The sequence below is a fragment of the Hyphomicrobium sp. genome (genome assembly GCF_036262015.1).
GTDB lineage: Bacteria > Pseudomonadota > Alphaproteobacteria > Rhizobiales > Hyphomicrobiaceae > Hyphomicrobium_C.
The window spans coordinates 1,283,031-1,340,701 of sequence record NZ_DATAJR010000008.1 but is presented as its reverse complement, the minus strand read 5'-3'; the positions used below and the strand labels follow the sequence as shown (position 1 = coordinate 1,340,701).

The window sequence follows — 57,671 nt, the reverse complement described above, 5'->3', positions numbered from 1 at the left end:
CGCCCACATTGTCCTTTTGATCGACCGCTCGTCCAGTATGGACAATACGTTCGCCGGCCGCGCGCCCGAAGGTGGTGAGGAAAGCAAGTCCGCCGCAGCCCGGCGCCTGCTCAAGGAGTTCGTGCACCAGCGCGAGCATGACTTGGTCGGAGTCGCTGCGTTCTCCACTTCGCCGATGCATGTGCTTCCGATGACCGATCACAAAGACGCAGTCATTGCAGCGGTCGACGCGATGGATCGTCCGGGCCTTGCCTTCACGAACGTCGGCAGGGGCCTCGCGCTCTCCCTTGACATGCAGGAAGCCGACACCTCGCCCGCAGCTCGCGTGATCGTGCTCGTCTCCGATGGCGCCGCCGTGATCGACCGAAAGGCGCAGGAAAAGCTGCGAGCCGCCTTCGCACGCCGGCCCATCAATCTTTATTGGCTATTCCTCCGCACGGAAGGAGCCCCCGGCATCTCGACGATCCCGGCTCCCGGCGAGGAAGACACACCGCAGGCCATGCCGGAACGTCACCTGGACAAATTCTTCAAGTCGCTCGGCGTCGACTATCGCGCCTTCGAAGCCGAAAACCCCGAAGCGGTTCGTCAGGCCATCGCCGAGATCAGCAAGCTCGAGCGAAGCCAGATCACCTATTACGAGCGCATTCCGCACCAGGACTTGAAGTCTCATGCCTTCACAGTAGCCCTTGTGGCCCTGCTCGTTCTCTTCGCTGCTAAGCTCGCCGAAGTTCGCCTCGTTCCCGTAACGGAGAGCTCATCATGGCAATGAGCGAAACCTCCCTCGCGTCCCGCATGCTTTTGCCGGTGCTGGCCGCTCTCAAAAAGATGCGCACGGCTCTTTTCGCCGCCGCGCTCATCGCATCGGTCGGTGCCCTCGCTGCACTGACTTGGCAAATCCACGAGGTCCGCCGAGACAATGTCACCGTTGCCGCGCTGAAGAACGGCGACGACATCGCCATTGATCCCCGCTCGGCCGCCCCCGAGGTCATCATCGCCAGATCGATTTTTCTCCTGCAGCGAGATAGGCGCGAAGAGGCCCAATCTCTCGTCGACGCATCAGGCACGATCCGAAACCCCAAGCAGCGCGCGCGGCTCCTCTACAATCACGCCAACGCGCGAATCCGCGATGCTATCGCCGCCGTCGAGCGCGGCGACAACGACAAGGCCATTCCGCTGACGCGCCTCGCGAAGGACGAATACCGCCTTGCCCTGCGGCTCGACCCGGACGCCTGGGACATCAAATACAATTTCGATGTCGCGATGCGCATCGTGCGTGACTTTCCGGGCTACGAGCAGGAAGGCGAGGACCTCCCGCCGGACGCGCCGAAAAAACTCTGGACGGATCTGCCAGGTGTTCCGAAGGGATTGCCCTGATGCGCGAGCGCCTGGAAGACGCGAGGTTCTGGATGCTGATCGTGGCGCTTGGCCTGACCGCGATTGCAATCGCCCTTCCGCGCATCACGCTGACGCGCAACGTTTACGACCTCGTCGCCATCGTCGACATCACCGGCAGCATGAATACGCGGGACATGACGGTTTCCGGCAAGCCGTCCAACCGGCTGGATGCAACAAAAGCGGCCCTCGAAGAATTGCTCGCGGTTCTGCCGTGCCAGTCGCGGTTAGGGCTCGGCATTTTCACGGAACGCCGCTCTTTCCTGCTCTTCAATCCCGTGGAGGTCTGCGAGAACTTCGCGCCGTTGGAAACGGCGATCAAGACGCTCGACTGGCGGATGGCCTGGGAAGGCGACAGCATGGTCGCCAAAGGCCTCTATAGCGCGATGGCAATAGCCGAGGACCTGAAAGCCGATCTCCTCTTCGCGACTGATGGCCATGAAGCCCCGCCACTGCCGCCCGGAGGCGCGCTCCCGGAGTTCGAAGGTACGCCCGGCAAGGTCATGGGCGTCGTGCTCGGCGTCGGCGGCCGGGACAAAGTTCCGATGCCCAAATACGACGACGACGGAAACGAGATCGGGTCCTATGGTCCGATGGACGTGCCGCAGGAGAACCACTCCGGGCCGCCACCTCAGGATGCACACCTGCGTCCCGGCTACCATCCAAAATGGGCGCCGTTCGGAAGCGATGCCCCTCAAGGTGAGGAACATCTGTCGTCAGTACGCAGCGAATACCTCCAAAAACTCGTAACGAAAATTGGCCTCGCGCATGCCGATCTCATCGATGAACCGGACCTGTACAAAACGATCTCGGCGCACGCCCACCCGCGCCCCGTCGAAGTCGCAGTTGACATTCGACCGCTCCCAGCCGCGCTCGCACTCGCACTCTTGATCGCCCTTTATACCGCACCACTCTTTGTGCGCTCACCACACAGAACCTGAAGCAACACGAGGATAAGCATGTCCGTATTTGCACGTCTCATGAGCGCGCTGGCTTTTTGCATCGGTGTCACGGCACCCGCCTTCGCGCATGGCCCCACACCGCAAAAGGCCGAGGAGAAAATCACCATCGCCGCCCCACCGGCAAAAGTCTGGGCCGCACTCAAGGAGTTTGGCGATGTGAGCTGGAACCCGGCCATCACAAAGGCGGAGGCGACAGGCGGTAATGCCTCAGGCGCCTCACGCACCATTACCCTCAAAACCGGCAACCTCGTCGAAGGGCTCGATGAGTATAACGACAAGGATATGTCCTACGGCTATCGCCTCTCGACCGAAAACCTAGAAGCCCTGCCGGTGAGCTTCTATTCAGCCACGATCGCCGTTACGCCCGCGGGAGACGGCAGTGAGGTGACCTGGATCGGCCGCTTCTATCGCGGAGACACGAGCAACTTCCCGCCCGAGAACCTCAACGACGAAGCGGCCGTGAAGGCCATGACCACCTTCCTGCAGGAAGGATTGAAGGGTCTGAAGGCCAAGGTCGAAGGAAAGAGCTGACTTGGGCCTTCTCCGTAAAGCGGCGGCAATTCTCGCGGCCTGCCTCGCAATAACAGGCGAAGCGAACGCGAAGGATCGCATCTACGTCTTGAGCCAGTCCGCCGCCGCGTTGACGGAAATCGATATCGAGACAGCGAGCGGCATCGTAAACTCGATCCCGCTCGCCAAGGCGGCTGCTTCACTCGCGATCGCTCCGGACAAGCAGACCGCCTACGTCACCCATCCGGATCTCGGTCAGGTTTCCGTGGTCGATCTCGATCAATCGCGCGTCGCCGGAACGCTCTCGGTCGGCGGCTCCCCCTTCGGCGTCGCGGTCACCTCGACCGGAAACCTCTTCATTGGCGATTGGAACGGTGCGCACATCACAGTTGTCGATCCGAAAGGCGCCAGCGAACCGAAGACAGTCGAGGTCGGCCGCGCACCGGCGCATCTTCTTCTCACACCCGACGAGAAGCTGCTTTTCGTCGCCAATCGAGAAGGCGACAGCGTCAGTGCGGTCCGGCTCCAGGACCTGCGCGTGGTGAGAACCATCGAGGTCGGGCGCGCCCCCTTCGCGATGGCGTTGTCGCCTGACGGCAAGCATCTCTACGTCGGAAATGTTCAAAGCAGCACGGTCTCGGTCATCGACACCGAAAAACTCAAAGTCACCGACACGCTGAAAAGCGGCGCCATGCCGTACGGAGCGGCCGTCACTCCGGACGGCTCCCGCGTGTTGGTCAGCAACCAGCAGAGTGGCACCCTCTCCATTCTTCGCGGCACCGGCGAAACCCCAGCGTCGATCAAAGTCGGCGGCTATCCGGAGGGGATTGCTATCGACGCAAGCGGAACCCGCGCCTACGTCGCCAACTGGTTCTCCGACGACGTCTCCGTGCTCGATCTTTTGGCACGTCGCGAGCTTCGCCGGATCAAATGCCCGGGCGGTCCGCGCGCAATCGTCGCGATACGCAGGAAACCTTGACGGAAGCCGAGAACCGAGCCCTAACAGAAATGGGGGAGAGCACGAATGCGGGCAGGAATGGCCATGACGCGGGCGGGTTTGAGCGCGTTGCTGACGATCGGAATGTCGGCCTCCGCCGAAGCAGGACGGTTTTGCGGTGATCCCGTCGAAAGCGGAACCTCGTCGGGTGTGACGCAGGAAGAGGCTCTCACAGCAGCCCAACAGTGGTGGTCGTCGCGGGCAGGAGCGCTCGGACGCGGGTATGAGAGCTGGGACAATGCCGACCAGCGGGCTCTCGAGTGCAACAAGGACAATGGCACGTTTCAATGTAAGGCTACGGGACGCCCCTGCCTCCCGGAAGGCATGCTGCCCGAGAACGTCCCGTCCATACCGATGTAGGCAAGCCCCCTCACGGCCAAGTGAAGCGATGCTGTTGAGGCGGATCAAGCATTTACCTCAAGTATGTCCTCATGGTGCCTCCCGCATATAGGGAGGCATTACAATGACCGAATTAGCGCCGTTTCACGCCCACTCTTCAAAACCGATGAGCGAAGCCGAGTTCGAAGCGGCTATCCGGGCCGTCGGAGCCGAGCGCTATCACGACAAGCATCCATTCCATAAACTTCTACACGGCGGAAAGCTGAACAAGGGCCAGGTTCAGGCCTGGGCTCTCAATCGCTACTGCTACCAGGCCGCCGTTCCCCGCAAGGACGCTGCCCTGATGAGCCGCGTCCACGACCGCGAGCTGCGCCGCGAATGGATCCACCGCATTCACGACCACGATGGCCTTGGCGAAGAACCGGGCGGTATCGAGCGTTGGCTCGTTTTGACCGACGGCCTCGGCCTCGACCGCGATTACGTCATCAGCATGGAGGGCGCACTGCCCGCGACGCGTTTCGCGGTCGAAGCCTATGTCCGCTTCGTTGTCGAACAACCGCTCGTCGTCGCCGTCGCTTCGTCCCTGACGGAGCTGTTCGCACCCTCTATCCATCGCGAGCGCATCGCGGGGATGCTGGAGAACTACGACTTCATCGACGACAAGGTCATGGCCTACTTCAAGCGTCGCCTGACCCAAGCCCCGCGCGACTCGGAGTTCGCCCTCTCCTACGTAAAGAAAAATGCTCATACGCGCGCCGAGCAGGAAGCCTGCGTCGCAGCTGTTCGCTTCAAGTGCAACACCCTTTGGGCCCAGCTCGATGCGCTGAACCATGCCTATGTGGCACCCGGCATCGTACCGCCCGGCGCATTCAAACCCGAATAGAAAGAGAATGACCGGCTCCAGGCCGACCACTGCTGCACGTCGGCGCGTGCAGCGCGGTCCAGAGCCAGAAGCCGGTCACAAGACTGAGGGCAATAGTCAACCCTCAAGCAATCTACTCGTTTGCGAGATCTGTCAGGCGCGGGAGATCACGCAGGGTGACGGTGGTTCCACCCTGCTCGACATCTATGACATCCATTTCGCGCAATTTGGTGAGCGTCCGGCTCACCGTTTCAATCGTCAAGCCGAGAAGATCGGCAATGTCGCTCCGGCGCATTGCAAGCTTCACGACATCCCCTTCCGCGCTCCTGCGGTGAAGGGTGAGCAAGAAGGCTGCGACGCGCTCGACGGCACTGCGCTGACCAACGGTCACGAGGAGATTACGGGCCGCAGCAAGATCCTGGCACACCGACTTGTATAGCTTGAGAGCCAACGAGGCATCGGTCTCTGCCAGATTTTCCAGGGCGGAAGCCGATAAGCAGCGCACCTTGGACTGGCAGGTCGCCTGCGCACTCATGATATGCTCGCCCAGCATACCGAGACCGATGAAGTCGCCGGGATAGGCGAAGTCGATAATGCGGCGGCGGCCGTCGAACAAGGTCTTGTAGATGGCAATGACGCCTTCCTCGACCCGGAACACATGCGTCCGCGGATCACCTTCGCAAAATACGTGCTCTTTGGGTTCGAGCCTGCGCTCTAGGGCATAGGCGAGGCGCTCGTCGAGCGATCGGCTCCCACGTGCCCCCGCGTTCTCTCGTGCAGATTTCGGATGGGTAGGAGTTTCGAGGTGGTGGGTCCCGAGCATGAATTTCTCCTCGGCCGCCTGGATGGGTCACGGCGGCCTTCCCTGGTGTGATGGGAGGAGTTAAGGCGCTTCGCGAACCGCCCGTATGCGCCGGGTGTGAGGAATTGTGAGAGTTTGTAACGCGCCCTGCCCAACGGCTGAGCCCGGCTTATGATTGCGATCAAGGAGGCCTTTTGCTGCGACGTTATGGTTCATGTCGCGTCAAATAATAGGGGTCGACCATGCCGACCAAGCTCCTTCAGTGCCAGACCCAGCAGCCGTCCGATCTTATCCAGAGAACCCGCGCGGACCGCCAGCTTCAGACCGAAATTGACAAGGCCCTGGCCAGCTTGCGGGACGGCTTGCCGTTTCTTGTCGACTTGCGTCTCGCGCGCGTGCTCGACACGGTCGTGGAGGCGAGCTGGTCCGAACACGCGAGATTTCAGGATGAGGCGTTGTTTCCCCTCATCGCCAAATCCAAGGACACACCCCCTGACATCCGAAGCCTGCTGCATCGTTTGGGAAACGAGCATATCGAAATTGCAAAGCGCCAAAGCGACACCATGGTCCGCCTCAGAAGCATTGCGCTCGGCCGGCGCGTTTCCGAGTCTGGATTGCAGACTGCCCTCGAAAAAACGCTGGGCCTCAGGCGTCACCACAACGAGGCGGAGACCGCACTAGAGAATGCGATCCCCCGCGTGATTAACTCCATCGATCAGATGGAGTTGAAGCAATGGGCGGCATCCAATGGGGCGCCCGCTTTCCCGATTGGCCTCATTCTCGACCTATGGGATTGAAGTTCAGCACACCGCCGGCTTGCACAGATCGAGAGAGAACTTCTGGTCTTTGCCCTTTCGCGTGAAGTTGAATTCGCGTCCATCGAGGCACGACGCACGTCCATCCAACCCAACGTCGCCTCCGAGCGGCACTTCCTGATAGCCGAGGACTTCGTTGAGATCGCAGGACTGCTCCGCCTTGAGCTGGGTCTTGAGCACGATCCGCCAGGGCCCCTCTTCGGGCTTGAGAGGATCGTCCGCCGCCACGGCCCCAAGAGGCGCAGCGACAGCAAATAGGGCGAGCATAGTCCGGACATTTCCAAGCATCATTCCCTCCCAATACGCTTGTAGGATACGATGCGCGCAAGAGATGCAGTCGGGCATTGATATAGGTCAAAGGGGTGACAACCTCCGTTCCATATAGTCGGAGCACTGTCACGAGGCTCGCATGACCACATCACCCATCGATCTCTTCTTCTCGCTCCGGGGACGTATCACCTTGCAGGAAGGGCTGATCGGCATGGCGATCCTCGCCATCGCCGGGCCCGCCGGGGTCTACTTTTTCAACAATGACAACTTTGATCAGAGCGCGAACGCTATTGCCTCCGCGCCGACGATGGCGGCATTTCTTTGGGCGCTCCTATGCGTCTTCGCAATGACGGCGCTATGTGCGAAGCGGCTCTCGGGCTGGAGAAGATGGCTTGCCGCTGTCTTCGCAATTCCCGGTCTTCTGATCCTGTGCGGATGGGGACTTGGGTACTTTCAGGCCCCTCTCTCGCCCCTGCCGGACAGCATCGTGCTATGGACCTTTGGGATAACGGCGTCGGCAGCAATCGTGAGCTGCCTGCGCGGCGACGTCGCGGCATAAGGATATGGACCCGCTTCTCCTCAGCATAGCCGGCGGATTCGCACTCGGTCTCGCAAGCACGCTGCATTGCGCGGGTATGTGCGGCGCGGTGTCTGCAGGCCTTCTCCATTTCGGGCCGTCCGGCACATTGGCGGAAAGCGTGCGTGTCGTCACCCTCACTCATGCCGGCCGGATCGCCTCCTATAGCCTCGCCGGCGCACTCGTCGGCGCGCTTGGAGCCCCGGCCATCGAATGGCTCGACCGGGAGGCGGCATTCCGGATCCTCCAGTGGGGGGGCGCCGTGGCGCTCATGTGGATCGGATTGTCGACCGCCGGTCTCCTGCCCTCAATGGCACTGCTCGATCGGGTCTTTGCGCCGCTCGCCGGTTCAATAGCCCGTCGAACACCTCGGACCGGAAATAGATACGGCGCGGCCCTTGTCGGCGGTATAGCCTGGGGGCTCATGCCGTGCGCGATGGTCTACGGCGCGCTTTTCACAGCCATGCTGAGTGGATCGGCACTTGGCGGCACCGCAATTATGTTGGCCTTCGGCTTTGGAACGCTACCCGGCCTCTTGGTATCCGCTATCGGCGTTAATGCGCTCGCAAAAGTCGGCGCGAGACAGAACCTGAGGCGTGTCGCCGGCATCGCAATCTGCATCCTGGGATTTCTAACCGTGTGGGTTCCTCATCGGTATTCGGATTTGATCTGTCGGCCGGGTGATCGCGCTTCGTTGACCTCGATCAATGTGGCGCGCTAAGCGGAAATTTACCAATTTGAGAATGAACGGCGAAAGGTCTCCAATGCGCATCACCGCGAGCGTCGTGGCACTTCTGACCCTGCTGGGCTCTGCCCCCGCGCAGTCTCAGCAACTGGGTAACGTCCAAGCGGGGCTTGCATATGCTCGAGCCCATTGCGGCGAGTGTCACGGCGTGGAGAAGGCCAAGGCGGACTTCTCTCCGAACATCGACGCGCCCGATTTTTCGGAGGTAGCCAACACACCCGGGATGACCGAGAGAGCCCTCATCGTATGGCTCCAAACGCCCCATCCGACCATGCCGAATTTCATGATTCCCGAAAACGTACGCGATGATCTGGTTGCCTATATAATGAGCCTCAAGGTAGCCAAAAAATAACGGCATGAACCCAATGCACCCTGCGCCCATGGGCAAGCGCACCACTGCGATGTGCCTGGCCGCTTCGCTTGGCCTCGCGCTATGGTCCGCTCCCGCTTTGTCCGAACCGTCCGGCGTCGACAAAGGCCGCATGGCCCTTGAGACGCGTTGTGCGCGATGTCACGCCATAGGCGCCGAAGGCAACAGCCCGCACGCTCAGGCCCCACCATTCCGCGACGTCATGAAGCGCTATGCGCCAGAAGACCTCGAAGAATCTCTCGCGGAAGGCATTTCGTCAGGGCACCCAGACATGCCCGAGTTCGTGCTGGCCCCATACGAAATATCGAACGTGGTGGCCTACCTGCATAGCCTCGCCGAAAAGTGAAGCCGGTAACCGTACTTGCGCGGTTCCGCCGCGAGACAAAGGGGCCCTTGTCGGGCCCGAACTGATCCACTAAGCCGGAAGCACACGTCGCCGCCGCGGGTGCATCATGGCCGAAGACAAATCGCCGAAGTTCAACACCGACGCCCCCTACACGCTCTCGGAATCTCAGATTTCCGCCATCCTGACGATTGCCGCCGATGCCATAATCGCACTCGACGAGACGTTCCGCATCACCCTCTTTAACGACGGCGCAGCGGCAATCTTCGGCTACGCCCCCGCGGAAATCCTGGGTCACCCCCTCGACATTCTGATCCCCGAGAGGATGCGGACCAATCATCACCACCACGTTGCGGAATTTTCGGCTTCGCCGGTGGCCGCGCGGAAGATGGGTGAAAGGCAGGAGATCTTTGCCCGTCGCAAGGATGGTTCCGAGTTTCCGGCCGACGCCTCCATCGCAAAGCAAATGATCGGCGGCCACAAGACGTACATGGTAGTGCTCCGCGACGTGACCGACCGGAAGCGCGCGGAAGCAGCACTGGCCGCCGCCAACTCGGAGCTGGAAGCGCGGGTAGCGGATCGAACGAAGGCTCTCGAAGCCGAAATCAGGCGACGCGAGGAGGCCCATGCCGCTCTCATCCAAGCGCAGCGCATGGAAGCCTTCGGCCAGCTGACCGGCGGCGTCGCGCATGATTTCAACAATCTCCTCACGATTATTACAGGCAATCTCGAGCTCCTCAGCGGCCAATCGGGAAACGGGTCGACCAGCGCGTACTTGAAGCGCGCCGCCGACGCCGCGGATATGGGAGCGTCACTCACGAAGCGCCTCTTGACGTTTGCGCGCCGCCGGCACCTCACGCCCCAGATCCTCGACGTCAATCTCCTCATCCTCAACCTCACCGAGATCATGCGCCGTTCGCTCGGCGAGCACATCGCTCTGACCACGCTTCTCGACGGCAACGTTTGGCGCACGCGCGTCGATCCCAGCGAGCTGGAAAACGCGATCTTGAATCTCGCCATCAACGCGCGCGACGCCATGCCCACCGGCGGCAGCTTGGTGATCGAGACGCGAAATGTGTCGGATGCGGAAACCAGTCTCCCCACGAAGGGAGACTTCATCATGATCTCGGTAGGAGACACAGGCTGCGGCATGTCTCCGGAGGTGCTCGAGCATGCCTTTGAACCGTTCTTCACGACCAAGGAAACAGGACGCGGCACAGGCCTCGGCCTCAGCACACTCTATGGATTCGCCGAGCAATCGGGCGGACATGCCACCATTCTGAGCGCTCCGGGACAGGGCACCACGGTCAATCTCTACTTGCCGCGCTCGGATGAGGGACTGGCTGCGGAAACGAGCCTGGCCGAGACCATTCCCTTGTCTGAGGATAGCGAGGTCGTCCTCGTTGTTGAAGATAACCCTGAGGTCCGTGAACTCACGCTGCAGCGCGTAGAAGGACTTGGATACGTGGCGCGCGAAGCTGAGAACGGTCCGGCGGCAATACGTAGTCTTGAAGCAGACCCTGACATTCAAATCGTACTGAGCGATATCGTCATGGCTGGTGGCATCTCCGGTTACGACTTGGCGAAGTGGATTGGGGAGCACAAGCCACACGTCAGGGTCTTGCTGACCACCGGCTATGCACCGGAAGAAACGACCCAAGAGCCCGCCGCCGATCTTCCGATCTTACGCAAGCCCTATAAGCGGATAGATCTCGCGTTGGCCTTACGCGAGGCCGTAAGAGGCAGAAGCGGAAGCTAAAGTCGCTTCACATTTCCCGCAAACACATACCCGACGCCGCGGACCGTCTTGACGAGCTGCGGACGTTCGCTTGCCGGTTCGATCTTTTTTCTGAGGCGGGCCACAAGGCCGTCGATCGAACGATCCATCGGTGTCCAGTCGTGCCCTTTGAGCATATCCATCAGTTCATCGCGTGATAGTACCCGGCCCGGCCGTTGCACCAGAAGTGCCAGGAGGTTGAATTCGCCTGTCGTGAGGTCGCAAAAGCTCCCGTCAGGCGCTCGGACCTCGCGACGCAGCGTGTCCATCGTCCACCCCTCGAAACCGTAGCGGACGCCGCCCGCCGTTTCTGGTTGTCCAATGGCATCGGAGACCTGATAGCGCCTGAGAACAGCGCGCACGCGGGCAACGACTTCCCGCATAAGGAACGGCTTAGCGATGTAGTCGTCGGCCCCAAGCTCTAAGCCCACGACACGATCGATCGGATCGCTCTTGCCCGTAATCATGATGATGGGAGTATTCCGCTTCGCGCGGAGATCGCGCGCGAGTTTCAACCCATCCTCGCCACCGAGCTTCAAATCGAGCGTCACAAGGCTGATCGGACGCGCCGCGAAATGGGCCTCCGCTTCTACTCCGTTTCCGGCCTCGACCACGACAAAGCCTTCCGCCTCCAGACCTGCCCGCAGCAAGGCCCGAATTTCGGGTTCGTCGTCAACAATGAGGATCGGATCAGCCATGGCGGATATTCATTGTGAGAATTAGCGAGCATTTCTGTACCAGCCAGACGACGGCCACCCCCTGTCACATCGTGTCACACAATCTCACAAATGCGGCACACGGCTGGAACGAAGCAAGGCTAGCTCATACTGGTCGCTATCCGTCCGTATCCCTCCTGATCCTATAGGAGCAGCCGGTCCAGACGGAAGCATACTGGAGGGATTAATATTGACCCCGCGCGCCGAGACAAGCCCGCGATTTGGCATTGCACCGGCGAAGCTGGGCTCGGCAGCCAACGCAGAAGCGTCGACGAGCCGCGAAACTGATCTCCGTCATTTGTATGTAATCGGATCGTTCGGTTGCCCGACTATAGCCAACCTCGCTGTTCAAAATCTCGGAAACGGACCCGCCGCAAGGTGCGAGGTTCTGCTCCTGACAAGCCTCGAAAACCAGGACTTAGACGCAGCAGCGCTCAAACTGCGCAAAGCGTTGATCGCGTCGCGTCCATTCGAACTGCTCTGGGACAATCTAAGCTCCGGCGACAGCTCCACGAGTCCCACGATAGCCCTGCCGACACACCAGCGGATCTATGGGCGTCTCGTTCAACATCTCGCTCTCGGCGCGACCGTTGCCATCGTTTATGCATGCTCCCCCGAAGCTCAACTTATCGCATCCCGCGCGCTTCTGGACTCGGGATGCGACATCCTACTTACACACGAAGTCCTTACCACTTAGCCGAATGACCAATTGCCCCGGCGTCGACTCCGGCTGACGGACCGGATACTTATTGCCCCGGCGTATCGCAAAAGGTCGGCACATGAGCATTCGCAATCTCGACAGCCTTTTTGCACCCCGCTCGATTGCCCTCGTGGGAGCGAGCCCCCAGCCCGGTAGCGTCGGCCGTATCGTCGCCTCCAACCTCCGTTCGGGAGGCTTCAGCGGCGACATATGGCTCGTCAACCCTCGGCACACGTCGATCGACGGCACACCTTGTTTTCCGAGCGTCTCTAGCCTTCCTGACGTCCCCGACCTCGCCGTGGTCACGACGCCGCCCGCCGCAGTTCCGGGCGTGATCGCAGAGCTTGCGTCCGCAGGAACCCGTGCCGCTGTCGTGATCACAGCCGGGATCGATGCCGGATTGCGAACGCAAATGCTCGCGGCAGCCCGGCCGGCATGTTTGCGTATCGTCGGCCCGAATTGCTTGGGTCTGATACTTCCCCGCGTCGGCGTGAACGCAAGCTTCTCCCACCGCATGCCCTTGAAGGGTGACCTTGCATTTCTGTCCCAGTCTGGCGCACTCGTCACCGCGGTGATCGACTGGGCGCAGGCGCGCGGCATCGGCTTCTCGAACGTCACCTCTATGGGCGAGATGGCTGACGTGGATTTCGGCGACGCACTCGACTATCTGGCGGGCGATCCCCAGACCCGTGCCATTCTGCTTTACATCGAGCAAGTGACGCATGCGCCGAAATTTCTGTCGGCGGCGCGCCGCGCTGCACGCGCCAAGCCGGTCATCGTCCTGAAGTCTGGTCGGCACGAAGCAGGCGCAAAGGCGGCAAAATCCCATACGGGTGCGCTCTCGGGATCCGACGCGGTCTATTCAGCCGCCTTCCGCCGCGCCGGTCTCGTCCGGGTAATCGATCTCGGCGGCCTGTTCGAAGCAGCAGAGATGCTCGCCGTATCGCCACGCTTGGAAGGCGAACGGCTTGCAATTCTCACCAACGGAGGCGGCGCTGGCGTTCTCGCAGTCGATCGCCTGGCAGACCACGACGGTCGACTGGCCGAGATATCGCCAGCGGCGAAGCTGGCGTTGGACGCTGTGTTGCCTGCGACGTGGTCGAAGGGAAACCCTATCGACATCATCGGCGACGCGGGCCCGGACCGCTACCAAGCCGCGATGAAGATTCTTCTCGAAGATCCGGCATCCGACGCGCTTCTGGTCATCAACTGTCCAACCGCGCTTGCTTCGAGCGAAGCCGCCGCATCGGCAGTTATCGAAGCGATAGCCAGCCTGCCTGACGGCGTGCGTCACAAGTCCGTGCTGACGAACTGGCTTGGTGCGGATGCAGCGGCCGAGAGCCGAAAGCGTTTCTCCGCGGCACACCTCCCCACGTTCGAGACCCCTCGGTCAGCCATCGACGGCTTCATGCACCTGGTGAACTACCGCCGCTCCCAACACGAGCTGATGCGAACGCCACCCGCTGCCCCAGGGGGCTTTGCATTCGACAGGAGCGGCGCCAAGGAGATAATCGCCCGTGCACTTGCTCGCGGCAACACGATGCTGACAGAGGCCGAGTCCAAGGCCGTTCTCAATGCGTACGGCATCCCCATCGCTGAGACGAAAATTTGCGCGGATCCTGACTGCGTTGCTGAGACAGCGGGAGAAATTCTGAAGACCAATAGAGCGTGCGTCGTAAAGATCCATTCCGACGATATCTCGCACAAATCCGACGTCGGCGGCGTGCGTCTGGGCATTACCAGCGCTGCCGAGGCCCGTGAAGTCGCGCGTGCCATGGCGGCTACGGTCGCAAAAACTCTTCCACAGGCGCGCATCGACGGCTGGGTCGTCGAGCCGATGATTGAACGGCCTGACGCCCACGAACTGATCATCGGTATGAGCGAGGACCTCACGTTCGGCCCTACGCTCCTGTTCGGCGCAGGCGGAACCGCAGTCGAGGTCATCAAGGACACGGCTCACGCGTTGCCCCCGCTGGATATGATGCTCGCGCGCGATCTCATGCGCCAAACCCGCATCTACCGCCTGCTTGAAGGCTACCGCAGCCAGCCTCAGGCCGACCTCGACGCCATCGCTGATGTTCTCGTGCGCGTAAGTTCACTCGTCGCTGATCTCCCCGAGCTGCGCGAGCTTGATGTCAACCCCCTGCTTGCCGACGATAAAGGGTGCATCGCGCTCGATGCTCGTATGCGGGTTGCCGACGAAACCGTGTCGCCGCGAATTCCGATGACCATCCGCCCCTATCCATCCGAATGGGAGAAGGACGTTTCACTCCCCGCTCTCGGCATCGTCCACGTCCGTCCGGTCCGCCCGGAAGACGAGATCCTTTATCAAGGGTTCTTTGCTCGCGTGGACGAGAACGACATGCAGTTGCGATTCTTCACGCCCAGACCCGACCATTCTCATCGCTTCCTGGCGCGATTAACCCAGATCGACTACGCCCGCGAAATGGCATTTGTTGCCCTCTCCCCCGCGGGCGATGAACTTCTCGGCGTGGCGCGGCTCACCGCCGACCCCGACTATACGCGCGCTGAGTACGCCGTACTCGTGCGCTCGGACCTAAAGGGCAAAGGGCTCGGCTGGCTCATCATGCAGCATTTGATCGCGTATGCCCGCGAAGAAGGTCTCGGCGAATTGTTTGGGCAAATCCTGGCGACAAACACCACCATGATCGACATGTGCCGGGAGTTGAATTTCCGCGTCGAACCCGATCCGGAAGATGCGACCTTACGCATCGCCACGCTGGCACTCGGAAAACAGGAACATCTCTAAAGGCATCAGCCCGCGTTCGGCGGTTTCCGCTCCTCGGCGTCATCCTGGATCGCACGCCACCCAGCTCCTTCAAGGTCCTCGAACTGACCCGAATTGAGGGCCCATAGGAAGGCCGCGAGTCCTGCCCCGCCGAGCACCAGGGCACACGGAATGAGCCAAGCCAAAGCGCTCATGTCATCCTCCTCATGGAAGCGAGAGACAGCGAACGGCGCCGCAGCCGCAATGCGTTCACAGTCACGGCAATCGACGACAACGACATCGCCAACGCTGCGATTAAGGGCGTGACCCAGCCTCCGATGGCCAACGGCACGAACACGATGTTGTAGGCAATAGCGATGCCGAAGTTCTCAAGCGACATCCGCTGAGTCGCACGCGCCACCGCCAAAGTCTCCAGGATCGGGGCGAGGCTCTGTCCCTGGAATACAGCATCGGCGGCGGTTTGGCTGATGTCGGTCGCCGTCGACGGAGAGAGCGACGCATACGCCGCCGCCAAAGCCGGCGCATCATTCAATCCGTCGCCCACCATCAAAACTCTTCGGCCTTGCGCCTTCAAGGCCTCGATTGCGGCGATCTTTCCGTCAGGACGCACGGATGCCGACCACACGTCGATCCCGGCAGCCCGAGCGGCCCGTTCTACGGCAGCTGGACGATCTCCCGACAACAGCGAAACCTCGTACCCCGCAGCTTTGAGCGCCGAGACAACGACACGCGCATCCGGCCGCAATTCATCTTCAAAGCGCAGGACGGTGATCGTTCCATTGCCGTCGTCATACCAAAGCGATTCCGGCTGAGCTGCGGTATCTGTTCCAGTTACCCATGCTTCGGAGCCGAGCCGGCGCTCGCCTTCTCCACACGGTGCAAGCAATCCGGACCCTGGCACTTCCAGTACGCCCTGAGCCGCAACGACCGCGAGCCCGCGAGCCCGCGCGGCGCGGACGACGGCCTTCGAATAGGGGTGGCGACTCGCGACGGCGAGCGACGCCGCATCCACGAGCACAGCGTCGGAAACATCTCCGCCATTCCTTAAAACCGGCTCCCCGCGCGTCAATGTTCCGGTCTTGTCGAACACGACAGTGTCCGTCTCCGCGAGCCGCTCAAGTCCATCGGCTGCCTTGACGATCACGCCCTTTCCGAACAAACGGCTCGTCGCTGCCACCTGAACGGCAGGGACGGCGAGCGCGAGCGCACATGGACACGTGATGATGAGAACAGCCGTTGCATAGGTCAGCGCGGCCTCCCAGCCCGCACCGATCAGCATCCAGCCGATGAAGGTTGCGGCACCGAGGACATGCACGGCCGGCGCATAGAGGCGCGACGCGCGATCCGCGAGGCGCACATACTGCCCCCGGCCCTGCTCCGCCGCCTGCATGAGACGTGCAATCTCCGCCAGCAGCGTGCTGTCGTCGGTCGCCGTCGCTTCTACGATGACAGCGGCCGTCATGTTCAACGTGCCGGCATGGATCTCGCTTCCCGCCTCGGCCCAGCGCGGCAGCGTCTCGCCAGTGATCAGGCTCTCGTCGATGTCCGTCTTTCCGGACACGACGCGCCCGTCGACCGGAACGCGCTCTCCCGCCGCCACATAGACTTGCATCCCGGGCTTCAGCAGACGGGCCGCCATGCGCTGCACCGCGCCGTCCCCACCGATCACGGTCGCTGTCAGGGCCTTGAGCCCAAGCAGGTTCTCAGCCGCCCCGCGCGCCTTGATCCGCACCTGCTCGTCCAAGAACCGGCCGATCAGCAAAAAGAACGTCAGCATGATCGCAGCATCGAAATAGACCTGATGCGAGCCGCGGACCGTCTGAAACAGGCTCATCGACGTCGCGAGTGTAATGCCCAGCGAAATTGGCACGTCCATATTGAGGCGCCGCGCTCGGAGGGCGGCCGCGGCAGACCCGAAGAACGGCTGCGCCGCATACGCGATCGAAGGCATGGCAATCAGAGCAGACAGCCAATGGAACAGCGACGCCGCCGACTGGTCCATATCGCTCGCCGCACCAGCCCACACCGACACGGAGAGAAGCATCACGTTTGCCGACGCAAAGCCCGCAACGCCGAGACGGCGCAGCAAGTCGTCGGCCCGGCGCGCATCCCGCACGTCCGTCGTCTCGATCGCTTCCGCGGCCCGATAACCCTCGCGCGAGAGAGTATCGATCAGCGACTGCGCGTCCGAAAGCGATGGATCTAGGGCGACCGTAGCGCGCCGCGCCGACAGATTCGCACGAGCGGTCCGCACCCCCGGCACGCCGAGCAGCGCCCGCTCGACCGTCGTCATACACGCGCCGCAGTACATATCCTCGACGACCAACGAAACCGTTTCAGAGCGACTGCCCGGGATGTTCGGGGCAGCAGCACCTGGGCCGTCAAGCACCGATGTCAGGGCTTGACCCACAGCCGTCTCCGATTCTGATAGGCAGGCTCCTCGCTATCCGTTTGGAAAGCGCGAACGGTTGCAATCCACGCACCTTCGCCGCTCTCAGGCAGCACCGCCTCGAACACACCCGGTGCAGTTTCGGCTAGGGGAAGGACGGCGTCCGATCGAACTGTAGCGGGCCGCCCGAGCGTCGCCTCGACCTTAAGTGCGGAAAGAGGTTGTCCCTTCGCATCGGTCAAAGACACGCGAATGCGATCCGGATCGGCCAGAATTTCGACGGTATCCCGCCAGCCCAGTTTTGCTTGCCGCTCCGCGCTCGCGATACGTGCGTTGTAGGCAAGGCCATCACGATAAGCATTGACATTGTCTACGCCGCCGAAGGTCGTCACGGCCTTGTAGATCATCGTGGCATCGGCGACGACGATGACGCCGAAGAACGCTAGCATAGCCCCAAGGACGTGGCGCCCGCGAAGGCCGCGCGCTTCCTGCGTTGCTCCAACCGGCATCGTCATGGTCCAGGGCTCCTGAAGCTTGTTTCGCGGACGGTCTGCGCACCGCTGGAAATGTCCGTCACGATGAAGCGCATGGGCGTCGAGGAGCCCGCAAGCTGTCCCTTGGACCGCGCCGGAACGCTGATGTAAACCTTGAACGCCCGCACAACGTCGGCATCGACGGGAAGCGGTTGTGCGGTGGTCTCATGGCCAAGGATCGTGACCTCGGCATCTTCGAGTCCAGACGTCTCGATACGGAAGTTCTGCGGAGAATGCGTCTTGTTCAGGATCTTCACCGTATAGCCATTGCGGATACCGCCGTCGGAAAGGCGCACAAACAACGGATTTCGATCCTCGATCACGCTGATGTCGACAGTGGACCGCGTGACCCAGGCCCAGCCCATGATCACAAGCACGACACCAATGAGCACGGAGTAAAGGATCGTGCGTGCACGAATGAACCGGACCGGCGTCGGCTCAGTTCCAGCCGGTGCCTCGGTGTTGCGAAATGTGTCGTACGAAATGAGGCCGGCCGGACGCCCAACCTTGTCCATGATATCGTCGCAGGCATCGATGCATAGCGCGCATTGGATGCACTCCATCTGAACGCCGTCGCGAATATCGATGCCCATCGGGCACACGGCAACGCAAGCCTTGCAATCGATGCAATCTCCGCGCCCAACCCACGGCTGCCCCTTCTTGTGCGGTCCGCGCGGTTCACCACGGTGGTCGTGGTAGGAGACGAGAAGCGACTCGGAGTCGAACATCGCGGCCTGGATGCGCGGCCACGGGCACATGTAGATGCAGACCTGCTCTCGAGCGAGGCCGCCAAGCACGTAGGTCGTGAACGTGAACAGTCCCAGGAAGACATAGGCAACGAGCGGCGCGTCGCCGGTCACCAATTCCTGCGCGAGTGTCGGCGCATCCCGGAAGTAGAACACGAACACGCCGCCCGTTGCGATGGCAATGAGCAGCCATGTGACGTGCGTCGCCGTCTTCTTCCAAATCTTCTCAAGGGTCCAGGCGCTCTGATCGAGACGCATGCGCGCGTTACGATCCCCCTGCCAGAACCGTTCGACGGCAATCATTAGATCCGTCCAGACGGTCTGGGGGCAGGCATAGCCGCACCACATACGCCCGGCCAGCGACGTGACGAGAAACAACCCGAGCGCCGACACGATCAGGATGCCGGTGATGAAATATAGCTCCTGTGGCCAGATCTCGATCGGCCCGAAATAGAGCCGTTGCTTCTCGAAATCGAGCAGGAACGCTTGGTTTGGAAGTCCCGGCCCGCGTTCCCAGCGGATCCACGGCAACAGGTAGTAGATGCCGAGGGTTACCGCCATCACGAGCCACTTGATCGAGCGGAACTTACCCCGGGCACGCTTCGGATAGATCGGCTGGCGCGCCGCGTAGAGACTACGCGCCGCCTTCGACGAGACCGCATCGACATCGATGCGCGCAACACCAGGCGCGGCCTCGGTGGACTTCGTGCCATCGATAAAAATCGATGTCGGGTCAATGTGGGTCAAGACCGCCTCCGCGGACCGCTATTTGCCGCCGCCAAGTGAATGCACATAGACCGAGAGCATTTTGATCGTGATGGGATCGAGCTTGCCCTCCCACGCTGGCATGACACCGCCGCGCCCTGTACGCACGCTCTCCTCGACGTCCGCTTTGCGACCGCCATAGAGCCAGATGCCGTCTGCGAGGTTGGGGGCACCCATCTCAGCCGTACCCTTGCCTTCGGCGCCGTGGCAGGCTGCGCACTGCTCGGTGAAAATCGCCGCACCGCGCGTTTTGGCTTCGGCATCGGTGCCGCCGCCCGAAAGCGAAAGCACGAACTCGGCCACGTCTGAGATCTGCGCATTCGTCAGCACCTGATCCAAGCCGAAGCGCGGCATGGCGCTGTCGTGCCCATCCGGATTTCCGGACCGGATACCGGAACGAATGGTCTTCTCGATGCCATCGAACGATCCGCTCCACAGCCAATCGTCGTCGTTGAGGTTGGGATAGCCCTTGAAGCCCTGTGCACCCTTGCCGTGGCACGGTGCACAGTTGTTGCCGAACTGCGCGGCACCACCGCGCAGCACGAACTCCATGAGATCGGGATCGTTCTTGATCTCATCGACCGGCTTTGCAGCAATGGCTTCGAGAAAGCGCGCCTGGCTTGCCTTCGCCGAAGCTATGTCGTTCGCCAGCACATTGCGCTGGCTGTAACCCAGCACACCACGCGTGTACCCGTCGATCGTCGGCCACGCCGGATAGACGATCCAATAGCCGATCGACCAGACAATTGAGGCGTAGAGCACATAGAGCCACCACCTGGGCAGCGGTTTGTTGAGCTCCCTGATATCTCCGTCCCAGACATGTCCCGTCGTTTCGACGCCCGTAACCGCGTCGAGCTCCTTATTTGCCATTGGAATATTCCCTCGTGTCGTCGAGCGGGAGCCGGGATGCGGCTTCGAAATGTGCCTTGTTGCCGGGACGGAAGACATGGATGAGAACGCCGAGCATGACGATCCCGAACAACCCCATGGCAACGATCTGGCAGGTTGCGGCTACGGTTTCATATGTCATTACGCCGCCCTCACCGCAGGTTCGGGCCGCTGGCATCGAAGGTCGTGAAGTCGACCAGCGTGCCAAGCATCTGGAGGTATGCGATCAGGGCATCGAGCTCTGTGGCAGCCGTGTCCGGACTGCCGTCGAACTTGCGCACCTGAGCTTTCGGATAGCGCTGCACAACCTCTTTGGCTTGTTTCGAATCGGGCGCCACTTGCGCATGGAGATCGGCACTGGCCTTCTCGATCATCTCCTCGGTGTAGGGCACGCCCGCAAGCTGGAGAGCCTTCATGTCACGCGCGATGTTCTCCGCATCGAGCTTACGCGCTGCCAGGAAGGGATACCCAGGCATCACCGAACCCGGCACCACTTCGCGCGGCTCCTTCATGTGGTCCACATGCCAGGCATCCGAATACTTGCCACCGACGCGGGCCAGGTCCGGGCCAGTGCGCTTCGATCCCCACTGGAAGGGATGGTCGTACATGCTCTCCGCGGCAAGGCTGTAGTGGCCATAGCGCTCGACCTCATCGCGGAGCGAGCGGATCATCTGACTGTGGCAGTTGTAACAACCCTCACGGATATAGATGTTGCGTCCCGCCAGCTCGAGAGGCGAGTAGGGCCGCATGCCCTGCACCTTCTCGATTGTCGAGCCTAGGAAGAAGAGCGGAGCGATCTCGACCAGACCACCGATGGAAACAACGATCAGAATACCGATCAGCAACGCCAGTGAGTTTTTCTCGAAGAATTCGTGCTTCATGATGTGGCGTTCCCCTTACTCGGCAGGTGCGGCGAGCGGACCGGCGCGCAATTCGGGCGCGGCGGCGACGCGAGGTTGATCCTTGATGTCGACCGGATTGTCACCGCGCACCGTCTTCCAGATGTTCCAGGCCATCAGCAAAGACCCGACGACGAACAGAAGTCCGCCCGTTGCTCGGATGATGTAGGGCCAGTGCATGGCCTCCACCGTTTCGACAAACGAGTAGGTGAGGAAGCCGAGGTGATCGTAGGCGCGCCACATGAGGCCCTGCATGATGCCCGACACCCACATCGACGTGATGTAAAGAACGATGCCGATGTTCGCGATCCAGAAGTGCCACTCGACGAGGCGCAGCGAGTAGAGACCCTCACGCTTCCAGAGCCACGGCACGAGACAGTAGATGGCACCGAACGACACCATGCCGACCCAGCCCAGCGCACCTGAGTGCACGTGCCCGATGGTCCAATCCGTGTAGTGCGAGAGCGAGTTGACCGCCTTGATCGACATCAGCGGACCTTCGAAGGTCGACATGCCGTAGAAGGCGACCGACACGACGAGGAAGCGCACGACGGGATCCGTCCTCAGCCGGTCCCACGCGCCGGACAGCGTCATGAGGCCGTTGATCATGCCACCCCACGACGGCATCCACAGCATGATCGAGAACGTCATGCCGAGCGTCTGCGCCCAGTCGGGCAGCGCCGTGTAGTGCAGATGGTGCGGACCCGCCCAGATGTAGAGGAAGATCAAGCTCCAGAAGTGAATGATGGAGAGCTTGTACGAATAGACCGGCCGCTCCACCCGCTTCGGAATGAAGTAGTACATGATGCCGAGGAAGCCCGCGGTCAGGAAGAAGCCGACCGCATTGTGGCCATACCACCACTGCGTCATCGCATCCTGCACGCCCGAGAAGAGCGAGTAGCTCTTAGCGCCTAGCAGCGAAACCGGCACCGCCAGGTTGTTGACGATGTGCAGCATCGCGATGGTGACGATGAAGGCGAGATAGAACCAGTTCGCCACGTAGATGTGCGGCTCTTTGCGCTTGGCGAGCGTGCCGAGGAAGACGACGAGATAGGCAACCCAGACGATGGTCAGCCAAAGGTCGACATACCATTCGGGCTCCGCGTACTCCTTGGCCTGGGTGACCCCCAATACGTAGCCGGTGGCGGCGAGCACGATGAAGAGCTGATAGCCCCAGATCACGAACCACGGCATCCAGTGCCCGAACATGCGCGCCCGGCAGGTGCGCTGCACGACATACATAGATGTCGCGATCAACACGTTGCCGCCGAAGGCGAAGATCACAGCCGACGTATGCAGCGGCCTGAGCCGCCCGAAGTTGGTCCAAGGAAGATCGAAATTGAGAGCCGGGAAGGCGAGCTGCCACGCAATCACGTCGCCGACGAGAAATCCGACCACACCCCAAAAGACCGCAGCCAGCGTGGCAACCCGAATCGGGCCGTCCATGTAGCCGCTCTGCTCCTCCGCGCCGCCGGATCGCGGGTTGGACATCACGTAGAGTGCGCCCGCGACACCTGCGAACGCCAGCAGCAGCCCGTGAAACCGGATGACCTCGTCGAGACCGGCAAAAGCGAAAACAGCGCCGACCAGAACAGTGAGCCCAGCCGCCACTATGGCCCCCGCCCCAGAGAGTGCAATCATCTCTTCGCTGGTCGCTTTCATAGGGCCCCTCGCCGCTCGAATGTTGTGATGGCGAGAATTAGACGCGGCGGCCGCAGGGAGCCCTTGATCTTGATCAACCTGCGACGAAAGGAGCGATGATAGCCCCCTGTAGTACCCTGCAACGGAGACGGACTCCGCCATGCGCAGATTGGCTGAACGCTACGCGACCCCCGTACCACGCTATACGAGCTATCCGACCGCCCCCAACTTTGGCCCGACGGTCGGCGCGAGAGAGGCGGCGCAATGGATAGCGCTTCTGCCGGACGACGCGCACCTCTCGCTTTATATGCACATTCCCTTTTGTCGCGCACTCTGCTGGTATTGCGGGTGCGCGACTACGGTCGTAAACGGCCATCAGCCGATCGCAAGTTATGTCGAGACACTCGCAACCGAGATGGCGCGCGTGGCCGAGCTGGTGCCGCCACGGCACAGCGTGTCCCACATCCATTGGGGCGGCGGTTCCCCAAACAGCCTGACCGCCGACGAGATCAAAGCACTCGCAATTCGGACGCGTGAACTCTTCCGGATCGATCCGGCAGCCGAGTTCGCCGTCGAAATCGACCCACGTTTCATGGACACCGGCCGTGTAGCGGCGCTGCAAGAGGCGGGGGTCAACCGCATCTCCATCGGGGTCCAGGATTTCGATCCCAAGGTCCAGGCAGCGATCAACCGCCATCAGCCGTATGACAAGACACGGCAGGTTGTGTCCGATCTCCGCGGCGCGGGACTGACGTCGCTCAACATCGATCTCGTTTACGGACTTCCCGGTCAGACGCAAAACAGCGTCGCTCGTACTGTCGACCTCGTCCTAGCCCTTAATCCGGATCGCATCGCCGTCTTCGGTTACGCTCATCTGCCCGACAAGATCAGGCATCAGCGCCTCATCGACACCGCAGCCCTCGCAGGTCCGACCGAAAGGCTCGGCCAAGCCAATCGGATTGCACGCATTCTCCTGGCAAACGGTTATGTCCGCGTGGGACTGGACCATTTCGCCAAGCCGGGAGACCCGATGGCGCACGCGGCTGTCAAACGCAATTTCCAGGGTTACACGACCGACGTTGCCGATGCTCTGATCGGTTTCGGCGCATCCGCCATCAGCCGCTTTCCTCAGGGGTATACGCAGAATGCACCCCGCACACCCGACTACCAGAACCGCATCGCAGAACGTGGACTTGCAACCGTGCGCGGCCTCGCCCTGTCCGAAGACGATCGCATCCGCGCCTACGTCATCGAGCGTCTCATGTGCGATCTCACCTTCTCGGAAGGCGATCTCCGGACGCAATTCGGGACGAAGGCCGAGTCACTGATCGAGGAAGCCCGTGCGCTTCCCGAGGCGGATCAGGACGGACTGATCGCGTCCACGTCCGACGGCTTCCACGTAACCGAGCGTGGCCGCCCCTTCGTCCGAAGCATCTGTGCCTGTTTCGATACCTACTATGATCAATCAGCTGGCCGGCACGCCGCTGGCGTTTGAATTCCGGCCGGCCGACGTCGCGCTTCTCCCGAGCGGGAGTGCCGAAGCGCGGCGCGCCTCGACCCAAGCAGATCTCAATCTGCCAATACCCGACGGGAAAGAAGATGACAGTACGAGCGCCGGAAATGCCCCGTACCCGGCGTTATCGACGTGGATGACGTAAAACGCGGGAGGTCACCATGCCAGAAATAGAACGTCTTCTATGGAATTTCCTTTTCGCTGCCACGAGTTCTGCAGCCGCCGATGCCGGTCGCATGCCACCAGCCGAGGCGCAAGAGATTTCAATTCATGCCGTACGAGAGCTTGCGGACATCCTCGTGAAGGAAAGAACCGCAGCCTAGGACCAATGCGCCGGTTGCAGGAAGACAACCAGCGCAAAATGCGATGCTGCGGAGCTACGGCCGCGGCATCGCTGGATTCGAGCGGACGATTTCATCTGCACAAGGTTCGGGGCAATACAATCAGACGTACAACGACGACCAATCTGACGCACGTCAGAACAGCGCGTTTTATTCTTGACTAATTTTATATAGTTTTAATAGGTTTGCCTCGGCTATTGGGAGCCGCCGAAGCAAGCCAGTGGATTAGTTGCGCAAGCAGTCGAGTCCCAGCCAGCAAGTTCAGCGTACTGGGGGATTCGATGAAAAAGTTCGTCTTTGCGGGCGCGCCCGCAATCGCGTTGGGCTGCGCGCTTTTTGCTAGCGCGGCCTGGCCGCAAGAAGATGCAGCGGCAAGCACCACAACGCAGGAAAATTCTGAACCCGCCAAAGAGACCCAAACCACATCCGGTGAAGGCACCTCTCTCCCAGGCGTCGTCGTCACAGCCGACACGACAAAGAAGAAAGCCAAGAAGCAGAAGTCGTCCGGTCCCTCGCAGGGCGGCGGAGATTCGGCAGACACCTCCTCCGGTGATGCCTCCGCGCAAGACACCGGAGGCGTTGCAGGCACGCTAGATTCCGCAATCGCAGTCGACGGCGTAACACTCGGCGGACCGGCCATAGCCGACACGGGCACGAGCGTATTCGACTCTCGAAACGTCAGAATGCGCAGCGACGGCGGTGGCGACGCCAACTCCTTCCTGCGCAATCTACCCAATGTGCAGTATCAGAATGATACGAACGAAAACGCCGGCGTCAATCTCCAGCAAACGATAGACACTCGTCCCGCCCTTCTCTCGATCAACGGTGCCCGAACCTACGAAAACAATTTCATTCTGAATGGTGTTTCGATCAGCACGATCACAGGCCCGGTGGAACCGTTCCCAACTAACGGTCTAAACAACGACACAGATCCAACCCCAAACCTAAATGCCATGTACGGGCTGCATCCGCAGACCGTCTTCGTACCGTCCGAATTCATTGGAACGGCAACGCTGATCGACAGCAACGCGTCCGCCGAGTACGGCGAGTTCCAAGGTGGCGTCGTTCTATATGATTTGGCGAAGCCACCAACCGATCGCTATCGCGCATCGGTCGCATACGATCGACACACAGACGACATGGTGCACTACAGGCTGGCAACACCGACGCGCACTAATCCTCTAGGTCGCTTGGCTCCCACGTTCGAGAAAGAAAATTTGGCGGCATCCGTAGGCGCCCCAATCACAAACGAGCTGTCCTTCATCGCACAAGCCAGCAGGAAGACGGCTGAAACCACGAAACAAAAGGAATACAAATTCTACAACGGCTTCGTCGATGAGGAGTCAGAGAATACTTTCCTCCGCTTCGCTACGGCTCTGAAAACCGGAATCGGCCGTTTCACCTTTGATACCTCGATGACTGACTACGTGCAGAACTGGCAGAGCCCAGGCTGGCGTGATCTGGAGATGGATGTCGAAACGCAGAGTTCAACGAAGCAGATCGAGTATTTCGGTGCATTGCCAGCGATCGCCGTCAGCGCCATAGGCCTCGACAACGTGACCCTCAAGACCCGCGCGTACTACAACAACAGCGACACAGGGAACTACACCAATAGTGATGTGGCGTACGCATGGGTTGGAAAGCGACGTAGGAAGGTAAACGGACAGTGGGTCGAAACATTCACCTCGGATAGGTTCGAAGATTGGTGTCGCTCAAATCCCGTCGAATCGCTGTCACCGGACCCGCGCGTCACTCAAGACAATACCATCTGCTATGAAGGCGGATACGGCAACAAGGAGCAAGGTCAGACGGACACGGGCGTGCAAGCCCAGTTTAAAGGCAATGTCTTCCTCGGGAATTTCCTGATCGGCGGCGAAGCCAAGTCGATCGAAGGCCGCCGTGCGAGACTTGCGGATTTCGTCAACTACTCCTCATTCGTCACCGCAACAGGCAACTCAAATCCTAACAGCCCGGCCGGTGGCAAATTCAATTGCTTACCCGACGACAAAGTTTGCCTGTCCGATATGTACGCTCGCATCAAAACCGTCGCTCCGGCATTCGACATTGAAGAGACCGTTAACGCGGTCCACGGATTTGCCGAACTCAATCAAACGTTGGGATGGTTCAACGTGCGCGCCGGTGTTCGGGTCGACTACGAAGACTACTTCGAGAACGTAAATGTGGCGCCTCGTCTCGTGGGTACCGTGACACCAATTCCCGGTATTAGTTTCACCGGTGGCTATAACCGCTACTATCTGGGTGAGACGCTCTATTACGCTCTCCGAGATTCGCAACCGTTCGCCCAGGCGTATACGAGAAGCCACACTTCTAATGGTACCGTACTAGATTTCCCGCCGACGACCCCGCCCTCCCGGCAGTACACCTTCAAGTCGTCCGACCTCGATACGCCATTCCACGAGGAGTACACTGGTGCGGTGCGCGTCAAAGATCCGCTACTTGGAGGACAATGGCGCTTGAGATATTTGGAACGCTACGGTCGCGATCAATTCTCGTCGACGGACTGCGGGTCGAACTGCACCGAACTGACAAACGACGGCGAGAGCTTCTACCGCTCGGCCACGGCGGAATATACGAAGTTTTGGCGTGATCTCTCCGTGCCAGCCCTCAGCGGCGTAGGTATCACCGTTGGCGCCACCTGGTCGGAGCAGACGATCTCGCGCTCCACATATTTCGACGACGAAAGCCTCACGTACATCTATTACAAGGGACGGTCCTATACCCCGCAAAGCTTTTCGGCCGTCACTGGAAATCTGGACATCCCAATCCGCATTGGTGGCACTCTATCGACCAACTGGCTCAATGACCGGCTCTGGGTCGATTTCAGCGCTGGATACAATCTCGGCTACGAAGGCGTATATGACACGGGTGAAGAAGTGGAGTTCGAAGGCCGCGAACATCTCGTCTACGATGACATGAAATTCAAGCCCGTCCTGATGCTGGACCTCTCGGCGCAACTTGCCGTAACCGAGCAAGCCGCAATCAGCCTGAAGGTGGACAATATTCTCGACACTGGCGGCAATTCCATCGCGACCAACAACAATCCCTGGGTCCGTGGTCGCAGCTACTGGGTCGGATCGACTGTGCGCTTCTGATGAGCACCATTCGAAGCGCAGTCCTGCAAGCAAATCGGACTGCGAGCGCAATCGCGCTCGCAGTCCTCGCCATTGCAATCTTCGCAGTCGTCGCGCTCCGCTCGTCCGCCATGGTTCCTCTCGATGCGCGATTTCCGACGTCACCGAGCACAACAGACCTCGCGACGCTCAGAAGGGCGTACGCGACCGAGCCGTCGTCCTGGCCAAGGCCGCGCCTGCTCCCCGGCGCACATTTCGCGGAAATGGCGCCATTGTCCATTCTCCCGCAACCAACCGGAAAAGCGCGCGACCTCGCGAGGATCGGAGCGAAACTGTTCGAGGACCCGCTCCTATCCGCCTCCGGACATATCGCGTGCCAGAGCTGCCACAATCGCAGGCTCGGGTGGGGGGACGGCTTGCCGACATCGTTCGGTCATGGCCGGGCGAAGGGCAAGCGCAATGCCCCCGGCCTTTTCACTGCGGCCTACAGGTCGCCGTTGTTCTGGGATGGCCGCAGCTCATCGCTTGAGGAGCAAGCATTGGCACCGCTTGCAGACAACCGCGAGATGGCCAACGCCGACAACTTCGTAGGGCTACTCGAGCGTATCAACGCGTCCGACCGTTACCGCGCGGAGTTCGCATCCGTAACCGGTCGCCCGAAGATCGACCTCGAAGATGTCACCGCCGCACTCGCTGAATTCCAGCGGACCCTCGAACGGCAAACGCGGTTCGATCGCTTCTTGGAAGGACAAACGAATGCTCTGTCCGATACGGAAATCTGGGGGCTACATCTGTTCCGAACCAAAGCGGGATGCGCCAACTGCCACAATGGTCCGACGCTGAGTGACGGCCGCTTTCACAACCTGGGACTGAGCTTCTTCAATCGAACTCTCGAAGACCTCGGGCGCTATGGCGTCACCGGAAACGCCGAGGACACGGGAAAATTCCTGACGCCTTCGCTTCGGCACGTCTCCCGGACAGGCCCCTATATGCACAATGGCATATTCCCATCTTTGGCCGGAACGGTGCGCTTCTATGAAGGTGGTGGAGGCCGAGTGCGGATCGACGAGACCGTTACGCCGCCCAGGCGAAACCTCATGCAAGAAGCAGCAAAAAAGTCCCCGCAGCTCGAGCCCTTCGAACTGACGCCCGACGAGGTCGCCGCCCTGGTCGCCTATCTCCAAACGCTGTAAGCGCCCTCACCAAGCGCTGTTAAGGATGCTGGCCGCATCACCAGAGAGCACTTCGCATAAGGATGAAAGCGGCCTATGCTGTGAACGCCAGAACAGGAAGTCCCCTACGGTCAAGTAGACGAGGACGGCATGGCAGAGACGTCAAAGCCGGCGCAGGAAGATGTGGCCAGAGATAGGCCGCACGCAGCGGCTGCGTCCCCGGCATCAGCACCACAGCCCACCGCCCCAAAAGACGGCCTAGCATCCAGCGAGGCTGCAAAACGCATTGCCGAATTTGGCCCAAATACGCTCGAGGAAAAGAAGAAGAGCGATTGGGACGTCCTACTCGGCTTCTTCTGGGGGCCAATTCCATGGATGATCGAGGCCGCAGCGCTCATGGCGCTGCTGGTAGGCGACTACGGCGATTTTCTGATCATCGCATCGCTCCTGCTCTTCAATGCCGGACTAGGTTTCTGGGAAGAGCACCAGGCGTCAAATGCACTAAGCGCGCTCAAAAATGCCCTCGCGCGCAAAGCCCGCGTGCTGCGTGATGGAACATGGAGCGAGATCGACGCTACGCGCATTGTTCCGGGAGACGTGGTGCGCATCCGTCTTGGCGATATCGTACCGGCCGATTGCACGCTTGCCCAAGGTTCGTTCCTGAGCGTCGATCAATCCTCGCTAACCGGAGAATCGCTCCCCGTTTCCAAGAAGGTCGGCGATCTTGTCTATTCGGGCTCCATTGCCAAGCAGGGGGAGATGGTTGCGGTCGTAACTGCGACCGGCAGCAAGACCTTCTTCGGCCGGACGGCCAAGCTCGTCTCCACTGCAGGATCTGTCTCGCACTTCCAATCGGCCGTCATGAAAGTTGGCGACTTCCTGATCGCCCTTGCGGCGGTTCTGGCCATCATTCTCGTGGCCGTCCAGCTCTCGCGCGAAGAGAGCTTCCTTCGGGTCGCCGAATTCGTTCTGATCCTTCTCGTGGCCTCAGTGCCGGTCGCGATGCCGGCTGTCCTTTCAATGACCATGGCGCTCGGCGCTCAAATGCTCGCCAGGAACAAGGTCATCGTTTCGCGGCTGGAAGCCATCGAGGAGATGGCGGGAATGGACATTCTCTGCTCCGACAAGACCGGCACACTGACCCAGAACAAGCTGACGCTCGGCGAGATCAAGCCCTGGGGCAACTACGACGTCCAAACGATCCTTCTCGCTGGAACGCTCGCTTCCAAGGCCGAAGACCAGGATCCCATCGACCTCGCAGTCCTAGCGGGTCTCGGGGATCGAAACGCCACTGCAGGCTATCAGGTTATTAACTTCGTACCGTTCGATCCCGTCACAAAGAGAACCGAAGCTACGATCAGATCGCCGGACGGCAGGACATTCTCCGTTTCGAAAGGCGCGCCGCAAGTCATCTTCGACCTCGCAAAGCTCACGCCCAGCGAACGCAAGACCGCGGAAGAGATCGTCGACATATTCGCCGCGAAAGGATTCAGAACACTCGGCGTCGCGGAGACTGACGCGTCGGGAACATGGAAGCTTCTCGGTATTGTCTCCATGTCGGATCCGCCCCGGCCTGATTCCAAAGCCACCATCGGTATGGCCGAAAGCCTCGGCATTTCCGTCAAAATGGTGACGGGAGACAACGTCGCGATTGCCTCGCAGATCGCCGGGCAACTTGGTCTAGGCACCCACATCCAACCCGCTTCGGAGCTCCTGTCAGCCAGTATCGCAAAGGACGGCGTGACACCGGCACTTGCCGAAGCCATCGAAAAGGCTGACGGCTTTGCCCAAGTCTTTCCGGAACACAAGTACGCCATCGTCAAAGCCCTTCAAATGCGCAACCACATCGTGGGCATGACGGGCGATGGCGTGAATGACGCTCCGGCATTGAAACAAGCAAACGTCGGCATCGCAGTATCCGGCGCCACGGATGCGGCACGTTCGGCCGCCGCGCTGATTCTGACCTCGCCTGGCCTCTCAGTCATCATTCAGGGGATCGAGGAAGCACGCCGCATCTTCCGGCGCATGATGAGCTACACGCTATATCGCATCGCCATGACCATCGACATCATGGCGTTCATCGTTCTGGCGACAATCGCTTACGGCTTCTTCCCCCTGACGCCGGTCATGATCATCGCGCTCGCCCTGCTCGACGACGTACCTATCATGACAATCGCCTTCGACAACGCATCCGCGTCCAAGAAGCCCGTTCGTTGGGATATGCGGCAGGTCATGGCGGTGTCGATCGTGCTCGGCATACTGGCGGTGATACAAAGCTTCGGTCTCATGTATATCGGCAAAACGGTTCTCGGAGTGGATACGGCGCAGCTGAAAACGATGATGTTCCTGCAGCTCGTCGCTGGCGGACATCTGATGCTCTTCGTGACCCGGTCGCGAGAAGAATTCTGGAAGCCGCCGCATCCTGCAAACAAACTCCTGTGGGCCATTATCGGCACTCAGGTTTTCGCGACTCTCGTCTGCGCTTTCGGATGGCTCGTTCCGGTGCTGTCCTGGCGCCTGATTGCGATCGTCTGGGCGTACAATTTGTTCTGGATGCTGATCCTCGACCGCGCAAAGTTGGCCATATACGAGGAATTGCAGCGGCGAGACGAGGGGCGAACACCATTCCTGTCAAGACTGAAGACGCCACTGAACACGGGCACACCGAGCTAGACAAACTCGTATGATGCCCAAAGCTTTCGGGAGACCGCCGTGGGCTACACGAAGAAGTTTCGCATTGAGCCGGATAGCAAGGTCAAGCTCGACACATTCGATCCCTCCGAAAAGGGCGGCTACGCAGATAGCAACGCCGCAGAGAACGAGATCGCACATCACGTCGCGAATCTGGATGAGTTGCAGGCCCTTCTCTACGCAGACGGTCGATACTCGCTGCTGATCGTGCTGCAGGGGTTGGACGGTGCCGGAAAGGACGGCACGATCCGGCACGTGTTCAACGGCGTGAACCCGCAAGGCACGAAGGTGCAGGCGTTCAAAGTTCCAACGCCCGAAGAGGCAGCGCACGACTTCCTTTGGCGCGCGCACAAAGCCACGCCAGGCAAGGGCGAGATCGTCATTTTCAACCGCTCGCATTATGAGGACGTGCTGGTCGTCCGGGTTCACGACCTTGTTCCGAAGAAGGTTTGGTCCAAGCGCTACAAGGAAATCAGAGCGTTCGAGAGAAATCTCAGTGAAGGCGGTACGGTGATCCTGAAGTTCTTCCTCAACATTAGCTATGAGGAGCAACTAGACCGTTTTCGGAAACGGCTCGACGATCCGCAGCGCCAATGGAAGATCAGCGAGTCGGACTACACTGAACGCAAGTACTGGAACGACTACCAGAGCGCTTATGAGGAGGCCCTAGCGGAAACAAGCACGGACTATGCGCCGTGGTTTGTGATCCCCTCAAACCACAAATGGTTCCGTAACCTTGCGATCTCCAGCATCATCGTCAACAGTCTGCGCGATCTCCATATGAAGGTTCCCGCACCGCGGGTCGATCTGGACGACATTCGCCGGAAGTATCATGGGGCCGAGGAAACTGAGAAAAAGGTAGACGCCAGCGGCAAAGCCGACGCGGATTGACAGCACGTGCGCAACAAACTGCCCGTTTTGATGCTTTCAGCCGGCGCACCCGCCCATTATCACGTCCACAATGCTGTCGACGAAATGCCCTTCGGCTGGCGGCACCTCCGGGTGTGGGCGGTATCGGCCGCCGGCCTCCTGATGGCCGGATACTCATTCTTCATGATCGGCATCGTCCTGCCGCTCATGCAGAAGGATCCGTCGTTCCCCCTCTCGACCTTCCAATCCGGTGCCATCGCGGCTGCAGGAATCGTCGGCACCCTTGTCGGCGCCCTCGTTTTCGGATCTCTTGTCGACCGTTTCGGTCGCAAGTGGATCTTTCGGCTCGACCCGGCAATCCTGTGCGTTTTCGGCATCGCCTCAGCCCTTGCGCCCAATGCAGCGTGGCTGATCGCCGCCCAATTTCTCTTCGGGCTCGGCATAGGTGGCGACTACCCGATTGCTGAGGCCTATGTGTCGGAGACCATGCCGCGAAGGATCCGCAGTAGGATGGTGGCGGGCGTGATCGCCTGTCAGGCTGTTGGCGGAGTTTTGGCCGCAGCCGTGGGGTACTGGGCACTCAAGTTCAATCCGACGATCTTCGAATGGCGGTGGATGCTGGCATCGATCGTCCCGATTGCGGCGGTGGTCTTTCTGCTTCGGCTGCAAATTCCCGAAAGTCCACGATGGCTCGCAGAGCATGGGCGGATCGATGAGGCGACCCAAGCTTTGGTCGATCTCCTGGGGCCAGGCGCGATGTGCTCCATCCCACAGGAAGCGCCCATCATTCCTCCGCCGACATCATCGTGGTTCGATCTCTTTCGGGCAGACATGCGAAAGCAGACAGCCCTGATCTGTCTGCCCTGGCCGTGCATGGATATCGCGGTTTACGGAATTGGCATTTTTACGCCGCTCATCCTTCTACAGATACACGCCGACACCGCAGTTTCGGACATCTCAAATTCATTCATTGCGCAGCGCTTGGGAGCCATCAAAGGGGCGGGCCTCATGGACGCCGCACTCGTCGGCGGCTTCGTGCTAGGCATCGCACTCATGATCAGAACAACACGCGTCGGCATGCAGATTCTTGGTTTCATTTGCATGTTCGTTGGGCTCCTGCTGGTCATGCTCGGAACGGCCCTGGGCAATACCCCGCTCCTAATCTTCTCGGGATTCATCTTGTTCAACACGATGATGAACGCCGGCCCCAATTTGACAACCTACACAATGCCCACGGAGATTATGCCGGTTCGGTTACGCGCCTCGGCCGCTGGCCTGGGGGCCGCATGCGGAAAGGCCGGAGCCGCGATCGTTACGCTGCTTTTCCCACTTCTTCTCGGAAAACTCGGGTTGGTCGGCACGCTGGCAGTTGTTGCAACGTTTGCGGTGCTCGGCGCATTGGCAACCTACCGGTTCCGCGTCCAACCGGTAGACTGGGCAAAAGCTGTCCGCACCGGCGTAGCCTCGCCCTCTTAGTGGCCTACGGGTGTTGCGCGCTCGAGAAGCGCCTTCACCTCTTCCGCCTCGAGTCCCTGCCCATAGGTCTGGCGCGGAGACACGGAAAGCCGCGTCCTGACGAAAGCATCTGAAATCCGCGCCGGCGAATTCTGACGCAAGAGCACGCTGGCAGCCAAGAGCGCGATCTGTTCGGCAAGTTCGCGGGCAGCGGCCTCGATGTTGGACGGGTCGCGCAAGATAACCTCGATGCGTTGATGGACGGCGCGACACGCGGAACTACCACCGGCCGCACGCGCAAGCCCCTCAAGAACGAGATGAGCGGCCGGGGGCTCGCGCTCGAACACGCGAACCACATCAAGCGCCATCACATTTCCCGATCCTTCCCAAATCGAATTGACCGGCGCCTCCCGATAGATCCGAGCGAGCGGAAAGGATTCGGTGTATCCATTGCCACCGAAGCACTCCATCGCCTCATAGGCGGCACGTGGAGCGATCTTGCAGACCCAGTACTTCGTGACCGGCGTCATCAGACGGCGCCACGCTTCGGAAGAGGCGTCATCCTCATCGAACGTTCGCGCCAACTGGAATGCGAGCTGCGTGGCAGCCTCGACGTCGAGGGCAATATCCGCGAGCACGTGGCGCATCAACGGTTGATCGATAAGAAATTTTCCGAACACTCTCCGGCCCTTGCAATGATGGATCGCGTGAGCGAGCGCAGACCGCATGAGGCCCGCTGACGAGACGGAGCAGTCGAGCCTGGTCCAGGTCACCATGTCGATAATCGCCGCGACACCTCGCCCTTCCTGGCCGACAAGCCAGGCACATGCGCCGTTGAATTCCGACTCCGCAGAAGCATTGGCACGGTTGCCGAGCTTGTTCTTAAGCCTTTGCAGGTATATCGCGTTTGTCCCTCCATCAGGCAAAAAGCGGGGCATAAAAAAGCACGACAAACCGCCGGGCGCCTGCGCCAGCACGAAGAAGGCATCCGACATGGGCGCTGACAAAAACCACTTGTGGCCCGTAATCAGATAGCTCCCTTCCGGCCCGCCGGGCACAGCACGCGTCGTATTCGACCGCACATCCGTCCCACCCTGCTTCTCCGTCATGCCCATTCCGAATGTGACAGACGATTTTTCATCCATCGGCAAAAAGCGAGGATCATAGGATCGAGCAAGGACCTTCGGCAGCCAAGTCTTTGCAAACTGTGGCAGCTTGAGAAGAAGCGGCACGGCCGCATTGGTCATGGTCAGCGGACAAACGTGACCGGGCTCCATTTGCGTCGCCATGTAGAGCGCGGCGGCCCGCGCGACGCTCGCACCCTTCTTCTTCTCGGCTTCAGCTTCGGCGAGGCGCCACCAAGCCGACGAATGCAGCCCAGCGTTCATGCTGGCTGCCATGCAGGCGTGATACGCAGGATGAAATTGGACGACATCCGCGCGCCGTCCCTGCACATCATGCGTGACGAGTTGTGGAGAGAATTCGTTAGCGAGGCGCCCATGTTCGAGAGCTTCAGCGCTTCCGCAGAGCGCGCCGAAACTGTCGAGATCCCTCGCAGCGTGGCCTCCGCCTTCCCGCGCGACGGCGTCCCGGAGAACGACGTCGGACGTGAACAAGTTGACGTTCTCGAAGAGCGTCGGCTGGTTCAGAACCTCGTGCGTTGATATGCGCTCGGACATGGACATCACCTATGAAGATGATAGTCCCATTGGATAGACCGCAACAACCTATGATGAGGCGCTCTACTGAACTTCCTCAGCCCCGCGCGCATAGATATCGTCGCTGCGGATGATGTCGTCTTCGCCCAGGTAACTGCCGATTTGAACCTCGATCAGTTCCAGGGGAACCTTGCCGGGGTTTTCGAGGCGATGCCATTGGGTGGCGACAATGTAAACGCTCTCGTTTTCACGAACGAGCTTTTCGACACCTTCGATCGTCACCTTGGCCGTACCCTGTACGACAACCCAGTGTTCCGAGCGATGGTGGTGCATTTGCAGCGAGAGCACACCGCCCGGCTTGACATGCAGAAGCTTGACCTGAAAACGCGACCCGATGTTGAGCGTCTCGAAATACCCCCATGGGCGGTAACTTCTGACGTGCTGCTCGTGCTCCCGGCGGTTTGCCAACTTCAGTCGCGTCACAATCTTCGACACATCTTGGGAGCGTGATTTGTCGGCTACCAAGACTGTATCGGGCGTTTGAACGATCACGAGATCCTTGACGCCAATCGTCGAGATCAAGGAGCGCTCACTGTGGATGTAACAGTTGCGGGTATCCTCGAGGAGACTGTCGCCCTGAATATAGTTCCCCTCGTCGTCCCGCGCGGCGGCATCCCAAAGTGAGGACCACGATCCGAGATCGCTCCACCCCAGATCGAACGCCAGCATGGCCGCAGCTTCGGTATTCTCCATAACCGCATAGTCGACGGAAATCGAAGGCGCCTTCTCAAACTCTGCTTGGTCGAGGCGCAGAAAGCCCAGATCCTTCTCAGCCTTGGCGAGGGCGCCCCGAGCGGCCTCCAGAACGTCCGGCGCGAACACCGCCAGCTCGGCAAGAAACACTTCAGGACGAAAGACAAATATCCCGCTGTTCCAATAGTAGTCGCCGGATGCCAGATAGGTCCGAGCCGTTTCCGCGTCCGGCTTTTCCGTGAAGCTCCGGATCGCAAAAGCATCGGCACCGTCGAGAGCGGGACCTCTGTGAATATAGCCGAAGCCCGTATTTGGTTCGGACGGCGTCACGCCGAAAAGAACGATCTTGCCCTTGTCGGCCACCTCTGCCGCTCTTTCAACCGCAGCACGAAACAAACCGACGTCCTTGATGTCATGGTCGGACGGCATGACGACGAGGATCGAAGAAGGGTCCTCCTTAGCGGCGAAAAGAGCGGCGACCGCGATTGCCGGCGCAGTGTTGCGTGCAACCGGCTCCAAAATGAGTGCGCGAGGCGCGACTGCGGCCTGCTCGCAATCGTCCTTCACCAGAAAGCGATGTGCGTTATTGCAGACGACAAGCGGCGCTCCAAAACCGGCATCCGGAGAAAGGCGGGCCAGCGTTGCCGACAGGAGGCTTCCACGCTCTCCGTTGAGGCCACGAATACACTGTTTGGGATACATCGAACGTGAGAGTGGCCACAGGCGAGTCCCTGAGCCTCCCGACAGGATCACCGGAGTTATTTTGCGCATTCGGCGTTCCTCACGTAGAGCCCATCGGACCTCGGAAAGCTTCTGTTGTCTGCCGGGCTGGGATCAAGCGGTTTTCCCATGAGACCGGACTTTCTCTACCAGTTTGCGCGGCAGGGAACGACACGCCCTCGCCCACGACGTCACCGCGCGGCGAACGGAAAACGGCGTATTGAGCAGGCTGCGCCGCCGAATGAGATCGATCTCGACGGATGGCAGCCAACGCGCTTGCCGGAGATCAACGTTGTTCAGAACATATCCGATCAACTTCGCCCGCACTGCGGGAAGGCTGGCGAGCGCGCAATCGATGTGCTCCGCCTCGACGGAACCTGAACCGACGACCAATAGATAGTCTCCGATCACCGCCGTCGAGAGACCAACGTCGGCAGCCGATGACAACGGAGGAAGGTCGAAAATCACATAGTCATAGTCTGGCGCCACAGCCTCGACGAGGCGCGTCATGCCAGGACCCCAATCGATTGTTCCAAAATTTGCTGACATGCCGGACGACAGGCAGTCCACACCACCCACCCCGTCCGTAACGACGACATCCCGCAGCTGCTCAATTTGCCCATCCAGCCATTGCGCAAAGCCAGAATGGTCAGCGCTCGAGGTCGCATGACTGCCCGCGGGGTCGGCATCAATCAACAGCACGCGCCGACCATTGGCCGCCAAATTTCGAGCAAGTTCGGCAGCCACCAGAGACCGGCCTTCGCCCCGCTGCGTCGAGACAACGCCCAACGTCCGCAAGCCGCGCCGCGAAGGTTCTCGATCCCAAAGCGCGATAATTTCCCGGAATGTGTACCACTCCGGCGGCGGCGCCCCACCTGCCGATGCCGCTCCACTGTGCTCCGACAAGGGACCGTGCGAAACGATACCCAGGAACTTCCCCGCAGACGCGGCGCTCACATCCTCCGGCGTTCGCACGGTTCTGTCCAGAAGTCCTCTGCACAGAGCGGCAAACGCGCCGAGCACCAGACCGAGCACGCTCGCGATCCCAATGATCAAAATTCCGCGCAGGTTGCTGCTATGGAGTGGCGGATACGCCGCCGTAAGAATCCGCGCGCGCGGACCAACTTCTCTAAGGCGTTCCCGCAACCAGCTGCTTCCCGCTTGAGCGGAATCGCTTCGTGCTGCCTCCTGTTCCGCGAGATAGGCACGAACAAGATCGTTAGCGACCAACGCGGAGAGCTCTCGATCATCCGAGGTAAAGCGGAGCTCGACAACCTCACTAAGACCCACTTGCTCGGCGCTGAACCCTTGCTGGAGCGCTCTCAGCGCAGCACGACGGCGGGCATCCGCTGCATCGCCCTGCTCTGACGCATCCGTCTGGTTTTGGGAGGAAAGACCCAGAAGACTACTCAAATGCGTAGCCAAAGTGGAAAACACCGACGCCGGTTTTTCCCCGAAGCGTTTGGTCAAATTGAGCTGATCGACCACACTGTATCCGACCCGCTCGGACCGAAGGATCTGAAGCTGTGTCTCCAGAAAGCGCGGCTCGAGCTGGGCTTCGACGAAAAACGTATCGTCTCGGCTCGTCAGAAGACGCAGGTTCGAGATCTGGACTTGCGCCGACGCCGTGTATGCTGGCGTCCTCATCAGGACGAACGCCGTTGCGCCTGCCGTGAAGACGAGAAAGATTGCCGCGATGGTTTTCCAGTGCGACAGAACCGTTGCGAACATCCACCAGATATCATCGCGCAGCGTCGTTTGCTGCGCTAAGGCCGCATCAGGATTCTCTCGGTAGCGGTTGGTCGGAACATAGAGCATTGGGGCCGTCCCTCGAGATCTCGTCAGTAGCGCGACGTGGCGTCAGCAGATCCGGCAATGGTGGATTCCGATTGAGGCAGGCCGCTGCTTCGCATCGAAGTCGAACGGATAACCTTGACGATGTCTCCGGGAAGCACGCGCGCTGTCTCTGATGCCTCAATCTCTTGAGGTTGGCCGTCGATCTTGCGCACGATGAAGTACCTAACGGAAACACTGTCGGGATTAGCCGCGCGCTCGCGTTCGGACGTAGCTTCGGAGCGGGCGCCGCTAATCATGTGATTGGCGGTTTCCTCGCGCTCTCGAAGTTCTTTGATCTGCGTCTGAATGGTCAGGATCTCGGCTTCTGCCGTGCTTCGGCGCGTATCCGACAGATCTTTGATTTGCCGCCCATTTTGATTGATCAGCTGACGGGTCCGCAGAATCGCTGCCTCGAGCTCTTTCTTCTCGCGATCAATCTGCGCGACCGTTCGTTCGAGCGGCAGCAAACGGGTGGCCTGCGAAATGCCGCGACTAACGTTCTCCTTCGTGTCCTTCAGCTCGCGGCTCGCGGATTCGAACTGCACTTCGGCCGCAACAATCTGCGCCTTCAGGGACTCGATTTCCTTTTCTGCAAGCACAATCGCTTCTTCCAGGGCGCGGACCTGATTTGTGAGCGCTTCCCTGCGCGAGTTGAAGACGAGACGCTCTTGCTCGACGTACTTCTTCTCCTGATCGGAGGTATCTGGGCTCGCCTCGGGCATTTCCGTCGCGCCCGACGCCTCTGCTCGCGCTCTCAACTCACGCGCATAGAGCTCTTCCCTGCGAACCAGCGCCATGCGCCGGTCGCCCAGGGAGGAGATCACATCACGCTCCATCCCCCAGTCCGAAGACCGCTCCGGCCGATAGTAGCCGCCGGCGATGGTAACGGCATTCAGCACCATCATGTCCGGGCGATAGTTGTATTCACCCGGACGATCCACGCCACCGACAATATAGAAGGGGCGATACTGCACGATGTCGACCACGGTCTCCGGAGGTTCGGCCATCTTTGCGCGTGCGCGTAGACGCTCGGCGACAACGGACGCGAGAGCGCTCGGAACCAATCCCTCAGCCTTAACCTCACCGATAAGAGGTAGGACCACGACGCCTGTGGCGCCGACCGATACCTCCCCGGTCAACGCAGGCCATTCGTGGACGTAGACGCGAATGCGATCCTGCGGACCCAACTTGTAGGGTTCGGATTGTGCGTACGCAGGCAGCTGCATAAACAGGCTGAACAAGCCAAACGCGCAAAAATACGTAACTTTTGAAGGGTGCCAGCACATACCAACTATTCATCAAAGCAGACGCAGCGCATTTTTGAGAAATACAAGGCGCACTTCCCCACCGCAACACATGGAGGCGCGAAAGAACAATCATCGTAAACGCGCTCATTTCCGTAAAATGACCGCATAAAATTTTATCAATCCGACATCAGATCATCGCGACGCGGCCGTCATTCACCATGACTACCGAGCACCTTTGTGCGGTCGCGAAAAGCCGACGACACTGAGCGCTGCGGGCGCTTGCGCGCCCTCAATGTCGCTGCAGGAAACGCGCCCCAGAATATTGCGCTCGTCTCACTCTGAAAAATTACGTGTAAAGGCAATTATCACGATGTTTGATGGCCGTTTTAAATGCGTACTGATGGGCGATACGTCCCTTCTCATTCAGTGCGGTGATAGTCTCCGCAGCCGAGGTCATGACATCGCGCTTGTCATTTCCGCGAATTCGGCAATCGACGAATGGGCCCGCGCCAACGGAATTGACACCGTTTCGCCAGAAACACGGTTTGCCGACGCTGTCGCCGCTTCCGCATTCGACTGGTTCTTCAGCATCGGCAATCTCAGGCTCATCCCCGGTCCCGTGTGGCGCCAAGCACGAAAAGGCGCGGTAAACTTCCACGATGGCCCGCTTCCAGCCTACGCCGGTCTCAACACGCCTGCCTGGGCCATTCTTGCCGGTGAGCCCCGCCACGGCGTCACCTGGCATGCATTGGCTGATAGCGTAGACACGGGAGACATATACGCCCAGCACACCTTTGAGATCGGCGAAGGAGAGACGTCGCTGAGCCTCAACGCCAAGTGCTTCGAGGCCGGAATCGAGAGCTTCTCCGAACTTCTGGAAAAAATTGAAACCGGAAACCTGACCGGTACACCGCAGGATTTCACGCTGCGTACCTACTATTCGAAAAACGCGCGGCCCGATAACTTCGCGACCATAGATTTCCGTGCGAGCGCCAAAGAAATCGATCGCTTGGCGCGCGCGCTCAACTTCGGCCCTGGATACGCCAATACGCTTGCTCTTCCAAAGCTATGGACGCGGGCGGGCGCCAAAAACGTCACCGGTGTTGAGGTGGCAATGCTGGCGCAGCCACTGCCTCCTGGCACCGTAGCAAGTGTGGAGACAAACGGGGCAGTCGTAGCGACTGCCGACGGAGCAATAAGAATTCTCGGTCTATGCGACGAGAACGGCAAAGCATTGGATCTGGCGACGGCGCTGTCGGTTGGTGATGTCTTGCCGCAGCTCGACAAAAATGCGGAGCGGGACCTTCATGAGCTATCGGGCGAAATTGCCCGGCATGAAGACTACTTCATCGACAAGCTCGCAGATCTCCGTCAGCCGGAAATCCAGGGCCTGCAGCCTGCATCGGATCCCGCCCCACATTGGGAACGCCTGAGGCTGGCAACTCCGGCAGACCTGTGTGGCAATCGCGCAATCGCCGCCCTCGGAGGCGGACTAGTGCGGGTGACCAATCAGGCGCGCTTCGAACTTGCCGTGACCGACGACACGCTCGCGGAGTTGGTCCATCGGCATCCTGGATACGTCGCTCCGTCTGTTCCGCTATCGATAACAACCGACGACACGACGACGGTCGACCAGATCAGCGAAACTGTCGCCGCCGACCTCGAAACACTGCGTTCCCGACGGGCGTACGCTGGCGACCTTGCCGCACGCTACCCGCAGATCGCCACGAGCGCCTCGAACATCGCTGTGCGCCGAACAGCTGGAGAAGCCCAGTTCGTCGAGGCAACGCCGGGAGCCGCACTGACATTCATTGTTCCCGAGACCTCCGGCAAAACCATCGACGTCATCATTGATAGCAAGCGCCTGTCGCGTACAGACGCAGAACTCCTGCTCGCGCAGCTAAGCGCGGCGATGGTAGCATTTTCAGTCGAAGGAAACCGCAGACTCCACGATCTGCCGGTGATGTCAGCGGACACGGAGCGCGCCCTGATCACAGAGCGCAACAACACGGTGCTCAACTACGACCGGACCGCCCTCATCCATCAACTCATCGAGGCGCAGGTCGAGAAGACGCCCGACGCAACGGCTGTCATCTGCGAAGGACGCTCCCTCACGTACCGCGAATTGGACCGCGAGGCCAATCAGCTTGCCAACCGGCTGATCGCGCTTGGAACATGCCCCGACACCCTTGTCGGACTCTACCTCAACCGGTCCTGCGAGCTTGTGATTGGGGCACTCGCGATCCTAAAATCTGGCGCGGCCTATGTGCCTTTGGATCCCGCGTATCCGCGCGACCGCATCGCCATGATCATCGAGGACAGCGGTCTCGATATCGTTCTGACGGACACAAAACACGCCCGGGAGATGCCTGCACCCAGCGCGCGCATCATCACCGTCGACGGCCATGGACCCGAGGCCACGACCGAGCGCCCGACCTCGGATGTCAAATCCGACAACCTCGCGTACGTGATTTACACGTCGGGATCGACCGGCCGCCCCAAGGGCGTGATGGTGGAACACCGGAACGTGGCGAATTTCTTCGCCGGCATGAACGAGCGTGTTCCCGTTCCGACCGACCGGCAACCGGTTTGGTTGGCGGTCACGAGCCTGTCGTTCGATATCTCGGTGCTTGAGCTCTTCTGGACCCTGACGCACGGCTTTGCCGTCGTCGTACACGTGGACGACAAGCACGCCGACCAACGCCTCTCCCATCGCCCCCGTAGGGCCCAGAGCGCCGGCGACATGGACTTCAGCCTCTACTATTGGGGCAACAACGACGGCGCGGGGCCGGGCGCTTATCAGCTCCTCCTCGACGGAGCTCGCTTCGCCGACACGCATGGCTTCGCAGCGGTATGGATGCCGGAGCGGCACTTCCACGCCTTCGGAGGTCCCTATCCGAATCCGTCCGTAACCGGAGCGGCAGTCGCTGCGATCACCAGTAATGTCGAAATCCGCGCCGGAAGCTGCGTTCTTCCCCTTCATCACCCCGCACGTGTGGCTGAGGAATGGGCCGTCATCGACAACCTCAGCAACGGACGAACCGGGCTTGCATTCGCCTCCGGCTGGATGCCCGAGGACTTCGTCCTCCGCCCGGAAAATGCACCGCCGGCCAACAAGGCCGCCCTGTTGCGCGACATCGACATTGTGCGCCGCCTCTGGCGCGGTGAAAGCGTCCGCTTCCCAGCGCAGTCAGGAAAAGAAGTCGATATCGTCACACAGCCTCGCCCCATCAGCGGCGAACTCAAAGTCTGGGTGACGTCAGCGGGTAACCCCGATACGTATCGCGAAGCCGCACGCCTCGGCGCCAACGTGCTCACCCACCTGCTCGGGCATTCCATCGCCGAACTCGCTGAGAAGATAAAGATCTACCGCGAAACGCTAGAAGAGACGGGGCGCAATCCAGCGGATCACAAAGTGACGCTGATGCTGCACACGTTGGTCGGAGAAGACAGGGAGCAGGTTCGCGACATCGCACGCGAACCCATGAAGAACTACCTGCGCAGCGCGGCCGCCTTGATCAAGCAGTATGCTTGGGCGTTCCCGGCCTTCAAGAAGCCGCAAGGCGTGAGCGATCACGCCGAGCTCGATTTGCGCTCGCTCAGCGCCGAGGAGCTGGACGCCGTCATCGAGTTTGCGTTCTTGCGATATTTCGACGACAGCGGTTTCTTCGGCACTGTCGACGATGCGTTGGCTCGTGTGGAACAACTTAAGGCGATTGGCGTAGACGAGATCGCCTGCCTCATCGATTTCGGTGTTCCAACAAAGACCGTCCTGAACAACCTCCAAACGCTCGCCAAAGTGGTCTCGGCAGTCAATCCACGCGGCGCTGTGGAGGAAGAGGAGATCGCCGACTACAGCATCGCAGGTCTTATCCGCCGTCATGGCGTGACCCATCTCCAGTGCACCCCCGCCATGGCCACCATGTTGTTGATGGACGACCAGAACCGGCAGGCGCTTGGCGGCATTCGTCATCTCTTTATAGGCGGCGAAGCTCTCACTGGAACGCTGCTCCGTGATCTACGTCGGGTTACGGCCGCCCCCGTCGAGAACATGTACGGCCCGACGGAAACCACGGTCTGGTCCTCGACCGGTCCCGCATCTGACACCGAGAGCGCTGTGCCACTCGGTACCCCCATTGCCAACACGCAGCTCTACATTCTCGACGACAAACAGCGCCTCGTTCTCCCCGGCGTTACCGGCGAACTCTACATCGGCGGCGATGGCGTCACGCGCGGCTATCTCAACCGCGAAGAGCTCACACGCGAACGGTTTCTTGCAAATCCGTTCATGCCTGAAGATCGGATGTACAGGACCGGAGATCTCGTGCGGGTTCTGCCGGACGGGTCAATTCAGTTCATCGGCCGCACGGATCATCAAGTCAAAGTGCGTGGATACCGGATCGAGCTCGGCGAGATCGAAGCGCGAATCGGAAACCATCCAGCCGTACAGGAAGCTGTCGTTATCGTACGCGAGGACAGGGCGAACGACGCCCGTATCGTCGCGTACATCCGCTACAAGAGCGCCGCGCCATCGGATGAGGAGCTCCGCGCCCATATCCACAGCACGTTGCCCGAATTCATGGTGCCTGCGCACTTCGTGGCCATGGAGTCCTTCCCGCTCACACCGAATGCCAAGGTCGACCGCAAGGCGTTGCCGGCTCCAGGCATGGCGGCAAAGGTTGTAGACAAGCGCCTCGAATTCGTTGCGCCGGAAGGAGACCTACAGCTCCGCATCGCCGACGCATTCAAACGCATCCTGCGCATTGAAACAGTCGGCGTGAACGACAACTTCTTTACGCTCGGCGGACATTCTCTGCTCGCCGTGCAAGTTCACCGCGACCTCAAGGCCAACGTCGCGCCCGATATCAGCATCACCGATATCTATCGCTTCCCGACTGTAGCTGGCCTGGCTGGTCATCTGAGCGATCGCGGTCAGGCGAACAAGAGCCTGAGCGAGGTGGCGGACCGTGCCGCTATGCGCCGCAGAGCCATGGCCGACCGGCGACCGATCGCGACCCGGGCGCGGGAAACCACCTGAACGAAATCAGATATTGATCGGCCGGACATTCTGTCCGGCCGATTAGTTTGCGCTTGGTGTCACTCAGCCGCCGTCATGAGCAGCTGGCCATACGTCTCCGCCCGATCGAGCGCACTGCGCACATGCCCGGCGAGCACGCGCACGTTCGGCTCGAGAACCATCGAATCGTGATCGCCGGGGACCTCGACGACGTTCAACTTCGGCACATAGGGCCTCCAGCCGTTGTCCTCGCGGACGAACGAGCGATACTCGTCGATCCGCACACCGCCGCTGACGTGATATGCCACCTTCATCCGGGGCCGCAGCACCAGCACGGAATGGTCATAGGATTTGACTTGGTACCGCCCCAGCGCCCGATAGAAGGCATCCTTGATCGCCTCGTTGTGGAATTGATCCGCCGAATCCGAATCCTGCGCCGGACTGCGGAAGCGCTGTAACTCCCACTGGATCCGCCGCCATGCCCACTGCGCGAGGAAACCTAAGCCATGGCGCTTCAGATCCTGCATCTTCATGGAGATGAGATCTCTCGTAGTCAGCGTCGGACGCCCAGGGATAGGCGTATCGAGCATGACCACAATCGCCACCTCCTCGCCTTCCGCTTCAAGTTGCCGCGCCATTTCATACGCAACAAGCCCGCCGCCTGAGAAGCCACCCAGGAGGTAAGGCCCATGCGGCTGCACGGTGCGAATCTCGGCGAGATAGCTGCGAGCCATCTCCTCGAATGTTTCATGCGGCGCCTGATCCCCGTAGAGACCGCGCGCCTGAAGTCCATAGACCGGCCGCACCTTGCCGATCTGTTGGGCGAGGTAGCGCAAGTTCAGAATGTTTCCGAACATGCCGGCACAGATAAAGAACGGCTTGCGACCGCTATCCGGTCCGGCGTGCATCGGGACAAGATGAACGTAACGCTCTTTGGCCTCCGCGTTCTGAGGCTCGCCAACAACTTCCGTTTCCGGCACGCTCCCGCCGGCGCTTGCAATGAGCTCGGCACAAGCGGAGATCGTCGGCGCTTCAAGAAGAACGGAAATTGGGAAATCGACGGAGAACGTACTTTTGACCATGCGGAAAAGACGAACCGCGATGAGCGAATGCCCTCCGAGATCGAAGAAATTGTCGTGAATACCGATGTTCTTGACGCCGAGAAGCTCCGTCCAGAACCCAGCTAGCGTTTGCTCCACCTCGTTGCGCGGCGCGACGAACTCACTGCCCAGATCCGGGCGGTCAAACGCTGATGTCGCGTCCGCCGCAACATCGACATGGCCTGCAGAACGCTGCAGCAGAGGGAGATCCATAGAGCTTACGATGACCTCCGGCCGGCCCACACCGAGCGCGCGAAGCAGCGCGTCCATGCCTTCCGCCGGACCGATGCCCTGATCGACCTGCGCAGCCAGCCGCGCGAGTGCGGGAGACAGTTCCTGTACAGCGCGCTGTTCACGGGCAACGTCGCGCTTCACGCTCGCTGCATCCGATGGCGCGGCTCCGAAACCGGCGCCACGGGCAAGCTGCTTGATCGTGAACCGTTCGGCTTTGGCAACCACACGTCCGGTGTCGTCCGAGATCGTGACATCGAATGTCGCGTATCCTGCGCCTGGGTTCGCCGCCTCATTGAGCACGACGTGGCTCCAGATCGTGTCTGGAAGCGTTGCGAAGACGCGGAAACTGCCATAGGTCATCGGCACCCAAAGTCCAGCCGCGCTGTCATACCCCTCGATCAGGGCCATGGCATAGCCGGTCGCGAGATCCAGAAGTCCTGGATGCAGAAGATAGCCGCGCTCCAGGTCAGAGGCATACTGCTGATCCAGAGCAAGTTTTGCGATTGCTTCGCGCTTCCCGAAATGAATGGAGCGCAGCACGTTCCAGCGCGGACCGAACGCGAGATGAACCTCCTGCTCCGAAGCTAGCGGCACTCCTCCCCCATCGAGGACATGGTCCGCACACGCGGTGACAAGTCTTCCAACGTCAAGAACAGGGGGGGCTTCGGTTCTATTCATCCGTACACGGGCGGAGGCATTCTCGACCCAAGTCCCATCGTCATCCTTCGGCGACCTGCTCTCGATCGCCAGGCGATAGCGGCCGCTCTCGCGAACGTGACGAACGCGAATACGCCGCGCCTCGCCGTCCGGGACGTGCAGGGGCCGCAAGAACATCAAGTCTTCGACTTCGAATGCGCCGTCGATGCGCAACTCCCGCGCGGCCTCGGCGATCAGCTCGAGATAGCCAGTGCCCGGCCAAATGGCTTCGCCGGATTTCAAGCGATGATCGTTTAGAATCCAATGCCGCGACGCATCGCCCTTGAGTTCAAACCAGTCGCCGCGAACGCTGTCGCGCACGCGACGATCGAAAAGCGCGGTACGGCAGGGCTCTACGATGGCGGTGCCCTCTTCCGTCACGCCGCCTTGGACGGCTTGCGCAGCAAGGCCCACCTCATTCCAAATGCCCCAATGGATGGCGACCGTCGGCGTACCCGAGATAGCGGCCTTCGATTCCGCGAAGGCATTAAGAAACGCGTTAGCCGCAACATAGTCGGCTTGCCCGGCTGGCGCGATGTCCGTACTGGTCGACGAGAAAAGAACGAAGAGATCGAGCTTCTCGCCCTTCAGCGCTTCGTCGAGAACCAGCGTCCCGAACACCTTTGGAGCGAAGACATCCTCGATATCCGAGGGCGCCTTCAACGCAATGAGTTCGTCCTTGACGATCCCTGCGGCGTGGAGAACACCGTTGATCGCACCAAAGCGCGCCTTGGCTTCGCCGATGGCAGCCGTCATCTGTTCCGTGTTGGTAACATCGGCGCGAATATAGAGCACCTCACCACCGGCTTCTTCCATCTTCAAGATGGTAGCAATCGACCGGCCGATGCGGTCTTCGGTGCCGTACGCTGCGAGGTAGCGGGACCATGCCGGTCGCGCGGGAAGCTCCGTCCGGCCGATTAGAACGAGACGCGCCTTGTACGTACGGGCTAGCGCCTCCGCAAACACGGAGCCGAGCCCGCCCAGGCCACCCGTCACAAGATAGACACCGCGTTCTTTGAATTTGGCCGCACCCAGCTCCGGCCGATCGAGCGGAATTTCCTTCTCCGTACGGATCCAACGGCGGCCTTTACGATGGGCCACGATCTCGCTGCCAGTCGAAGCAAAGAGGTCGTCCCAGACTTGGTCGATGAGCGCGTCGGCGCGCTTGCTATCCCGGAACCCGCTCATCTCAAGCACGGTATCCACCACCGCAGCAGCGCTGCTCCGCGCCCGTTGCTCATCGAACTGCACATCGATCGCGCGGACGCTCACACCCGCAATTTCGCGCGGCAATACCCGGGCCGGGCCGAGAACAGTGGCCTTTTCGGGGTACGGAAGAGCTTCGTCTCCGACCTTTTGCATTCCGTTGCTCAACACGTCGATCTGCAGCGTCGAAGGCGTGTCGGTATTGGCAAGCGCCTGAGCTAGGTAGAACAAGCTGTAGAAGCCGCGCTCGAGGTTACGGCTCAGGAAGCTCGATCCTCTGCGGAAACTCTCATCGGCCGTCAACAGCCACAGATGAGCGATCCGCTCGGGAACACCGCCCTGGGACGCAAGGTGTTCCAGCAGTTTGTCATAGCCTTCTCGGCCATGCTCCGGACACAGCGCATAGCGGTCATTCCCAAAATGGGCAAACACGTCTCCAAGTGCGACGGTCGTCACACGATGACCATGGCCACGCAGGCGCGAGACCAAAGCCTCGCCGACACCCGCGTCATCCATGAAGACAAGGAAAGAGCCTGGCGTGCGATCCGCGCCGACAACCGTATCGGCATAGGCAGGCTTCCACACTGGCTCCCAGCCCCAGCTTGCAATGTCCGCCTTCTTGGAGAGTTGAGGCACGGCAGAGCCTGCATCGGCATTCGTGATCCGCTCCAGGAAGTAGGGCTTGTGTTGGAAGGCGTAGGTCGGCAACTGCACGCGGCGCGGCGCTCCGTTTTGCCACATCCGCTCGATGGGAACGGAAATGCCCGTCGCCCACACGCGACCGACGGCCGTGAGAAAGTGGAGTTGATCGTCAACGTCTTCCTCGGCGTGAGGTAGACTGTTGATCACCTGATTGGCGTTGATCTTGCCCTGCGCCTTTGCGAGCGACGACAACATCCGCCCCGGCCCGACCTCGACATAGATGCGTTTGGCGTCCTCGGCCAAAGTCGCCATGCCGTCGGCAAAACGTACCGTTCGACGTAGATGCCGCGTCCAATAAGCGGGATCACGTGCCTCCGCGTCCGTGAGCCACGTGCCGGTTAGGTTCGAAACAATCGGAATGCGCGGCGCTGACAGCTGCGACTTGCGCAAGAATGCTTCAAACCGTTCGAGAATCGGATCGAGCAGGCGCGAATGTCCCGCCGCATCAATCGGAATGCGCGCGGCATCAACACCATCAGCCACAAGAGTTGCACGAAATGCTTCGATGGCAGCGGCTGGCCCAGTCACGACGCAAAGTTCGGGTGCGTTGACAACCGCGAGTTCGAGATCGGTTGGAAGCCTTTCCTCTACCCCTTTGGCGGAGAGAGGAACGCTCAACATCGCCCCACCCGAAATCTCGTCAACAAGCTTCCCGCGCAGATGGACGAGATTGACCGCGCTTTCGAAACTCATAACGCCGGAAATGCAAGCCGCAGCATTCTCGCCCATCGAGTGTCCGATAAGCGCTGCCGGTGTTACGCCCCAGCTCATCCACAGGCGCGTCAACGCCACTTCGAGGATCAGCATGGCTGGAAGCTGCTTTGAGGGCTTTAACAGCCGCTCGGCCGCATCGCTGCCGGTGCCATGCTCGCCGAGCCAGATATCGCGCAATTCACGCGCAACATCGGCCGGAAGATAACCCAACCCCTCGTCGACAGCGGCCTTGAACGACGGCTCCTTGACGTAAAGATCTCGCGCCATGCCGACGTACTGGGCACCGCCACCGGGATACAGGAAGACCAAGCCCGACGCGCCATCGATAACGCTATGGGTTCCGGGCCGGCGCGAGTCCGGCTTCGCAAGCACAGCAATGGCATCCTCGCGACTTTCAACCGCAACGACGCGACGATGCTCGAAAAGGCGGCGCCCCTTGCTCAGGGTGTACGCAACATCAGCAAGTGCGAGTCCGGGATTGGCTGCGAGATGTTCGGACAAACGCGTGCCCGCGTCATCCAGCCCCTTCCGGCTCTTCGCGGACAGGACAAGCAGCTGCGGATCTTCGTGCTTCGAACGCGCATCCACCCTGCGCGCGGGAGCCTCCTCGACGATCACATGCGCATTCGTGCCACCAACGCCTAGCGAGTTCACGGCTGCGCGTCTCGGCGCTCCGCGACGGGGCCAGGGCGTAAGCGTATCGTTGACGACGAACGGACTTCCCGCAAAGTCGATCGAGGGATTGGGCTTCTCGTAGTTGAGCGTGGGCGGAATCTCTTCGCGCTCAAGTGCAAGCACCGACTTGATGAGCCCCACGACACCCGCTGCCGTATCGAGGTGCCCGATGTTGGTCTTCACCGACCCGATCCGGCAATAACCCTTGCGCGCCGTGGTCTGCCTGTAGGCCTGTGTCAGAGCCGCGATCTCGATAGGATCGCCGAGATAGGTGCCTGTCCCGTGACATTCGACATATTGGATCGAATCCGCCGCAACATCCGCGAGCCCCAGCGCCTCGATGATCGCCTCAGCCTGACCGGTGACGCTCGGCGCCAGATAACCCGCCTTGCTGCTACCGTCGTTATTGACCGCAGAACCCTTGATAACGCCGCGGATCGGATCACCGTCACGCAACGCGTCGGACAGACGGCGCAAAACCACGACACCGGTGCCGCTACCGAACACGGTGCCCGCTGCGCGATGATCAAAAGCGCGACAATGGCCATCGGGAGAAAGAACTTCGCCCTCTTGGTGCAGATAGCCCACACCATGCGGCAACTCGATGGTCACGCCGCCCGCCAGCGCCATATCGCACTCGCCATTGAGCAAACTCTGGCAAGCGTAATGAACAGCAACCAACGACGTCGAGCAGGCCGTCTGGACGTTGATGCTGGGTCCCTTCAAATTGAGGAGGAACGAAGCACGCGTAGCAAGAAAGTCCTTGTCGTTCCCCGTATGGCGAAGCAGGAACATCCCCACCTGATCGACCAGAGAGCGGTGGCTCAGAACGTTGAAATAGAAGTAGCTGCCCATGCCGCAGCCGGCGAACACGCCCACGCGACCGCCAACCGCCTCGGGAAGCGTCGCGCCATCCTCGAGCGCTTCCCACGCGCATTCGAGGAACTGCCGGTGCTGAGGATCCATGACGAGGGCTTCCTTCGGGCTGAACCCAAAGAAATCCGCATCGAAATCCGCAAGGCCTGGAAGCTCAGCTGTTCGCGGCACATAGTTCTTGCGGCGAATGACTTCCGAGGACTCACCCGCCGCGAGCAATTCGTCCTGGGATACGGTGCGCATACTTTCCACGCCGTCCCGCAGATTTTGCCAGAACTCGGCGACAGTCCGGGCACCCGGAACGCGCAGAGACATACCGACAATCGCGATATCAGTCGGATTAGAGAACTCGACGTCGTCGCTCATCGCGCACGATCCCCACAAAACCAGTCTACAAAAATCACGTTATCCATATAGGTCACTGCACGCACGAGCATCCAATCCCAACCCGCGCCGAGGTTAATGAGCCAAGCGGGCGTTGCAGCGGAAGATGGCTAACTGCCTTGCAAATATCGCGCCGCCGCCGTCCCACGAAGTTCGCTTCGTCCTCCCGCCTGTCGCAACGTTCCTGCAGATCCGATTTAACCACCATCGCTCTTCGCGTTCGCATCCAGTCCGTGCTGCTTCTATTTCTGCGTAGGCCAGCGACGTGGCGGTCTCGGAGAAAAGCGGAAGAGCAATGGCGCACGAGCAATTTCAACTTGAGGGCCTGAACGTCGATACACTCACGATTACGGAGGCCGCCAAGCAGATTTGCGACGAGATCCGAAGCGGACGCGCGTTCAGCGTTTTCACGATGAATCTCGATCATGTCGTAAAAATCCGCAGGAATGGCGCATTTCGGCGGGCATACGAACGGGCCGGCATCGTGCTCGCGGACGGGTTTCCGATCGCGTTGGCGGGGCGCCTCCAGGGCAAGCGCGTGACGCGCGCGGCCGGATCCGATCTGATTGAACCCCTTTGCGAAGAGGCCCGCCGGGCCGGATTGAGCATCGCCCTGCTCGGCTCCTCTTTCGACTCCCTCTCGAAGGCCGCAAAGTATCTTCAGTCCACGTATCCCGGATTGAAAATTGCCGGAGCCTACTCGCCCCCTCAGGGTTTCAACGTCACTGCGGACACGGTGACCGAAGCCGAAGAGTTCGTGAAGGCGACGGACGCGAACATCTTCTTCATTGCGCTCGGGGCGCCCAAACAGGAACTGTTTGCCGACAAGGCAATCGCCCTCAAGACCGAGGCGGCCTTTGTCTGCATCGGCGCGGGCCTCGATTTCCTCGCCGGTTATCAACATCGCGCACCCAAGTTCGTACGCCAGATCGGCTGCGAATGGGCCTGGCGGCTTGCTCTCAACCCTCGGCGTCTCGCAGCCCGCTATCTCGACTGTGTCCTCGTACTGCCGTCGATCATCAGCAATTCGCTGGTGCGCCGGCGCGTCTCCGGGCGTCCCGCCTGAGGCAAGACCACGCCTCGGAAGGGGGAATCTAGTACGCCCCCCGCCAGACAACGAGCGCCGTGCGAAGTATGATTTCAATATCAAACCAGATCGACCAATTCTCAATGTAGTAGAGGTCGTGCTCAAGGCGTCGGCGAATATCCTCGGTCGTCCTTGTCTCACCCCGATACCCGTTCACTTGTGCCCATCCCGTCAATCCAGGCTGAACGCGGCGACGGCTGGAGAAGAGATCAAGTTTTTCTTCGAATAACTGATCGTGAACGAGAGCATGCGGCCGTGGCCCTACGAGCGACATATCGCCGAACAGCACATTTATGAGCTGCGGGATCTCATCCAAGCTGGTTGCGCGCAAGATGCGTCCTACTCGGGTTACGCGATCGTCGTGACGCTCCGCCTGCTTGACGTGAACCCCATCTTCAGTGACCCGCATCGTCCTGAACTTGAAGATGCGAAAGACCCGGTTGTTCTGCCCGTATCGGCGCTGCCGGAAGAAAACGGGGCCTGGAGTGTCGAGCTTTATCGCCAGCGCGACAATTGCCAGGAGCGGACTGAGGAGCACGAGACCAGCTGCTGCAATCGAACAATCCAGAACGCGCTTCACAAACCGGTTCCGCTCCGATTTGGGGACGATATTGATGATGTCCGCACGAATCCTTCCGAGAAAACGCGTTTCATGCACCATCAGGTTGATCGGCTTGATTTCACTGCAAAGCAGCAGCTCCGCTGAAAATCCCGACAAACTCTTGATCGTGCTCTGAATGAGATCGGGCTTGGCCGCAGGTATTCCGATCACGATCAGATCATACCCCCGCCGCTCCATGACCTCCTGCAGTACGGCAAGCGAAGCGCCCGGCAGTGCGTCGTTACCCACGCCATCGTCGATGATAAAGCGGCCCGTCACTTCGCAAAAACCGGACGACCGATCGAGCTGCTCTTCCAAGGCAGCAATATGGTTCGCCGTACCGACAAGCGCGACTTGATAGCGAAGCACACCCCGATCGGCCAACGACCTGATCTGCCGTTTGCCGATCCATCGGACGAGCACGATCGCGACCGCGCTGGCCAGGAACCAGAACACCGTCAGGGTCCGCGAAAAGCCATGCTCGATGCGGAAAAGATAGAGAGCGCCGTGGATCACGAACACGGACAGCAAGAGCCCACCCCAGAGCTTGCCGAGCTGAAGGGGAAACTGGGTCAGGGTCTCAATGGAGTAAAGCTCCATCTGCCGATAAAACAGATGAACCGCCACGGCCAGAACAAACGCTGCCACCAGGTAGAGAAAAATCGGGCCGCGATCACCGAGCAAATCGTCGAGCATCATCGCCAGCGGCGCAACCGCAATCAGCCCGGCTCCTTCAGCGAGAGCAAGCGCGGCAATGCAGCGGCGGAGTGGAATGATCGCCGTGTTCTTCGCGCGAACAGCACTGATTGGAGCGACTTGATCCGCAACCGAGCTCTGCACGTCCGGGCGCTTTCCGGACAGGCCGTGGGAATTGACCGAATGCAACATTGATAGGAAGCCCGCCGACGACCCTGAAAATTACTTAATAAAAATTAAAGCATTGGGTCGCGTTTTAAAGAAGTTACTTTAGATTTGGTTAAGCCTGATTATCAGTCGCCTGATGTAATTCCTCAGACAACCCCAGACATGCACTTGCCGCGCCAAGCTAGGCATGCCGCGACGATCAAGGTTAACGCTTGGTTGTTCCAGCGAAGACTATGGTCAGAACCTAAGGTCCCCACAAACGGCTGGCCTTTGCCGGCCATGTTGCACGGCAACCGAGAAGTGAGGTCCGACGAGACCGATGAGCACAGCGCCCCTTCATCCTGCGAACTTCCGCGCACTCATGAGGCACATTCCCGCGTCGGTAAGCATCGTCGCAACCGGATTGCCAGGTCGACGCAACGGTCTCACCGCAACGTCGATTTGCTCATTGAGCGATAGCCCCCCGAAGATGATTGCGTGTGTCAATCACCTGGCCAGCGCTCACGACGAAATCCTCGAGAACAGAAGCTTCAGCATCAACGTTCTCTCGGCGGGTGACGAGCACTTGGCTCGGATGTTCGCGGCAGATTCCGGCGTCCGAGGTGAAGGACGCTTTCAGACGGACGCTTGGAAGATCGGAATGATCGGCACGCCCGTTCTAAAGCACGCTCTCTGTCACCTCGAATGTCGCCTCGTGGAGACAATGCGCGATTCAACGCATACGGTTCTATTAGGCGAGGTCCTTGCAGGATCAGCGCGATCTGGCGCCAACCCCCTCCTCTATCTGAGTGGCGTGTTCCGCACGCTGTTGTCTCTCGTGCCCGAAGCGAAGACAGCATGATCGAACAGCGGGCCATGGCCAACACCACCGCGGTGGCTGGTGGACGCGCGCTCGAGCGCAAGATTTTACCTTCCAGCGGCAGCATTCCGGCAGAAGCGGAGTCCAGTCGAGCGCGTGACGCATTGCACGTCGCCTACCTGATCAACCAGTATCCGAAGGCAAGTCACGCGTTCATACGACGCGAAATTCAAGCACTCGAGCAGCAGGGCGTTCGAGTGGACCGGCTCTCTCTCCGAGGCTGGAATGCGCCTCTTGCTGATCCTGCCGACATTCTGGAGCGGCAAAAGACGCGCTTCGTGCTCAAAGAGGGCGTGCTCCGTCTTCTCTGGTCCACAGTGTCGACCGCGATCTCTCGTCCGCGCCAGTTCGTTGCAGCCCTTCGAGAGACCCTGAGCTTCTCCCGCAAGGACCAGCGATCGCTTCCCTACCATCTCGCATACTTGGCAGAGGCCTGCGTCATAGCCCACTGGCTTGCGCAATCGGGGGCCACGCACCTGCATGCCCATTTCGGAACAAACTCCGCCGAGATTGCATATTTGGTACACGCTTTGGGCGGTCCGCCTTACAGCTTCACCGTTCACGGACCGGAGGAGTTCGACCGAGGCCCCAGCCTGCGGCTCGACAAAAAGATCGCTAACGCAAAGTTTGTCGCCGCGATCAGCTCGTACGGCCGCAGCCAGCTTTTCCGTGTGGCCGCACAGAATGACTGGAAGAAAATCAAGGTCGTTCACTGCGGCCTCGATGGTGAATTCTACCGCGACGCTCCGGCGGCGGCCGCCCCAACGCGACGCTTCGTGTGCGTCGGGCGCTTGTGCGAACAGAAGGGGCAACTCCTCCTGCTCGATGCCTTCCGCGAGATCGTGCAGCGCCATCCCGGTTGCGAGCTTGTCCTCGCCGGTGGGGGAGAAATGCGCGCATCACTTGAAGCGCGTGTGAAAACGTTACGTCTGGCGCGAGCCGTGCGCATCACCGGTGAGATCAGCAGTGCCCAAGTGCGCGAAGAGATTCTGGCGGCCCGCGCACTTGTTCTACCTTCCTTCCAAGAAGGCTTGCCGGTCGTACTCATGGAAGCGATGGCACTTCGACGCCCGGTCATCTCTACCTACATCGCCGGAATTCCGGAACTCGTCGAAAGCGGCAAGTCCGGCTGGCTCGTTCCGGCAGGCAGCCTCGATGACCTTGTGAGCGCAATGGAAGCGTGCCTTGCGTGCTCCGACGCTGAGCTGGAGCGCATGGGTGCCAGGGGATATGCCCGCGCAACCGAGCGGCATGCAATCGTTACAGAGGCGGCAAAGCTCGCAACTCTATTTTGCGGCGCCGACGAAAAAGCGGCCGTGGCATGATGACCGCATTCAGCTTCGCGATCGTCGCCGCCATCGGCGTACTGCTCCTCGTGCCCAGCGTGCTTCTCTTTTGCGAGGTCATCGCTTCCTTCCTGCCGGGCCGCGCTCCACGCCTGAGCGCGTTCACTCCACGAACCGCCGTGATCGTACCGGCGCACAATGAAGAATCCGGAATAGCGGAAACGATCGCCAGTGTTCTGCGTGAGATGTCGCCTGAAGATCGTGTGCTCGTTGTTGCTGACAACTGCACTGACAACACCGCATCAGTGGCGCGCGCAGCAGGCGCCGAGGTTATCGTCAGGGAAGACACCGAACGCCGCGGAAAGGGCTTTGCGCTCGATTTTGCCCTGCGCCACCTGGCAGCCGATCCACCCGACGTCGTGCTCATCATGGACGCGGATTGCACCGCCGAACGCGGCGCGTTGCGCGATCTCGCAGTTGCTAGCCATGCCGCACAGCGCCCTCTTCAAGCCGACTACCGGCTGATCGCACCCGGAGACGCGCGCACGCCCTACCTCTTGATCGCCGGCTTTGCGTGGCATCTGAAAAACTACATCCGCCCGCTCGGCCTGCAACGCCTGAACCTGCCCTGCCAACTGATGGGAACCGGCATGGCCTTCCCCTGGGCCGTTCTCTCAGAGGCTCAACTCGCGACAGGTGACCTCGTCGAAGACCTCGCACTCGGACTTTCCTTAGCACGCGCAGGTCACAGTCCGCGCTTCTACCCAGAGGCGCGCGTCTACAGTGCCTTCCCATTGAACGCGGAGGGGCAAGCGTCACAGCGGACACGATGGGAGACGGGTCACCTCAACACCATCGTACGGCATATTCCGGCTCTTCTCCTCGAAGCGGCGCGGACCGGAAACGGTCCCCTCTTCGCGCTGGCACTGGACGCCGCCATTCCTCCGCTCTCGTTTTTTGCATTGATGACCGGAGCAGGTGTTGTCCTCGCGGCGGCTACGGCAATCGCAACGGCATGGCTGGCTCCGTTTGCCACTGCCATGTTGGCGGCAACGGTCTTCGCCGGCGCGATCGCGTTGGCGATCTGGCGCGCACCCGACACCATCGTCTCGTTTCGGGATCTCCGTCTCGTACCAGGCTACGTGTTTTCTAAGCTCTCGCTTTATCGGCAGGTGGCACAGGGACGTCCGGTCGCCTGGGTGCGGTCGAAACGCGATACAGAATGAGGTCTGCTG

Annotated in this window: 43 protein-coding genes (1 of these 43 only partly in view); 26 read left to right on the top strand and 17 right to left on the bottom strand. The window is 60.4% G+C overall.

Going from position 1 to position 57,671, the window contains the following annotated elements; all coding sequences use genetic code 11:
- The 7 genes from VHO05_RS14820 to pqqC all read left to right on the top strand — a co-directional run.
- Nucleotides 1-769, top strand: the 3' portion of a protein-coding gene (locus VHO05_RS14820; protein ID WP_329647354.1) for a vWA domain-containing protein. 242 nt of this gene lie to the left of the window's left edge; 769 of the gene's 1,011 nt are visible here — the last part of the coding sequence; its start codon lies off the left edge, out of view; the stop codon is at nt 767-769.
- Nucleotides 760-1,374: a hypothetical protein gene (locus tag VHO05_RS14815; protein WP_329647353.1), complete on the top strand. Its 615-nt coding sequence runs from the start codon at nt 760-762 to the stop codon at nt 1,372-1,374. Before VHO05_RS14820 ends, VHO05_RS14815 begins: the two co-directional genes overlap by 10 nt.
- On the top strand, nt 1,374-2,333 hold the full coding sequence (locus tag VHO05_RS14810) for a vWA domain-containing protein (protein WP_329647352.1): 960 nt from the start codon (nt 1,374-1,376) through the stop codon (nt 2,331-2,333). The genes VHO05_RS14815 and VHO05_RS14810 overlap by 1 nt, the downstream gene beginning before the upstream one ends.
- Nucleotides 2,334-2,351: 18 nt before the next feature.
- Nucleotides 2,352-2,885, top strand: a complete 534-nt coding sequence (locus VHO05_RS14805) for an SRPBCC family protein (protein WP_329647351.1) — start codon at nt 2,352-2,354, stop codon at nt 2,883-2,885.
- Between the two features lies 1 nt (nt 2,886).
- Nucleotides 2,887-3,843, top strand: coding sequence for a YncE family protein (locus VHO05_RS14800; RefSeq protein WP_329647350.1), 957 nt, complete (start codon nt 2,887-2,889; stop codon nt 3,841-3,843).
- 45 nt (nt 3,844-3,888) lie between these two features.
- On the top strand, nt 3,889-4,221 hold the full coding sequence (locus VHO05_RS14795; protein ID WP_329647349.1) for a hypothetical protein: 333 nt from the start codon (nt 3,889-3,891) through the stop codon (nt 4,219-4,221).
- A gap of 103 nt (nt 4,222-4,324) precedes the next feature.
- A complete protein-coding gene (pqqC, locus tag VHO05_RS14790; RefSeq protein WP_329647348.1) occupies nt 4,325-5,083 on the top strand; it encodes a pyrroloquinoline-quinone synthase PqqC in 759 nt (252 codons plus the stop codon).
- Between the two features lie 112 nt (nt 5,084-5,195).
- Here pqqC and VHO05_RS14785 read toward each other — a convergent pair whose 3' ends face one another.
- Entirely contained in the window at nt 5,196-5,885 is a 690-nt protein-coding gene (locus VHO05_RS14785; protein ID WP_329647347.1) for a helix-turn-helix domain-containing protein, read from the bottom strand.
- A gap of 221 nt (nt 5,886-6,106) precedes the next feature.
- Here VHO05_RS14785 and VHO05_RS14780 point away from each other — a divergent pair, with 221 nt between their 5' ends.
- Nucleotides 6,107-6,661: a hypothetical protein gene (locus tag VHO05_RS14780; RefSeq protein WP_329647346.1), complete on the top strand. Its 555-nt coding sequence runs from the start codon at nt 6,107-6,109 to the stop codon at nt 6,659-6,661.
- A 3-nt stretch (nt 6,662-6,664) separates the two neighbouring features.
- On the opposite strand, the gene VHO05_RS14775 is transcribed toward VHO05_RS14780, so the two are convergent.
- A complete protein-coding gene (locus tag VHO05_RS14775; protein ID WP_329647345.1) occupies nt 6,665-6,946 on the bottom strand; it encodes a hypothetical protein in 282 nt (93 codons plus the stop codon).
- Between the two features lie 142 nt (nt 6,947-7,088).
- Here VHO05_RS14775 and VHO05_RS14770 point away from each other — a divergent pair, with 142 nt between their 5' ends.
- The 5 genes from VHO05_RS14770 (at nt 7,089) to VHO05_RS14750 (ending at nt 10,743) form a co-directional block, all read left to right on the top strand.
- Nucleotides 7,089-7,508: a hypothetical protein gene (locus VHO05_RS14770; RefSeq protein ID WP_329647344.1), complete on the top strand. Its 420-nt coding sequence runs from the start codon at nt 7,089-7,091 to the stop codon at nt 7,506-7,508.
- Nucleotides 7,509-7,512: 4 nt separating this feature from the next.
- Complete coding sequence (locus VHO05_RS14765) at nt 7,513-8,247, top strand: sulfite exporter TauE/SafE family protein (RefSeq protein WP_329647343.1); 735 nt, start codon at nt 7,513-7,515, stop codon at nt 8,245-8,247.
- Between the two features lie 43 nt (nt 8,248-8,290).
- Complete coding sequence (locus VHO05_RS14760) at nt 8,291-8,623, top strand: cytochrome c (protein ID WP_329647342.1); 333 nt, start codon at nt 8,291-8,293, stop codon at nt 8,621-8,623.
- Between the two features lie 4 nt (nt 8,624-8,627).
- Complete coding sequence (locus VHO05_RS14755; protein WP_329647341.1) at nt 8,628-8,987, top strand: cytochrome c; 360 nt, start codon at nt 8,628-8,630, stop codon at nt 8,985-8,987.
- A gap of 106 nt (nt 8,988-9,093) precedes the next feature.
- Entirely contained in the window at nt 9,094-10,743 is a 1,650-nt protein-coding gene (locus VHO05_RS14750; RefSeq protein WP_329647340.1) for a hybrid sensor histidine kinase/response regulator, read from the top strand.
- Here the strand turns inward: VHO05_RS14750 and VHO05_RS14745 are convergent.
- Nucleotides 10,740-11,459, bottom strand: a complete 720-nt coding sequence (locus VHO05_RS14745) for a response regulator transcription factor (RefSeq protein WP_329647339.1) — start codon at nt 11,457-11,459, stop codon at nt 10,740-10,742. The genes VHO05_RS14750 and VHO05_RS14745 overlap by 4 nt on opposite strands.
- Nucleotides 11,460-12,256: 797 nt before the next feature.
- Here VHO05_RS14745 and VHO05_RS14740 point away from each other — a divergent pair.
- Nucleotides 12,257-14,947 (top strand): bifunctional acetate--CoA ligase family protein/GNAT family N-acetyltransferase, encoded by a 2,691-nt coding sequence (locus tag VHO05_RS14740; protein WP_329647338.1) that lies wholly within the window; start codon nt 12,257-12,259, stop codon nt 14,945-14,947.
- 5 nt (nt 14,948-14,952) lie between these two features.
- On the opposite strand, the gene ccoS is transcribed toward VHO05_RS14740, so the two are convergent.
- From ccoS to ccoN, 8 genes are read right to left on the bottom strand one after another with little or no spacing between them, the layout of a single operon-like run.
- Nucleotides 14,953-15,120 carry a cbb3-type cytochrome oxidase assembly protein CcoS gene (gene ccoS / locus VHO05_RS14735; protein WP_329647337.1) on the bottom strand — a complete coding sequence of 56 codons (168 nt, stop codon included), beginning with the start codon at nt 15,118-15,120 and terminating at the stop codon, nt 14,953-14,955.
- A complete protein-coding gene (locus VHO05_RS14730) occupies nt 15,117-17,336 on the bottom strand; it encodes a heavy metal translocating P-type ATPase (protein WP_329647336.1) in 2,220 nt (739 codons plus the stop codon). Before VHO05_RS14730 ends, ccoS begins: the two co-directional genes overlap by 4 nt.
- Entirely contained in the window at nt 17,321-17,830 is a 510-nt protein-coding gene (locus VHO05_RS14725; RefSeq protein WP_329647335.1) for a FixH family protein, read from the bottom strand. Before VHO05_RS14725 ends, VHO05_RS14730 begins: the two co-directional genes overlap by 16 nt.
- Entirely contained in the window at nt 17,827-19,332 is a 1,506-nt protein-coding gene (gene ccoG, locus VHO05_RS14720) for a cytochrome c oxidase accessory protein CcoG (RefSeq protein ID WP_414653782.1), read from the bottom strand. Before ccoG ends, VHO05_RS14725 begins: the two co-directional genes overlap by 4 nt.
- 27 nt (nt 19,333-19,359) lie before the next feature.
- Nucleotides 19,360-20,229, bottom strand: coding sequence for a cytochrome-c oxidase, cbb3-type subunit III (gene ccoP / locus VHO05_RS14715; protein ID WP_329647333.1), 870 nt, complete (start codon nt 20,227-20,229; stop codon nt 19,360-19,362).
- Nucleotides 20,219-20,389, bottom strand: coding sequence for a cbb3-type cytochrome c oxidase subunit 3 (locus VHO05_RS14710; protein ID WP_329647332.1), 171 nt, complete (start codon nt 20,387-20,389; stop codon nt 20,219-20,221). The genes ccoP and VHO05_RS14710 overlap by 11 nt, the downstream gene beginning before the upstream one ends.
- A 10-nt stretch (nt 20,390-20,399) precedes the next feature.
- A complete protein-coding gene (ccoO, locus tag VHO05_RS14705) occupies nt 20,400-21,128 on the bottom strand; it encodes a cytochrome-c oxidase, cbb3-type subunit II (protein WP_329647331.1) in 729 nt (242 codons plus the stop codon).
- 15 nt (nt 21,129-21,143) lie between these two features.
- Nucleotides 21,144-22,787 carry a cytochrome-c oxidase, cbb3-type subunit I gene (gene ccoN / locus VHO05_RS14700; RefSeq protein ID WP_414653781.1) on the bottom strand — a complete coding sequence of 548 codons (1,644 nt, stop codon included), beginning with the start codon at nt 22,785-22,787 and terminating at the stop codon, nt 21,144-21,146.
- 160 nt (nt 22,788-22,947) lie between these two features.
- Between ccoN and hemN the strand changes: the two genes are divergently transcribed.
- From hemN to VHO05_RS14665, 7 genes are all read left to right on the top strand, one after another.
- Nucleotides 22,948-24,282, top strand: coding sequence for an oxygen-independent coproporphyrinogen III oxidase (gene hemN / locus VHO05_RS14695; RefSeq protein ID WP_329647329.1), 1,335 nt, complete (start codon nt 22,948-22,950; stop codon nt 24,280-24,282).
- 179 nt (nt 24,283-24,461) lie between these two features.
- Nucleotides 24,462-24,623: a hypothetical protein gene (locus tag VHO05_RS14690; protein WP_329647328.1), complete on the top strand. Its 162-nt coding sequence runs from the start codon at nt 24,462-24,464 to the stop codon at nt 24,621-24,623.
- 299 nt (nt 24,624-24,922) lie between these two features.
- On the top strand, nt 24,923-27,754 hold the full coding sequence (locus tag VHO05_RS14685) for a hypothetical protein (protein ID WP_329647327.1): 2,832 nt from the start codon (nt 24,923-24,925) through the stop codon (nt 27,752-27,754).
- Nucleotides 27,754-28,926 (top strand): cytochrome-c peroxidase, encoded by a 1,173-nt coding sequence (locus VHO05_RS14680; RefSeq protein WP_329647326.1) that lies wholly within the window; start codon nt 27,754-27,756, stop codon nt 28,924-28,926. Before VHO05_RS14685 ends, VHO05_RS14680 begins: the two co-directional genes overlap by 1 nt.
- 129 nt (nt 28,927-29,055) lie before the next feature.
- Complete coding sequence (locus VHO05_RS14675; RefSeq protein WP_329647325.1) at nt 29,056-31,578, top strand: plasma-membrane proton-efflux P-type ATPase; 2,523 nt, start codon at nt 29,056-29,058, stop codon at nt 31,576-31,578.
- A 39-nt stretch (nt 31,579-31,617) separates the two neighbouring features.
- On the top strand, nt 31,618-32,487 hold the full coding sequence (locus VHO05_RS14670) for a polyphosphate kinase 2 family protein (protein WP_329647324.1): 870 nt from the start codon (nt 31,618-31,620) through the stop codon (nt 32,485-32,487).
- Nucleotides 32,488-32,493: 6 nt separating this feature from the next.
- Nucleotides 32,494-33,942, top strand: coding sequence for an MFS transporter (locus tag VHO05_RS14665; protein WP_329647323.1), 1,449 nt, complete (start codon nt 32,494-32,496; stop codon nt 33,940-33,942).
- Here the strand turns inward: VHO05_RS14665 and VHO05_RS14660 are convergent.
- The 4 genes from VHO05_RS14660 to VHO05_RS14645 all read right to left on the bottom strand — a co-directional run bounded on the left by VHO05_RS14660 (nt 33,939) and on the right by VHO05_RS14645 (nt 40,114).
- Nucleotides 33,939-35,600 carry an isovaleryl-CoA dehydrogenase gene (locus VHO05_RS14660; protein WP_329647322.1) on the bottom strand — a complete coding sequence of 554 codons (1,662 nt, stop codon included), beginning with the start codon at nt 35,598-35,600 and terminating at the stop codon, nt 33,939-33,941. The two genes, VHO05_RS14665 and VHO05_RS14660, sit on opposite strands and share 4 nt — an antisense overlap.
- A 63-nt stretch (nt 35,601-35,663) precedes the next feature.
- The gene (locus VHO05_RS14655) at nt 35,664-37,103 is read right to left on the bottom strand and encodes a mannose-1-phosphate guanylyltransferase/mannose-6-phosphate isomerase (protein ID WP_329647321.1); all 1,440 of its coding nucleotides are present in this window, start codon (nt 37,101-37,103) and stop codon (nt 35,664-35,666) included.
- A 63-nt stretch (nt 37,104-37,166) separates the two neighbouring features.
- A complete protein-coding gene (locus VHO05_RS14650; protein WP_329647320.1) occupies nt 37,167-38,870 on the bottom strand; it encodes an AAA family ATPase in 1,704 nt (567 codons plus the stop codon).
- A 23-nt stretch (nt 38,871-38,893) separates the two neighbouring features.
- Nucleotides 38,894-40,114, bottom strand: coding sequence for a polysaccharide biosynthesis/export family protein (locus VHO05_RS14645; protein ID WP_329647319.1), 1,221 nt, complete (start codon nt 40,112-40,114; stop codon nt 38,894-38,896).
- A 421-nt stretch (nt 40,115-40,535) separates the two neighbouring features.
- On the opposite strand from VHO05_RS14645, the gene VHO05_RS14640 reads away from it, so the two are divergent.
- Complete coding sequence (locus VHO05_RS14640) at nt 40,536-45,173, top strand: MupA/Atu3671 family FMN-dependent luciferase-like monooxygenase (protein WP_329647318.1); 4,638 nt, start codon at nt 40,536-40,538, stop codon at nt 45,171-45,173.
- A gap of 59 nt (nt 45,174-45,232) precedes the next feature.
- Here the strand turns inward: VHO05_RS14640 and VHO05_RS14635 are convergent, their stop codons facing one another.
- Nucleotides 45,233-51,721 carry a type I polyketide synthase gene (locus VHO05_RS14635; protein ID WP_329647317.1) on the bottom strand — a complete coding sequence of 2,163 codons (6,489 nt, stop codon included), beginning with the start codon at nt 51,719-51,721 and terminating at the stop codon, nt 45,233-45,235.
- A 313-nt stretch (nt 51,722-52,034) separates the two neighbouring features.
- On the opposite strand from VHO05_RS14635, the gene VHO05_RS14630 reads away from it, so the two are divergent.
- Nucleotides 52,035-52,805, top strand: a complete 771-nt coding sequence (locus tag VHO05_RS14630) for a WecB/TagA/CpsF family glycosyltransferase (RefSeq protein WP_329647316.1) — start codon at nt 52,035-52,037, stop codon at nt 52,803-52,805.
- A gap of 28 nt (nt 52,806-52,833) precedes the next feature.
- Here the strand turns inward: VHO05_RS14630 and VHO05_RS14625 are convergent, their stop codons facing one another.
- Complete coding sequence (locus VHO05_RS14625; protein ID WP_329647315.1) at nt 52,834-54,315, bottom strand: exopolysaccharide biosynthesis polyprenyl glycosylphosphotransferase; 1,482 nt, start codon at nt 54,313-54,315, stop codon at nt 52,834-52,836.
- A gap of 295 nt (nt 54,316-54,610) precedes the next feature.
- On the opposite strand from VHO05_RS14625, the gene VHO05_RS14620 reads away from it, so the two are divergent.
- From VHO05_RS14620 to VHO05_RS14610, 3 genes are read left to right on the top strand one after another with little or no spacing between them, the layout of a single operon-like run.
- Nucleotides 54,611-55,132, top strand: coding sequence for a flavin reductase family protein (locus tag VHO05_RS14620; protein WP_329647314.1), 522 nt, complete (start codon nt 54,611-54,613; stop codon nt 55,130-55,132).
- On the top strand, nt 55,129-56,475 hold the full coding sequence (locus tag VHO05_RS14615) for a glycosyltransferase family 4 protein (RefSeq protein WP_329647313.1): 1,347 nt from the start codon (nt 55,129-55,131) through the stop codon (nt 56,473-56,475). The genes VHO05_RS14620 and VHO05_RS14615 overlap by 4 nt, the downstream gene beginning before the upstream one ends.
- Complete coding sequence (locus VHO05_RS14610) at nt 56,472-57,662, top strand: glycosyltransferase family 2 protein (protein ID WP_329647312.1); 1,191 nt, start codon at nt 56,472-56,474, stop codon at nt 57,660-57,662. The genes VHO05_RS14615 and VHO05_RS14610 overlap by 4 nt, the downstream gene beginning before the upstream one ends.
- Nucleotides 57,663-57,671: the final 9 nt, after the last annotated feature.

Bases quoted from the DNA above. Each gene is read 5' to 3' on its own strand.
- VHO05_RS14815 (WP_329647353.1), top strand. From the start codon at position 760: ATGGCAATGAGCGAAACCTCCCTCGCGTCCCGCATGCTTTTGCCGGTG.
- VHO05_RS14810 (WP_329647352.1), top strand. From the start codon at position 1,374: ATGCGCGAGCGCCTGGAAGACGCGAGGTTCTGGATGCTGATCGTGGCG.
- VHO05_RS14805 (WP_329647351.1), top strand. From the start codon at position 2,352: ATGTCCGTATTTGCACGTCTCATGAGCGCGCTGGCTTTTTGCATCGGT.
- VHO05_RS14795 (WP_329647349.1), top strand. From the start codon at position 3,889: ATGCGGGCAGGAATGGCCATGACGCGGGCGGGTTTGAGCGCGTTGCTG.
- pqqC (WP_329647348.1), top strand. From the start codon at position 4,325: ATGACCGAATTAGCGCCGTTTCACGCCCACTCTTCAAAACCGATGAGC.
- VHO05_RS14785 (WP_329647347.1), bottom strand. From the start codon at position 5,885: ATGCTCGGGACCCACCACCTCGAAACTCCTACCCATCCGAAATCTGCA.
- VHO05_RS14780 (WP_329647346.1), top strand. From the start codon at position 6,107: ATGCCGACCAAGCTCCTTCAGTGCCAGACCCAGCAGCCGTCCGATCTT.
- VHO05_RS14775 (WP_329647345.1), bottom strand. From the start codon at position 6,946: ATGCTCGCCCTATTTGCTGTCGCTGCGCCTCTTGGGGCCGTGGCGGCG.
- VHO05_RS14770 (WP_329647344.1), top strand. From the start codon at position 7,089: ATGACCACATCACCCATCGATCTCTTCTTCTCGCTCCGGGGACGTATC.
- VHO05_RS14765 (WP_329647343.1), top strand. From the start codon at position 7,513: ATGGACCCGCTTCTCCTCAGCATAGCCGGCGGATTCGCACTCGGTCTC.
- VHO05_RS14760 (WP_329647342.1), top strand. From the start codon at position 8,291: ATGCGCATCACCGCGAGCGTCGTGGCACTTCTGACCCTGCTGGGCTCT.
- VHO05_RS14755 (WP_329647341.1), top strand. From the start codon at position 8,628: ATGAACCCAATGCACCCTGCGCCCATGGGCAAGCGCACCACTGCGATG.
- VHO05_RS14750 (WP_329647340.1), top strand. From the start codon at position 9,094: ATGGCCGAAGACAAATCGCCGAAGTTCAACACCGACGCCCCCTACACG.
- VHO05_RS14745 (WP_329647339.1), bottom strand. From the start codon at position 11,459: ATGGCTGATCCGATCCTCATTGTTGACGACGAACCCGAAATTCGGGCC.
- VHO05_RS14740 (WP_329647338.1), top strand. From the start codon at position 12,257: ATGAGCATTCGCAATCTCGACAGCCTTTTTGCACCCCGCTCGATTGCC.
- ccoS (WP_329647337.1), bottom strand. From the start codon at position 15,120: ATGAGCGCTTTGGCTTGGCTCATTCCGTGTGCCCTGGTGCTCGGCGGG.
- VHO05_RS14725 (WP_329647335.1), bottom strand. From the start codon at position 17,830: ATGACGATGCCGGTTGGAGCAACGCAGGAAGCGCGCGGCCTTCGCGGG.
- ccoP (WP_329647333.1), bottom strand. From the start codon at position 20,229: ATGGCAAATAAGGAGCTCGACGCGGTTACGGGCGTCGAAACGACGGGA.
- VHO05_RS14710 (WP_329647332.1), bottom strand. From the start codon at position 20,389: ATGACATATGAAACCGTAGCCGCAACCTGCCAGATCGTTGCCATGGGG.
- ccoO (WP_329647331.1), bottom strand. From the start codon at position 21,128: ATGAAGCACGAATTCTTCGAGAAAAACTCACTGGCGTTGCTGATCGGT.
- ccoN (WP_414653781.1), bottom strand. From the start codon at position 22,787: ATGATTGCACTCTCTGGGGCGGGGGCCATAGTGGCGGCTGGGCTCACT.
- hemN (WP_329647329.1), top strand. From the start codon at position 22,948: ATGCGCAGATTGGCTGAACGCTACGCGACCCCCGTACCACGCTATACG.
- VHO05_RS14690 (WP_329647328.1), top strand. From the start codon at position 24,462: ATGCCAGAAATAGAACGTCTTCTATGGAATTTCCTTTTCGCTGCCACG.
- VHO05_RS14685 (WP_329647327.1), top strand. From the start codon at position 24,923: ATGAAAAAGTTCGTCTTTGCGGGCGCGCCCGCAATCGCGTTGGGCTGC.
- VHO05_RS14680 (WP_329647326.1), top strand. From the start codon at position 27,754: ATGAGCACCATTCGAAGCGCAGTCCTGCAAGCAAATCGGACTGCGAGC.
- VHO05_RS14675 (WP_329647325.1), top strand. From the start codon at position 29,056: ATGGCAGAGACGTCAAAGCCGGCGCAGGAAGATGTGGCCAGAGATAGG.
- VHO05_RS14660 (WP_329647322.1), bottom strand. From the start codon at position 35,600: ATGTCCGAGCGCATATCAACGCACGAGGTTCTGAACCAGCCGACGCTC.
- VHO05_RS14655 (WP_329647321.1), bottom strand. From the start codon at position 37,103: ATGCGCAAAATAACTCCGGTGATCCTGTCGGGAGGCTCAGGGACTCGC.
- VHO05_RS14650 (WP_329647320.1), bottom strand. From the start codon at position 38,870: ATGCTCTATGTTCCGACCAACCGCTACCGAGAGAATCCTGATGCGGCC.
- VHO05_RS14645 (WP_329647319.1), bottom strand. From the start codon at position 40,114: ATGCAGCTGCCTGCGTACGCACAATCCGAACCCTACAAGTTGGGTCCG.
- VHO05_RS14640 (WP_329647318.1), top strand. From the start codon at position 40,536: ATGGGCGATACGTCCCTTCTCATTCAGTGCGGTGATAGTCTCCGCAGC.
- VHO05_RS14635 (WP_329647317.1), bottom strand. From the start codon at position 51,721: ATGAGCGACGACGTCGAGTTCTCTAATCCGACTGATATCGCGATTGTC.
- VHO05_RS14630 (WP_329647316.1), top strand. From the start codon at position 52,035: ATGGCGCACGAGCAATTTCAACTTGAGGGCCTGAACGTCGATACACTC.
- VHO05_RS14625 (WP_329647315.1), bottom strand. From the start codon at position 54,315: ATGTTGCATTCGGTCAATTCCCACGGCCTGTCCGGAAAGCGCCCGGAC.
- VHO05_RS14620 (WP_329647314.1), top strand. From the start codon at position 54,611: ATGAGCACAGCGCCCCTTCATCCTGCGAACTTCCGCGCACTCATGAGG.
- VHO05_RS14615 (WP_329647313.1), top strand. From the start codon at position 55,129: ATGATCGAACAGCGGGCCATGGCCAACACCACCGCGGTGGCTGGTGGA.
- VHO05_RS14610 (WP_329647312.1), top strand. From the start codon at position 56,472: ATGATGACCGCATTCAGCTTCGCGATCGTCGCCGCCATCGGCGTACTG.